This window comes from Streptomyces sp. NPDC050085 (assembly GCF_044460595.1).
Classification (GTDB): domain Bacteria; phylum Actinomycetota; class Actinomycetes; order Streptomycetales; family Streptomycetaceae; genus Streptomyces.
The window spans coordinates 285,391-340,495 of record NZ_JBITJZ010000008.1 but is presented as its reverse complement, the minus strand read 5'-3'; the positions used below and the strand labels follow the sequence as shown (position 1 = coordinate 340,495).

General features: G+C 71.5%; 54 protein-coding genes, 1 tRNA gene and 1 riboswitch (2 of these 56 running past the window's edge). Of the genes, 23 read left to right on the top strand and 32 right to left on the bottom strand.

Translation table 11 applies throughout. From position 1 onward, the window contains the following. Both ACIBUY_RS29175 and ACIBUY_RS29170 read left to right on the top strand, forming a co-directional pair. Window positions 1-553, top strand: partial view of a class I SAM-dependent methyltransferase gene (locus tag ACIBUY_RS29175; protein ID WP_399154212.1) — the 3' portion only. 269 nt of this gene lie to the left of the window's left edge; only the last 553 of its 822 coding nucleotides appear in the window; the start codon falls outside the window, past its left edge; it ends in the stop codon at window positions 551-553. A 13-nt stretch (window positions 554-566) separates the two neighbouring features. Beyond that, window positions 567-1,154 (top strand): HD family hydrolase, encoded by a 588-nt coding sequence (locus tag ACIBUY_RS29170; RefSeq protein WP_399154211.1) that lies wholly within the window; start codon window positions 567-569, stop codon window positions 1,152-1,154. A 59-nt stretch (window positions 1,155-1,213) separates the two neighbouring features. Here ACIBUY_RS29170 and hutI read toward each other — a convergent pair whose 3' ends face one another. The 4 genes from hutI to hutU form a co-directional block, all read right to left on the bottom strand. Further along, complete coding sequence (gene hutI, locus ACIBUY_RS29165) at window positions 1,214-2,392, bottom strand: imidazolonepropionase (RefSeq protein WP_399154210.1); 1,179 nt, start codon at window positions 2,390-2,392, stop codon at window positions 1,214-1,216. 127 nt (window positions 2,393-2,519) lie between these two features. Beyond that, window positions 2,520-3,857 (bottom strand): formimidoylglutamate deiminase, encoded by a 1,338-nt coding sequence (locus tag ACIBUY_RS29160; RefSeq protein ID WP_399154209.1) that lies wholly within the window; start codon window positions 3,855-3,857, stop codon window positions 2,520-2,522. Then, a complete protein-coding gene (locus tag ACIBUY_RS29155; RefSeq protein ID WP_399154224.1) occupies window positions 3,854-5,056 on the bottom strand; it encodes an allantoate amidohydrolase in 1,203 nt (400 codons plus the stop codon). Before ACIBUY_RS29155 ends, ACIBUY_RS29160 begins: the two co-directional genes overlap by 4 nt. 14 nt (window positions 5,057-5,070) lie before the next feature. Next, complete coding sequence (gene hutU / locus ACIBUY_RS29150; protein WP_399154208.1) at window positions 5,071-6,735, bottom strand: urocanate hydratase; 1,665 nt, start codon at window positions 6,733-6,735, stop codon at window positions 5,071-5,073. 115 nt (window positions 6,736-6,850) lie between these two features. On the opposite strand from hutU, the gene ACIBUY_RS29145 reads away from it, so the two are divergent. From ACIBUY_RS29145 to ACIBUY_RS29125, 5 genes are all read left to right on the top strand, one after another. Beyond that, window positions 6,851-8,200 carry a diaminopimelate decarboxylase gene (locus ACIBUY_RS29145; protein ID WP_365566368.1) on the top strand — a complete coding sequence of 450 codons (1,350 nt, stop codon included), beginning with the start codon at window positions 6,851-6,853 and terminating at the stop codon, window positions 8,198-8,200. Window positions 8,201-8,376: 176 nt separating this feature from the next. Continuing rightward, window positions 8,377-8,790, top strand: coding sequence for a hypothetical protein (locus ACIBUY_RS29140; RefSeq protein WP_365566366.1), 414 nt, complete (start codon window positions 8,377-8,379; stop codon window positions 8,788-8,790). Next, window positions 8,787-9,563, top strand: a complete 777-nt coding sequence (locus ACIBUY_RS29135) for a DUF4388 domain-containing protein (protein ID WP_365566364.1) — start codon at window positions 8,787-8,789, stop codon at window positions 9,561-9,563. The genes ACIBUY_RS29140 and ACIBUY_RS29135 overlap by 4 nt, the downstream gene beginning before the upstream one ends. A gap of 56 nt (window positions 9,564-9,619) precedes the next feature. Continuing rightward, window positions 9,620-10,156, top strand: coding sequence for a roadblock/LC7 domain-containing protein (locus ACIBUY_RS29130; protein ID WP_365566362.1), 537 nt, complete (start codon window positions 9,620-9,622; stop codon window positions 10,154-10,156). Between the two features lie 77 nt (window positions 10,157-10,233). Beyond that, complete coding sequence (locus ACIBUY_RS29125) at window positions 10,234-10,608, top strand: hypothetical protein (protein ID WP_399154207.1); 375 nt, start codon at window positions 10,234-10,236, stop codon at window positions 10,606-10,608. Between the two features lie 30 nt (window positions 10,609-10,638). On the opposite strand, the gene ACIBUY_RS29120 is transcribed toward ACIBUY_RS29125, so the two are convergent. After that, complete coding sequence (locus ACIBUY_RS29120; RefSeq protein ID WP_365566358.1) at window positions 10,639-11,208, bottom strand: hypothetical protein; 570 nt, start codon at window positions 11,206-11,208, stop codon at window positions 10,639-10,641. 72 nt (window positions 11,209-11,280) lie between these two features. Then, window positions 11,281-12,126: a helix-turn-helix transcriptional regulator gene (locus tag ACIBUY_RS29115; RefSeq protein WP_399154206.1), complete on the bottom strand. Its 846-nt coding sequence runs from the start codon at window positions 12,124-12,126 to the stop codon at window positions 11,281-11,283. A gap of 101 nt (window positions 12,127-12,227) precedes the next feature. Between ACIBUY_RS29115 and ACIBUY_RS29110 the strand changes: the two genes are divergently transcribed. After that, window positions 12,228-13,010, top strand: a complete 783-nt coding sequence (locus ACIBUY_RS29110; RefSeq protein WP_365566354.1) for an SDR family oxidoreductase — start codon at window positions 12,228-12,230, stop codon at window positions 13,008-13,010. Between the two features lie 3 nt (window positions 13,011-13,013). On the opposite strand, the gene ACIBUY_RS29105 is transcribed toward ACIBUY_RS29110, so the two are convergent. From ACIBUY_RS29105 to ACIBUY_RS29075, 7 genes are all read right to left on the bottom strand, one after another. Next, window positions 13,014-13,475, bottom strand: coding sequence for a hypothetical protein (locus ACIBUY_RS29105; protein ID WP_399154205.1), 462 nt, complete (start codon window positions 13,473-13,475; stop codon window positions 13,014-13,016). A gap of 105 nt (window positions 13,476-13,580) precedes the next feature. Next, entirely contained in the window at window positions 13,581-14,240 is a 660-nt protein-coding gene (locus ACIBUY_RS29100) for a carbonic anhydrase (RefSeq protein WP_365566350.1), read from the bottom strand. 211 nt (window positions 14,241-14,451) lie between these two features. Beyond that, entirely contained in the window at window positions 14,452-15,870 is a 1,419-nt protein-coding gene (locus ACIBUY_RS29095; protein ID WP_399154204.1) for a purine-cytosine permease family protein, read from the bottom strand. A gap of 12 nt (window positions 15,871-15,882) precedes the next feature. Then, entirely contained in the window at window positions 15,883-16,827 is a 945-nt protein-coding gene (locus ACIBUY_RS29090) for an ABC transporter substrate-binding protein (protein WP_365566346.1), read from the bottom strand. 11 nt (window positions 16,828-16,838) lie between these two features. Then, window positions 16,839-17,525 carry an ABC transporter permease gene (locus ACIBUY_RS29085; RefSeq protein ID WP_365566344.1) on the bottom strand — a complete coding sequence of 229 codons (687 nt, stop codon included), beginning with the start codon at window positions 17,523-17,525 and terminating at the stop codon, window positions 16,839-16,841. Between the two features lie 6 nt (window positions 17,526-17,531). Continuing rightward, entirely contained in the window at window positions 17,532-18,182 is a 651-nt protein-coding gene (locus ACIBUY_RS29080; RefSeq protein WP_365566342.1) for an ABC transporter permease, read from the bottom strand. Beyond that, window positions 18,179-19,237: an ABC transporter ATP-binding protein gene (locus ACIBUY_RS29075; protein WP_399154203.1), complete on the bottom strand. Its 1,059-nt coding sequence runs from the start codon at window positions 19,235-19,237 to the stop codon at window positions 18,179-18,181. The genes ACIBUY_RS29080 and ACIBUY_RS29075 overlap by 4 nt, the downstream gene beginning before the upstream one ends. 165 nt (window positions 19,238-19,402) lie before the next feature. On the opposite strand from ACIBUY_RS29075, the gene ACIBUY_RS29070 reads away from it, so the two are divergent. Next, entirely contained in the window at window positions 19,403-20,878 is a 1,476-nt protein-coding gene (locus ACIBUY_RS29070) for an aromatic amino acid ammonia-lyase (RefSeq protein ID WP_399154202.1), read from the top strand. A gap of 37 nt (window positions 20,879-20,915) precedes the next feature. Then, a complete protein-coding gene (locus ACIBUY_RS29065; protein ID WP_399154201.1) occupies window positions 20,916-21,380 on the top strand; it encodes a hypothetical protein in 465 nt (154 codons plus the stop codon). Here the strand turns inward: ACIBUY_RS29065 and ACIBUY_RS29060 are convergent. Continuing rightward, complete coding sequence (locus tag ACIBUY_RS29060) at window positions 21,377-21,892, bottom strand: hypothetical protein (protein WP_399154200.1); 516 nt, start codon at window positions 21,890-21,892, stop codon at window positions 21,377-21,379. The two genes, ACIBUY_RS29065 and ACIBUY_RS29060, sit on opposite strands and share 4 nt — an antisense overlap. A gap of 105 nt (window positions 21,893-21,997) precedes the next feature. On the opposite strand from ACIBUY_RS29060, the gene ACIBUY_RS29055 reads away from it, so the two are divergent. Both ACIBUY_RS29055 and ACIBUY_RS29050 read left to right on the top strand, forming a co-directional pair. Then, window positions 21,998-22,867, top strand: coding sequence for a MurR/RpiR family transcriptional regulator (locus ACIBUY_RS29055; RefSeq protein WP_399154199.1), 870 nt, complete (start codon window positions 21,998-22,000; stop codon window positions 22,865-22,867). Window positions 22,868-23,347: 480 nt separating this feature from the next. After that, window positions 23,348-23,698 carry a peptidase inhibitor family I36 protein gene (locus ACIBUY_RS29050; protein ID WP_365566330.1) on the top strand — a complete coding sequence of 117 codons (351 nt, stop codon included), beginning with the start codon at window positions 23,348-23,350 and terminating at the stop codon, window positions 23,696-23,698. A gap of 67 nt (window positions 23,699-23,765) precedes the next feature. On the opposite strand, the gene ACIBUY_RS29045 is transcribed toward ACIBUY_RS29050, so the two are convergent. Beyond that, on the bottom strand, window positions 23,766-25,163 hold the full coding sequence (locus ACIBUY_RS29045; protein ID WP_365566328.1) for a cystathionine beta-synthase: 1,398 nt from the start codon (window positions 25,161-25,163) through the stop codon (window positions 23,766-23,768). A 219-nt stretch (window positions 25,164-25,382) separates the two neighbouring features. Here ACIBUY_RS29045 and ACIBUY_RS29040 point away from each other — a divergent pair, with 219 nt between their 5' ends. The 8 genes from ACIBUY_RS29040 to ACIBUY_RS29005 all read left to right on the top strand — a co-directional run bounded on the left by ACIBUY_RS29040 (window position 25,383) and on the right by ACIBUY_RS29005 (window position 34,775). Further along, a complete protein-coding gene (locus ACIBUY_RS29040) occupies window positions 25,383-26,420 on the top strand; it encodes an SGNH/GDSL hydrolase family protein (protein ID WP_365566326.1) in 1,038 nt (345 codons plus the stop codon). Window positions 26,421-26,553: 133 nt separating this feature from the next. Further along, window positions 26,554-27,600, top strand: a complete 1,047-nt coding sequence (locus ACIBUY_RS29035; RefSeq protein WP_365566324.1) for a BMP family ABC transporter substrate-binding protein — start codon at window positions 26,554-26,556, stop codon at window positions 27,598-27,600. 14 nt (window positions 27,601-27,614) lie between these two features. Next, window positions 27,615-29,192, top strand: coding sequence for an ABC transporter ATP-binding protein (locus tag ACIBUY_RS29030; RefSeq protein WP_399154198.1), 1,578 nt, complete (start codon window positions 27,615-27,617; stop codon window positions 29,190-29,192). Then, the gene (locus ACIBUY_RS29025; protein WP_399154197.1) at window positions 29,189-30,301 is read left to right on the top strand and encodes an ABC transporter permease; all 1,113 of its coding nucleotides are present in this window, start codon (window positions 29,189-29,191) and stop codon (window positions 30,299-30,301) included. Before ACIBUY_RS29030 ends, ACIBUY_RS29025 begins: the two co-directional genes overlap by 4 nt. Before the next feature lie 5 nt (window positions 30,302-30,306). Beyond that, window positions 30,307-31,218, top strand: a complete 912-nt coding sequence (locus ACIBUY_RS29020) for an ABC transporter permease (RefSeq protein ID WP_365566318.1) — start codon at window positions 30,307-30,309, stop codon at window positions 31,216-31,218. Between the two features lie 36 nt (window positions 31,219-31,254). Further along, window positions 31,255-32,268 carry an ornithine cyclodeaminase family protein gene (locus ACIBUY_RS29015; RefSeq protein ID WP_399154196.1) on the top strand — a complete coding sequence of 338 codons (1,014 nt, stop codon included), beginning with the start codon at window positions 31,255-31,257 and terminating at the stop codon, window positions 32,266-32,268. Between the two features lie 178 nt (window positions 32,269-32,446). Next, window positions 32,447-33,667, top strand: a complete 1,221-nt coding sequence (locus ACIBUY_RS29010; protein WP_365566315.1) for an acetyl-CoA C-acetyltransferase — start codon at window positions 32,447-32,449, stop codon at window positions 33,665-33,667. Between the two features lie 271 nt (window positions 33,668-33,938). After that, window positions 33,939-34,775 carry a hypothetical protein gene (locus ACIBUY_RS29005; protein ID WP_365566313.1) on the top strand — a complete coding sequence of 279 codons (837 nt, stop codon included), beginning with the start codon at window positions 33,939-33,941 and terminating at the stop codon, window positions 34,773-34,775. Between the two features lie 19 nt (window positions 34,776-34,794). Here ACIBUY_RS29005 and ACIBUY_RS29000 read toward each other — a convergent pair whose 3' ends face one another. Continuing rightward, window positions 34,795-35,106 carry a hypothetical protein gene (locus tag ACIBUY_RS29000; protein ID WP_365566311.1) on the bottom strand — a complete coding sequence of 104 codons (312 nt, stop codon included), beginning with the start codon at window positions 35,104-35,106 and terminating at the stop codon, window positions 34,795-34,797. An 87-nt stretch (window positions 35,107-35,193) separates the two neighbouring features. On the opposite strand from ACIBUY_RS29000, the gene ACIBUY_RS28995 reads away from it, so the two are divergent. Next, window positions 35,194-35,424, top strand: coding sequence for a DUF4287 domain-containing protein (locus ACIBUY_RS28995; RefSeq protein WP_365566309.1), 231 nt, complete (start codon window positions 35,194-35,196; stop codon window positions 35,422-35,424). A 77-nt stretch (window positions 35,425-35,501) separates the two neighbouring features. Here ACIBUY_RS28995 and ACIBUY_RS28990 read toward each other — a convergent pair whose 3' ends face one another. From ACIBUY_RS28990 to ACIBUY_RS28970, 5 genes are all read right to left on the bottom strand, one after another. Next, on the bottom strand, window positions 35,502-36,398 hold the full coding sequence (locus tag ACIBUY_RS28990; RefSeq protein ID WP_365566308.1) for a Bax inhibitor-1/YccA family protein: 897 nt from the start codon (window positions 36,396-36,398) through the stop codon (window positions 35,502-35,504). 155 nt (window positions 36,399-36,553) lie between these two features. After that, window positions 36,554-37,729: a 4-hydroxybenzoate 3-monooxygenase gene (locus ACIBUY_RS28985; protein ID WP_399154195.1), complete on the bottom strand. Its 1,176-nt coding sequence runs from the start codon at window positions 37,727-37,729 to the stop codon at window positions 36,554-36,556. Window positions 37,730-37,792: 63 nt separating this feature from the next. Further along, window positions 37,793-38,680 carry a hypothetical protein gene (locus ACIBUY_RS28980; protein WP_365566304.1) on the bottom strand — a complete coding sequence of 296 codons (888 nt, stop codon included), beginning with the start codon at window positions 38,678-38,680 and terminating at the stop codon, window positions 37,793-37,795. Continuing rightward, window positions 38,677-39,174: a hypothetical protein gene (locus tag ACIBUY_RS28975; RefSeq protein WP_399154194.1), complete on the bottom strand. Its 498-nt coding sequence runs from the start codon at window positions 39,172-39,174 to the stop codon at window positions 38,677-38,679. Before ACIBUY_RS28975 ends, ACIBUY_RS28980 begins: the two co-directional genes overlap by 4 nt. Before the next feature lie 156 nt (window positions 39,175-39,330). Continuing rightward, window positions 39,331-39,413 (bottom strand) — tRNA-Leu (locus tag ACIBUY_RS28970). Window positions 39,414-39,817: 404 nt separating this feature from the next. Between ACIBUY_RS28970 and ACIBUY_RS28965 the strand changes: the two genes are divergently transcribed. Then, the gene (locus tag ACIBUY_RS28965) at window positions 39,818-40,588 is read left to right on the top strand and encodes an ABC transporter ATP-binding protein (protein ID WP_365566300.1); all 771 of its coding nucleotides are present in this window, start codon (window positions 39,818-39,820) and stop codon (window positions 40,586-40,588) included. A 66-nt stretch (window positions 40,589-40,654) separates the two neighbouring features. Beyond that, a complete protein-coding gene (locus ACIBUY_RS28960) occupies window positions 40,655-43,198 on the top strand; it encodes an ABC transporter permease (RefSeq protein WP_399154193.1) in 2,544 nt (847 codons plus the stop codon). Between the two features lie 77 nt (window positions 43,199-43,275). On the opposite strand, the gene ACIBUY_RS28955 is transcribed toward ACIBUY_RS28960, so the two are convergent. The 11 genes from ACIBUY_RS28955 to ACIBUY_RS28905 form a co-directional block, all read right to left on the bottom strand. Then, the gene (locus tag ACIBUY_RS28955; RefSeq protein ID WP_365566296.1) at window positions 43,276-44,574 is read right to left on the bottom strand and encodes a cyclopropane-fatty-acyl-phospholipid synthase family protein; all 1,299 of its coding nucleotides are present in this window, start codon (window positions 44,572-44,574) and stop codon (window positions 43,276-43,278) included. 254 nt (window positions 44,575-44,828) lie between these two features. Beyond that, complete coding sequence (locus ACIBUY_RS28950) at window positions 44,829-46,223, bottom strand: NAD(P)/FAD-dependent oxidoreductase (protein WP_365566294.1); 1,395 nt, start codon at window positions 46,221-46,223, stop codon at window positions 44,829-44,831. 397 nt (window positions 46,224-46,620) lie between these two features. Beyond that, window positions 46,621-47,004 (bottom strand): hypothetical protein, encoded by a 384-nt coding sequence (locus ACIBUY_RS28945; RefSeq protein ID WP_399154192.1) that lies wholly within the window; start codon window positions 47,002-47,004, stop codon window positions 46,621-46,623. Between the two features lie 71 nt (window positions 47,005-47,075). Further along, window positions 47,076-48,020, bottom strand: coding sequence for an exopolyphosphatase (locus tag ACIBUY_RS28940; protein WP_399154191.1), 945 nt, complete (start codon window positions 48,018-48,020; stop codon window positions 47,076-47,078). Next, window positions 48,017-48,553, bottom strand: a complete 537-nt coding sequence (locus ACIBUY_RS28935) for a DUF501 domain-containing protein (RefSeq protein WP_365566288.1) — start codon at window positions 48,551-48,553, stop codon at window positions 48,017-48,019. The genes ACIBUY_RS28940 and ACIBUY_RS28935 overlap by 4 nt, the downstream gene beginning before the upstream one ends. 97 nt (window positions 48,554-48,650) lie before the next feature. Next, window positions 48,651-49,145 carry a septum formation initiator family protein gene (locus tag ACIBUY_RS28930; RefSeq protein WP_365566287.1) on the bottom strand — a complete coding sequence of 165 codons (495 nt, stop codon included), beginning with the start codon at window positions 49,143-49,145 and terminating at the stop codon, window positions 48,651-48,653. A 97-nt stretch (window positions 49,146-49,242) separates the two neighbouring features. Next, window positions 49,243-50,529, bottom strand: coding sequence for a phosphopyruvate hydratase (gene eno / locus ACIBUY_RS28925; RefSeq protein WP_365566285.1), 1,287 nt, complete (start codon window positions 50,527-50,529; stop codon window positions 49,243-49,245). A 429-nt stretch (window positions 50,530-50,958) separates the two neighbouring features. Further along, window positions 50,959-51,651 carry a transglycosylase family protein gene (locus tag ACIBUY_RS28920; protein WP_399154190.1) on the bottom strand — a complete coding sequence of 231 codons (693 nt, stop codon included), beginning with the start codon at window positions 51,649-51,651 and terminating at the stop codon, window positions 50,959-50,961. 4 nt (window positions 51,652-51,655) lie between these two features. Further along, window positions 51,656-51,811: riboswitch (cyclic di-AMP (ydaO/yuaA leader) on the bottom strand. A gap of 181 nt (window positions 51,812-51,992) precedes the next feature. Next, the gene (locus ACIBUY_RS28915) at window positions 51,993-52,982 is read right to left on the bottom strand and encodes a transglycosylase family protein (protein ID WP_399154189.1); all 990 of its coding nucleotides are present in this window, start codon (window positions 52,980-52,982) and stop codon (window positions 51,993-51,995) included. 203 nt (window positions 52,983-53,185) lie between these two features. Then, entirely contained in the window at window positions 53,186-54,451 is a 1,266-nt protein-coding gene (locus ACIBUY_RS28910) for a cytochrome P450 (RefSeq protein WP_399154188.1), read from the bottom strand. Further along, window positions 54,448-55,105: the 3' end of a hypothetical protein gene (locus tag ACIBUY_RS28905; RefSeq protein WP_399154187.1), read on the bottom strand. It continues 1,811 nt past the right edge of the window; only the last 658 of its 2,469 coding nucleotides appear in the window; the start codon falls outside the window, past its right edge — the gene reads right to left on this strand; the stop codon is at window positions 54,448-54,450. Before ACIBUY_RS28905 ends, ACIBUY_RS28910 begins: the two co-directional genes overlap by 4 nt.

Sequence of the window (55,105 nt, the reverse complement as noted above, 5' to 3'; positions counted from 1 at the left end):
GGGCGCGACCGCCGAACTGGGCGATGCCCGCAAGCTCTCCGCGGCCTCCGACTCGTACGACGTCGTCCTCCTCCTGGGGCCGCTCTACCACCTGCTTGAACGTGCCGATCGGGACCAGGCACTGGCCGAGGCGGTTCGGGTGGCGAAGCCGGGCGGGCTCGTCGTGGCTGCGGCGATCGGCCGCTACGCCTCCCTCTTCGAGCACGTCGCCACCACGCTGCTCGACAGGGATCGGGTACGGGACGCCGTGGCGGACATCCTCACCACGGGCGTCCACGAGCCCGGCCGCAAGGGGTTCACCGCCGCCTACTTCCACACCCCGGGCGGGCTCGTCGAGGAGGTGGCCTCGGCCGGACTGTCCAACGTGTCCGTCCACAGCGTCGAAGGCCCAGCCTGGGCGGTGCTCAAGGGTGCCGAGGAGCATGCGCAGGATTCCGTACAGGGCTCTGCCATGTTCCGCGCCGCACTGAACGCGGCACGTCTCGCCGACTCCTACCCCGACCTGCTCGCGTCGAGCTCCCATCTGCTCGCGGCCGGGACCGCCCCGGCCTGAGAGGACACGGACGATGACAGACGAGGAACTGTCCGCAGTGGCCCGGTTCTTGTACGAGGCGGGGACACTGAAGCAAACCAAGCGCACCGGCTGGTGGATGGCAGGGGTGCGCGACCCCGAGAGCGTCGCCGAGCACTCGTGGCGCACGGCGCTGATCGCCTCGATCATCGCGAAGCTGGAAGGCGCCGACCCCGCTCGCGCGGCATTCCTCGCCGTGTGGCACGACTCGCAGGAGACCCGCACGGGTGACGTGAACCACCTGGGCAAGAAGTACGCCCCCAGCGCGGATCCACAGGCGATCACGGCCGACCAGACCGAGGGCATGCCTGCGGTGCTCGCCGACACGGTGCGCGATCTGGTCGCCGAGTACGAGGCCAAGGAGTCCGCCGAAGCGATCTGTGCCCGGGACGCGGACAAGCTGGAGTGCATGCTGCAAGGCATCGAGTACAAGGCCCAGGGCTACGAACACGTGCAACGCTGGATCGACAACAGCCGCGGCCGCATCGTCACCGACACCGGATGCCGCCTCGCCGACGAGTTGCTCGGCATGGGCTCGCTCGACTGGCTGCGCACCGTCCTCGGTGAGTCACCCTCGGCCTGAAGCCGAGCGCTCGGCGGCTTCAGGTGCTTGAACTGCGCTACGCAGACGCGCAGAGCGGTCTAGCAATGTTGGCCAACATGCTCCCCTGCCCGCCACACCTGCGAAACCAGCGGCACCCCCGGCCGATAAGCCAGATGTACGTGACTGGGCGCGTCCAGGATCGCCAGGTCCGCCCGTGCGCCGGGGGCGAGGTGGCCGATGTCCGTGCGGCGCAGCGCCTGTGCGCCGCCCGCCGTCGCCGACCACAGCGCCTCGTCCGGGGTCATGCCCATGTCCCGTACGGCGAGGGCGATGCAGAAGGGGACGGAGGACGTGAAGGACGAGCCCGGGTTGCAGTCCGTGGACAACGCCACCGTGACGCCCGCGTCGAGGAGGCGGCGGGCGTTCGGCCACTCGGCCCGGGTGGAGAACTCGGCCCCTGGCAACAGCGTCGCCACCGTGTTGCTGTTCGCGAGGGCGTCGACGTCCGCGTCCGTCACGTGCGTGCAGTGGTCGGCCGACGCCGCGTCCAGTTCCACCGCCAGTTGGACGCCCGGGCCGTAGGAGAGCTGGTTCGCGTGGATGCGGGGGTGGAGGCCGCGTGCCTTGCCCGCCGTCAGGATCGCCCTTGCCTGGTCTCCGTCGAACGCGCCCTTTTCGCAGAACACGTCGATCCAGCGAGCGTGCGGCGCGCACGCGTCCAGCATCTCGCCCGTCACCAACTCCACGTACGCCGACGGGTCGTCCGCGTAGTCCGGCGAGACGATGTGCGCGCCCAGATACGTGACCTCGTCCGTGTGGGCCGACGCGATGCGCAGGGCTCGTTCTTCGTCGTGCGTCGTCAGGCCGTAGCCCGACTTCGTCTCGAACGTGGTCGTGCCCTGGCGGAGGGCCTCGGACAGGTAGCGCGTGAGGTTTGCCTCCAACTGCGCGTCCGTTGCTGCTCGCGTTGCCGCCACCGTCGTACGGATGCCGCCCGCCGAGTAACTGCGGCCCTCCATGCGGGCGTTGAACTCGGCCGTGCGGTCGCCCGCGAAGACCAGGTGGGAGTGGGAGTCGACGAAGCCGGGGATGACGGCGCGGCCCGCCGCGTCGTGCCTCTCGTCCGTCGCGGGGACGTCGGCCGTCGGGCCCACCCAGGCGATCTTGTCGTTCTCGATGACGAGGGCGGCGTCATGGAGTTGGCCCAGGGGGCCTTCGCCGAGGTCCGGGTTGTTCGTGACCAGGGTGGCGATGTTGGTGATGGCCGTGGTGGTCATGGTTCCTCTCCGTCGGTGGGTGGGGACTCTGCTCCCCAACCCGCCCCTTCCCGAAAGTTTGCGCTCCGCGCCAGGGTGCGGGTTTGTCGCCTGAACGGCTCGTCCTCAATCGCCGGACGGGCTCCGTTCAATGCAGCGCCGCGATCGCCTGCGACAAGGCGCCCGCCACGTCCCCGATCTGGGCGTGCTCACCGTCCCTGACCACGACCCGGCCGCTCGCGATCACGTCCGTCACATCGGCACCGCTCGCCGCGAACACCGCCGTCTCCGCCCCCAGGCGCGGTGCCGCGCCCGCCGTGCGGGGCGAGTTCAGGGTGATCGTGACCAGGTCGGCGACCGCGCCCTGTTCGATGGTGCCCGCGTCCGACCAGCCGAGGGCCGCGTGGCCGTCGACCGAGGCGGCGCGGAGAAGGGCCGCCGCCGTCCAGTGGCCGCGGGTTCGAGAACGTAGGCGCTCGTTGAGCTCCATGGCCCGCGCCTCCTCGAACAGGTCGATCACGGCGTGGCTGTCCGAGCCCAACGACAGGGGTGAGCCCGCCTGTTGAAGCTGGACCGCCGGGCCGATGCCGTCCGCCAGGTCGCGTTCCGTCGTCGGGCACATGCACGTGCCCGTGCCCGAGCCGCCGATGAGGGCGATGTCCGTGTCCGTGAGGTGGGTGTTGTGGACGCCCGTCGTGCGCGCGCTCAACACCCCGTTGTCCGCGAGGAGTTGGGTGGGGGTACAGCCGTGGGCCGCCTGGCACGCGTCGTTCTCCGCCGTCTGTTCGGAGAGGTGTACGTGGAGGGGGGCCCTGCGCTGCGATGCCCAGTCCGCGACCGTGGAGAGCTGCGCCGCCGGGACTGCGCGTACCGAGTGGATCGCCGCTCCGATGCGGGCATGCGGGCGTTCCTTGAGCAGTGACGCGCGCTCCGCCCAGGCGTCCGCCGTGCCGTCGCTGAAGCGCTGCTGGTGACGGTCCGGGGCCTTGCCGAAGCCCGACGAGACGTACGCCGTGTCGAGGAGCGTGATGCGGATGCCCGCGTCGGACGCCGCCTCGATCAGCGCCTCGCCCATCGCGTTCGGGTCCGTGTACGGCGTACCGCCGGGGGCGTGGTGGAGGTAGTGGAACTCGCCCACCGCCGTGATGCCGGCCAGCGCCATCTCCGCGTACACCGCGCGGGCGAGCGCGTGGTAGCTGTCGGGGGTGAGGCGGTCCGCCACCCCGTACATGACCTCGCGCCACGTCCAGAACGTGCCCGAGCCGACCTGGACGGTGGAGCGCAGGGCGCGGTGGAAGGCGTGGGAGTGGGCGTTGGCGAGGCCTGGCACCGTCAGACCCCTGAGGACCGTCGCGCCGGGCGGCGGGGTCTCGACTCCCTTGCGGACCGCGGTGATGCGGTCGCCCGTCACCTCCACCACCACGCCCGGCTCCACCGTCGGGTCGAGCCAGGCGTGTTCGAGCCAGTACCGCGTCGTCTGCGTCACGTGCAGGCCAGTCCTTCCAGTACGTCGGCCAATGCGTGCACCCCGGCCAGGCAGTCGTCCTCGGCGGCGAACTCGGCCGGGGAGTGCGAGATGCCCGTGGGGTTGCGTACGAACAGCATGGCGGTGGGGATCGACGAGGCGAGGATTCCCGCGTCGTGTCCCGCGCCCGTGCCGAGGACCGGGGCCGTGAGTTCCCTCTTCGTGCCCAGGATGCGGGCCATCTCGTCGCGCAGCGCGTGGTCGAACTCGACGACCGGGGTGAAGGATTCCCGGGTGAGCGAGACCTCGATGCCGTGCGCCTCCGCGTACTCGCGGGCCGCCTTCTCGATCGCCGTGACCGTGTCGTCCAAGGCCTGCTGGTCGGCTGCCCGTGAGTCGAGCCAGCCGCGGACCAGGGACGGGATGGCGTTCACGCCGTTCGGCTCGACCGCGATCTTGCCGAACGTCGCGACCGCGCCCGCCAGTTGGGCCTCCCGGCGCGCCGCCAGGACCGTCTCCGCGTACGAGAGCATGGGGTCCCTGCGGTCCACCAGGCGGGTCGTGCCCGCATGGTTGGCCTCGCCGCGGAAGTCGAACCGCCAGCGGCCGTGCGGCCAGATGGAGCTGGCGATGCCGACCGCGTCGCCGGACAGGTCGAGGGCCCGGCCCTGCTCGACGTGGAGTTCGATGAACGCGCCGATGCGGGCGAGCCGTTCGGAGTCCTGGCCGATCGCCTCCGGGTCGTACCCGGCCCGCTCCATCGCCTGGGAGAGACCGATCCCTTCGCCGTCCTTGAGCGCGTACGCCTGCTCGCGGGTGAGGACTCCGGACGTGAGGCGGGAGCCCACGCAGGCCAGGCCGAAGCGGGCGCCCTCCTCGTCGCCGAAGTTGGTGAGCGCGAGCGGCTTGGTGAACTCCACTCCCCTGTGGCGGAGTTCGTCCAGGGCGGCGAAGGAAGAGACGACGCCGAGGGGGCCGTCGAAGGCGCCGCCGTCCGGGACGGAGTCCAGGTGGGAGCCGGTGACGACCGCGTCACCGGCCTCGGGGTCGCCGAGCCAGGCCCACTGGTTGCCGTTGCGGTCCAGCTCGTAGGTCAGGCCGCGGGACAGCGCCTGCGCCTTGAACCACTCCCGGCAGTCGGCGTCGGCGCCCGTCCAGGCGTAGCGGCGGTAGCCGCCGCTGTCCTGGTTCCGGCCGATGGGGTGCAGCTCGCGCCACATCTCCAGGAAGGTGCTCACGCGTCGTCGCCCTCACGCATGGGGATGCGCACGCCGCGCTCCGCCGCGACCTCGATCGCGTGCTCGTAGCCCGCGTCGACGTGCCGGATGACGCCCATCGCCGGGTCGTTGGTGAGGACCCGCTCGATCTTCTGCGCGGCGAGGTCGGTGCCGTCGGCGACGCAGACCTGGCCGGCGTGGATGGAGCGGCCCATGCCGACGCCGCCGCCGTGGTGCAGGGAGACCCAGGAGGCACCGGACGAGGTGTTGACCAGGGCGTTCAGGAGCGGCCAGTCGGCGATCGCGTCCGAGCCGTCCTTCATGGCCTCGGTCTCGCGGTACGGGGAGGCCACCGAGCCGGAGTCGAGGTGGTCGCGGCCGATCGCGACGGGGGCGGACAGCTCGCCGGACGCGACCATCTCGTTGAACTTGAGCCCCGCCAGGTGGCGTTCGCCGTAGCCGAGCCAGCAGATGCGCGCCGGGAGGCCCTCGAAGGAGATGCGCTCGGCGGCCATGTCGAGCCAGCGGTGCAGGTGCTTGTTGTCCGGGAAGAGTTCCTTGATCGCCTTGTCCGTCTTGGCGATGTCCTCCGGGTCGCCGGACAGGGCGGCCCAGCGGAACGGGCCGAGGCCCTCCTCGAAGAGGGGACGGATGTGCGCCGGGACGAAGCCCGGGAAGTCGAAGGCCCGGTCGCAACCGGCCTTCCTCGCCTCGTCGCGGATCGAGTTGCCGTAGTCGAAGACCTCGGCGCCCTTGTCGAGGAAGCCGATCATGGCCTCGACGTGCAGGCGCATCGAGTGCCTGGCCTTGTCGGTGAAGCCGGCCGGGTCCGCCTCGCGCTCCTTGTCCCAGTCCTCGACGGAGATGCCGACGGGCAGGTAGGCGAGCGGGTCGTGGGCGGAGGTCTGGTCCGTGACGATGTCGATCGGGGCGTCGCGGCGCAGCAGCTCGGGGAAGACCTCGGCCGCGTTGCCGACGACGCCGATGGACAGGCCGCGGCGCTCGTCACGGGCCTGGACCGCGAGCTCCAGGGCGTGGTCGAGGTTGTCGGCCTTGACGTCGAGGTAGCGGGTGCCGATGCGGCGGTCGATGCGGGTCTCGTCGACGTCGACGCAGATCGCGACGCCCTCGTTCATGGTGATGGCCAGCGGCTGGGCGCCGCCCATGCCGCCGACGCCCGCGGTGAGCGTGATCGTGCCCGCCAGCGTGCCGTTGAACTTCTTCCGCGCGACCGCGCCGAACGTCTCGTACGTTCCCTGGACGATGCCCTGCGAGCCGATGTAGATCCACGAACCGGCCGTCATCTGGCCGTACATCATGAGGCCCTCGGCCTCCAGCTTGCGGAAGTGCTCCCAGGTGGCCCAGTCGCCGACCAGGTTGGAGTTGGCGAGGAGCACGCGCGGCGCCCACTCGCTGGTGCGCAGCACGCCGACCGGCTTGCCGGACTGGACGAGGAGGGTCTCGTCCGCCTTCAGCGTCTTCAGCGTGCGGACGATCGCGTCGAACGCCTCCCAGGACCGGACCGCCTTGCCCGTACCGCCGTAGACGACGAGCTTGTCGGGGTGCTCCGCGACCTCGGCGTCGAGGTTGTTCATGAGCATCCGCAGGGCGCCCTCCTGCTGCCACCCCAGGGTGTTGAGCTCGGTGCCGCGCGGGGCTCGTACGGGGCGGGGTCCTGACATCGGCGTGCCTCCAGCTCACTTGACCTTGGTTATTCACATCCTGGCTCGCTGAATAGACCTAGTCAATACATTCCGCGGAGACCGCCCTGATGGTTGTCTGGCCCCCATGGCATCCATGGACGCTCCCACGGTCCCCCTGCAGGGGATTCCCGCCCGCCGCGACCAGGCCGTACGCGCCGCCGTCGAACAGGGCCTGATCGGCCCGGCGGCCCCGGTCGCCGGGCTCCTCGACGTCACCGGCATCCGGGCCTCGGCCGCCGCGCTGCACGCCGCCTTCGACGCCGTCACCGCCCCCGGCACCGAGGTGCTGCACGCCTTCGCGGTGAAGGCGAACCCGCTCGTGCCCGTGCTGCGGCTGCTCAACGACGCGGGCATCGGCGCCGAGGTCGCGAGCCCGGGCGAGCTGGCCCTGGCCCGCGCCGCGGGCGTGCCGCCCACCCGGACCGTGCTCGACTCCCCCGCGAAGACCACCGCTGAACTGCGCGAGGCCCTCGCCCTCGGCATCGCCGTGAACGCCGACAACCCGCAGGAACTGGCCCGCCTCGACGCGCTCGTCGCCTCGGCCCCCACCCGGTCGCCGCTCGGCGTGCGCGTGAACACCCAGGTCGGCTCCGGGTCGATCGGCGCCACCGCGACCGCGACCCCGACGTCCAAGTTCGGGGTGCCGCTGCGCGACGCGGGGTCCCGGGAGTGGATCGTGCGCGCCTTCCTCGACCGGCCGTGGCTGACCCGCCTGCACACGCACTCCGGGTCGCAGGGCGTGCCCCTCGAACTGCTCGCCGAGGGCGTGCGCGCCGCGTACGAACTCGCCGAGGAGATCAACGAGTTGGCGGGCCGACGGCAGATCGACACCCTCGACATCGGCGGCGGCCTCAGCGTCAACTTCACCTCCGACGAAGAGACGCCCACCTACGCCACGTACGCGAAGGTGCTCGCCGAGGCGGTGCCGGGGCTCTTCGACGGGCGCTACGGGATCGTCACCGAGTTCGGGCGCTCGCTCCTCGCCAAGCACGGCACCCTGCTCGGGCTCGTCGAGTACGCGAAGGAGACCGGCGGGCGGCCGATCGCCGTGACGCACGCGGGAGTTCAGGTCGCGACGCGGACCGTGTACGCGCCCGCGTCCTGGCCGCTGCGCATCGCCGCGTACGACGCGAAGGGGCGCCCCAAGACCGGGCCCGACGTCGTCCAGGACGTGGCCGGGCCCGCCTGCTTCTCCGGCGACCTGCTCGCCGAGGGGCACGCGCTGCCGCTGCTCGAAGCGGGCGACTACGCGGCCGCCCTGGACACCGGCGCGTACTACTTCGGGCAGCACTACTCGTACAACTCGCTGGTCCGGCCCGGGGTCCACGGCTTCACGGCGACGGCGGACGGCGTGCGGTTCGCGACCGTGCGGGCACCGCAGTCCGTCGAGGAGATCGTCGCCGAGTCGGGCGGCGGCCTGCGCGGGGCCCTGCTCGACCTCTGAGGCACACGGCGCCAACAGGCCTCAACAGGCCTCAACGGGCGCTGTTTCCGGCTGGGTTGGCGGATTCTAGCCGTCTGCTGAATGTTCCACCGGAAAATGCCAGAACGCTCACCAGGTCGCCGTACGGTGCGTAGCGTCGTGATCACAGAAGCGACTCAGGTGGGGGGTTTTCAGGCGTGCCCGGAATCGACGAGTGCCTGCTCGAGGTCATGCAGCTGCCGGGGGCGCGCGGCGCCTGGGTGGTCGACTGGACCAGCGGGCTCGCCCTCGGCACGGTCGGGGACTCGCCCAACGGGGACCACGAGGCGACCGCCGCCGAGGCCGCCGAGCTCGCCCGACTGGCCGCCGAGCACCGGGCGTTCGCCCCCGCCGACGGCAGCGACTGGTCGCCGGGCTCGGCCGGCGAGAAGGCGCCGCCCGTCGAGGACGTCATCGTCACCAACCGGGACGGCTACCACCTGCTGCGCTTCGTGCGCACCAGCTTCGACAGCAGCGTCTTCCTGCACCTGTGGCTCGACCGCGACGAGGGCAACCTGGCGATGGCCCGGCTGCGCCTCGCCGACGTCGCGGACCGGCTGGTCCTCGGATGAGCGCGATAGCGGCCTCGCTGTCGCCGATGCTGGGCCGGCTCGCCGCCGAGCGGGCCACCGGCGCACTGATCCGCGAGCACGGCACCCTCTACCTGGAGGACGGCCGCATCGTGCACGCCGAGTCGCCAGCGACCCCCGGCATGGACGTGCTGCTCACGGCGGGCGGCGCCGTGCGGGCCGAGGGCTGGTGGGAGGCCGTCGACCGGGCCGGGGCGCGGCGCGGCGTCGGGCGCTATCTCGTCGAGCAGGGCGGCCTGAGCGACGGCGCGCTCGAACTGTGCCATCTGGGCGCGGTGTTCGACGCCGCGTACTTCACGCTGGCGCCCAGCAGCGGGCCGACCCGCTTCCGGTACGGGGTCGCGCACTGGTTCGGTGCGGTGCGCCCGGTGCCGGTCGCCGCCGTCGAGCGGGAGACGCTGCGCCGCCGCGACCTGCTGCAGCGGATCTGGCCCGAGCCGGACACCGACTCGGCGCCGCTCGCCCGGGTACCGGACCAGGACCTGCCGGTGCCGCCGCGCCGACGCCGCGTCCTCGACCTGGTCGACGGGGTGCGCACCGCCTCGCAGATCGCGCTCGCGCTGGGCCGCCCCGCCTTCCACACCCTGGTCGATCTGCGGCGGCTCGCCGCGGGCGGCCTGGTCACCACCGCTCCCCCGGCGCCCGCCGCGACCACACCCGTGCCCGCCTGGGTCGCGCACGCCGCCGACAGCGGCACGGCGGACCCGGACGTGGCGCTGCTGCGCCGGCTGCGCGCCGCCCTGGAGTCCCTGTGAAGCGACTGCGACGTATCGGCAAGGCCGGTTCAGACACGCCCGAAAGGAGACCGCCGATGGCCGACGAGGCCCAAGTACTCGGCGAACTGCAGAGGTTGAGAGTCCGGGTGCCCCAGGTCACCGGCGCGCTCGCGGCCAGCGTCGACGGGCTCGTGCTCGCGCAGGACACCCCCGGCGTCGAACCGGAGGGCGTCGCCGCGCTGACCGCCGCCGCGCTCGGCGTGGCCCTGCGCCTCGCGGACGCCACCGGGCAGGGCGGCTTCCGGGAGCTCCTGGTGCGCGGCACGGAGGGCTACGTCGCCACGTACGCGGCCGGGGACACCGCCGTCCTCACCCTGCTCGCCGAGGACCGGGTCAACGTCGGCCGGCTCCATCTGGAGGGCCGCCGCGCGGGAGCCCGCATCGGCGAACTGGTCGGTGCGGACCCGGACCCGACGCCGGAGCCCGTGGTCCGCACCCGCGGCCGGGCCCGCGCCCGCACCACCCCCGAGACCACCGAGAAGACGACCGGCAAGACGACCGGCAAGACGACCGGCAGCGGCCTCCCGGTCCGCGCCCCGACCACCGATGTGCAGGCCGGAACGGCCCATTGACGCAACGACCCCGACCACCTCAACGACCGCCACAGCGACAGGCACAGCGACAGCGACGCAGGAAAGGATCCATCACCATGGCCAACACCGAGACCGCACTCAAGGACGCCATCGCCTCCATCGAGGGCGCGACCGCCGCCGCCCTCGTCGACTACACCAGCGGCATGGCCCTCGGCACGATCGGCGGCTCCAAGAGCTTCGACCTGGAGGTCGCGGCCGCGGGCAACACCGACGTCGTCCGCGCCAAGCTGCGCACCATGGAACACCTCGGCCTGAAGGACGAGATCGAGGACATCCTCATCACGCTCGGCACCCAGTACCACCTGATCAGGCTGCTCAAGGGGCGCGGCGGCAACGGTCTGTTCCTGTACCTCGTGCTCGACTCCTCGCGCGCCAACCTGGCGATGGCCCGCCACCAGTTGAAGAAGATCGAGACCGAACTGGACGTCTGAGCAAGGCAGTTGGGCCCCGCCGCACCGCCGTCAGCGACGCCGCGCCCCACCGGGTGCGGCGTCGCCCGCGGCCGCGCCCGTGGCGCGGTAGGCCTTCACCTGTCGGCCGGCGGGGGCGCCCGCCCGGGCGCCCAGCCAGTCGACACGCAGCCACAGCAGCGCGTCCTCCTGCCGCTCGCGCCGCCCCAGCCAGGCGGCCTTCAGCCACAGGCCCACGCCCGCCCCGGCCAGCACCATGCCGCCGGCCGCGGGCACCGCGAAGGCGCTCCCGAGCGCGGCAAGGAACGCGAGGGCGAGCCACCACCGGTGCCCGCGCCGCCAGTTGCGCACGGTGACCTGCCGGTCCTGGAGCACGTCGAACCTGCCCGCACGGGACGCCCCGCGGGCCAGTACCGCGTAGCGCTTGCGCCTGCCGTACGCCACCACGGCCGCGGTCACCAGGAACAGCGCGGCCCCGGCGAGCACGCCGATGCGGCGCCCGGTGAATCCGCCGGGCAGCAGCCCGATCCCGGCCGCGGCCACGCCGAGCCACCACATCGGGGCGGCCCCGGCCCGCACCACCACCGCTGTCCTGGCCAGCCCCTGCGCTCCGCGCGTCACCCGGTCCTCCTCCTGCGCCCGTGTCCTTTCGGGGCCGGAGGTTAGCGACGGTTTCTGAGGGTGGGGTGAGAGCTACGTGAGAGCCCAGCTGCCCAGCATCCGCAGCCGCTCCTCGGTGGTCGAGCCCGGTTCGGGCGTGTAGACCACGAGCGCCTGGTCGGGCTCGCCGGAGACGGTCAACGTCTCGTACGGCAGGGCGAGTTCACCGACGAGCGGGTGCAGCAGACGCTTGGCCCCGTGCGTCTTCTCCTTGACCTGGTGGTCCGCCCACAGCCGCCGGAAGTCCTCGCTGGCCAGCGACAACGCGCCTACCAGCGTGGCCAGTCGGGGGTCCTTGGGGTGGCGGCCCGCGTCCAGGCGCAGATACGCGACGGTCTCGGCGGCGACGGCGGGCCACTCGGGGTAGAGGTCGCGGGCCGCCGGGTTCAGGAACACCTGGCGCGGCATGTTGCGGTCCTTCTCCGTCATGGCGGAGAAGCCGACGAGCGCGTCGCCGAGCGCGTTCCAGGCCAGGACGTCCATGCGGCGGCCGAGCACGAACGCGGGCGCCTTCTCGATGGTGGCGAGCAGCAGCTTCAGGCCCGGGCGGACCCGCTGCCCCGCGGGGCGGGCGGCGGTCTTGCGGCGGGTCTCGGCGGGGCGGGCCACCGAGCGCAGGTACTCCTGCTCGGTGTCGTCCAGGCGCAGCACGCGCGCGACGGCGTCGAGCACGGCGTCCGAGACCGAGGTGCCGCGGCCCTGTTCCAGGCGGATGTAGTAGTCGACGCTGACCCCGGCCAGCTGCGCGACCTCCTCGCGCCGCAGGCCCGGCACCCGGCGCCGTCCGTGGCCCGGCAGGCCGACCTCGTCGGGCTGGATGCGGGAGCGCCGCGAGCGCAGGAAGTCGCCTATCGCGCTGGTGTCAGGGGCCTTGTCCATGCCTCGATCCTAGGCAGCGGACGCTCTTCCATCCTGGTACTGGCGGACCCAGGAAAAGCGCTGCCCTGGGTAAGCCGCACCGGCCGTCGCAGGCTGATGCCATGACTCAGACGACGTACAGCACGCAGTACAGCACCCTCTCCGGCCGCACCGCCCTCGTCACCGGCGCCGCCAGCGGCATGGGCGAGGCCACGGCCCGCCTCCTCGCCGCGAACGGGGCCGAGGTCGCCCTGCTCGCCCGCCGCGCCGACCGGCTCACCGAGCTGGCGGAGAAGATCGAGGCGGACGGCGGGCGGGCCCTCGCCCTGCCCACGGACATCACGGACCAGGCCTCCGTCGACGCGGCCGCCGAGCGCGTGCACGCCACGTACGGGCGGGTCGATCTCGTGGTCAACTCGGCGGGCGTGATGCTGCCGAACCCGATCGCGGACGGCCGCGCCGACGAATGGCAGCGCATGCTCGACACGAACGTGGCGGGCGCGCTGCGCGTCATCCGCGCGTTCACGCCGGACCTGATCGCGACGGCGGAGGCGGGCGGCACCGCGGACCTGGTGAACATCTCCTCGATCGGCGCGCACGTCGCGTTCCCGAACTACGCGGTGTACGGCGCGACGAAGGCCGCGCTGACGTACCTGTCGCAGTCGCTGCGCACCGAGCTGGGCCCGCGCGACGTCCGCGTCACGAACGTCGAGCCGGGCCTGACCGAGTCCGAACTGGCCTCGCACGTCGACAACCCGGAGCTCTCGGGCCAGTTGGACGGCATGTTCGAGGCGCTCATCGGGCTGTCGTCCGACGACATCGCGGACCTCATCGCGTACACGACGAGCCGCCCCCGGCACGTCAACCTGCGCCAGGCGATCGTGCTGCCGACGCGGCAGGCGTGAGGCTCAGTCGTCCCACTCGTCCTTGGGGGTTGCGCCGCGCCGCCGCAGGCCCTGCGGCCACCAGCCGGAGTGCATCACGTTGACCCCGAAGATCCCGCCCCATGCGATCAGCAGGCCGGGCAGTCCGGCGTTGACCACGGCGATCGCGGACAGCGGGATCGCGAGGACGAGGGTGACGACGGCGAAGCCGAAGCGTTCGCCCCAGCCGTCGCCGGAGCCCGGGGCCCGGCCGGGCCGGTTGCCGCGGGCCACCACCATCTGGTGTTCGGCGAGCTGCCTGCGCACGCGTCGGTCCACGACGGAGTCCAGGCGCTGCTCGACCTTTTCGAGGAACGAGTCGACGAGCGCGGGCTCGTACTCCTCGCCCAGTTCCTTGCGGGCGTGCAAGGTGGCGTCGAGCTCTTTCCTGAGTTCGGCGTCTCGCGCCTGGTCACGGTCGTGGGCGCGGGCTTCCATACCGGTCATACCGCAGTACGTTACGGAGCCGGGGCACCGGACACAGTGGGGCTAGCCCCCGTCTTCGCGGTGGTCCACACCCCCGCCGAAGCGGCACGTGACCGTCGGAGCACCTCAGTCCAGCAAGGTCACCACACCGGAGTCCAGGTCGAACCGCCCGGCGACGATCCGCGCCGCCCGCCCGATGTCCGGGTCCGCGCGCAGCGCATCCCGCACGGCAACGGCGTTGCCCCGCATGGTGAGTTCGGCCCAGTCCCCCGGCAGGTCCCGGCAGGCTCGCGCGGCAGGGGCGATGGCGTCGACGAGCCGCCGGAGGTGCCCCGGCGCGGGCTCCCCCGTCCGTACGTGGTCGAGCGCGGCCGCGACGGCCCCGCACCGCTCGTGCCCCAGCACCAGGACCAGTGGGACGTGCAGTTCCTCGACCCCGTACTGGACGGACCCGAGCACGGCCTCGTCGAGGACCTCACCGGCGGTCCTTATGCACAGCAGGTCCCCGAGCCCCTGGTCGAAGACCAGCTCGGGCGGCACGCGCGAGTCGATGCAGCCGACGACGACGGCGAACGGATGCTGCGCGGCGGCCAGCACGTGCCGCACACCGCGCCCCTCGTGCGGATGGCGCGAACGCCCGGCGGCGTAGCGGCGGTTGCCGTCGAGCAGCGCGTCGAGGGAGTCCTGGGCGGTTCGGGTACGAGAGGGCGGGGCGGCGAGGGCCGGCGTCGGCGCGAAGGCGAGGGCGGCGGTCGTGGCCGTCAGGAAGGTCCTGCGGTTCGGCACGCCTTCACCGTACGCACGCATCCCACTACGGAACGTGCCTGTTGGGCAATGCTTGATCGTTCCGTCATCGGATCATGGCCGACGCGATACCAACGCCCTCTCGCCCACCTCGCACCACAGCAGCTTGCCGCCGCGCCCGAAGAGGTCGTCCCCGAGCGGATAGCCTCCCCACGCGTACGCGCCGAGTCCCGGGACCTGATCGCCCCCGGCCTCAGTGACCCGCGTCGACCGTCCCGCGCTCCGGGTCGACCCCGAGGACGGTCTCCTGCGGGATGTGTGAGGTGTCCCGGCGGGCCAGGATCCAGTACAGGGCGGCCGGGACGGCGAGGCCCACGATCCAGGAGATGTCCGCGCCGCCGAGTGGGTCGACGAGCGGGCCCGTGTAGAAGTGCGTGGCCAGGAACGGGAGTTGGGCCACCAGGCCGATCCCGTAGACCACGAGCGCGTCCCAACGCCAGGCGCCATAGCGGCCGTTGGGGTCCGACAGGGCCGGGATGTCGTAGCGCTCGCGCGAGATCAGGTAGTAGTCGACGAGGTTGATCGCCGACCAGGGCGTGAAGAACGTCAGCAGGAACAGCAGGAAGTCCTTGAAGGACGACAGGAAGCTGTCCTTGCCCGCCAGTGCCACCGCCGTGCCCGCGACCATGATGACCGCGATGTAGAGCGCCCGGCCGCGCTGCGACAGGGCGCGCTGCCCGCGGAAACCGCTGACGCCGGTCACCATCGACATGAAGCCGCCGTACGTGTTGAGGACGTTGATGGTGAGCTTGCCGAGGGCGATGACGAAGTAGAAGAAGGAAGCGACCAGGCCTGCGCCGCCGAGCGAGACGACGTACCCGACCTGGTTGTCGAGGAACGCGCCGCCCGACGAGGCCGCGACGAGCACACCGAACGTCATCGACCACTGCGAGCCGACCGCCGATCCCGACAGCGTCCACCAGAACGTGGCCCTGGAACTCGTGTCGCGCGGCAGATAGCGCGAGTAGTCCGCGACGTACGGGCCGAACGCGAGCTGCCACGACGCCGAGAGGGAGACGGCCAGCAGGAACATCGGCAGCGAGAAGTGCGCGTCGGAGAGAAGGTCACCGAGGTCGACGCGGTCGAGGAGCCGCACGCCCAGGTAGACGAAGGACAGTGCGCAGATCACGCTCGCGACCCGGCCGAGCACGTGGATCACGCGGTAGCCGACCGCCGCCATCACGGCGGTGACGACGGCGAATAGGACGATGCCGGTCGTGTCGTTCGTGTGCGTCAGCTCGGCCGTGGCCTGCCCGGCGAGCACACTGCCGCTCGCGAAGAAGCCGACGTACATGAGGATGACGAGGAGGAGGGGAACGGCGGCGCCCTTCACCCCGAACTGGGCCCGGGACTGGATCATTTGGGGCAGTCCGAGCTTCGGCCCCTGCGCCGAGTGCAGCGCCATGACGGCGCCGCCGAGCACGTTGCCGAGCACGAGCCCGATCAGCGACCAGACCACGTCGCCGCCGAAGACGACGGCGAGGGCGCCGGTGACGACGGCGGTGATCTGGAGGTTGGCGCCGAGCCAGAGCGTGAACTGGTTGAAGGCGCGCCCGTGCCGCTCGCTGTCCGGGACGACGTCGATGGAGTGCTTCTCCACTACTGCTGCCATGCGCTGGCCTCCCTACTTCTTGCTGAGCCCGTGCTGCTTCGCGTAGTCGTTCGCGACGTCCTCGGGGTCCTTCTTGTCCTTGTCGACGAGCCGGTTGAGCTCGGTCAGCTGTTCCGTCGTCAGTACGTTGCCCAGGCGGGCCAGCGCCTTGCGGACGGTGGAGTCGGCCTTGCGGTCGGCGATCAGCGGGACGATGTGCTGGCCGGGGACGAGGTTCTTGGGGTCGGTGAGCACGACCCAGTCGTTGGCGGCGATGTCGGTGTCGGTGGTGAAGAGGTTCGCCACGTCGACGTCGCCCTTCTTCAGGGCGCCCTTCACCAACGGGCCTGAGGAGTCGAGAGACTTGAACTCTTTGAACTCGATCCCGTACACGTCCTTGAGGCCGACGGCGCCCACCTGCCTCTTCTTGACCTCGGGCGCGGCGCCGATGACGAGCTTGCCGTTGTGCTTGGCCAGGTCCGCGAGGGACGTGAGGTGGTACTTCTCGGCGGTCTCGCGGGTCACGGCGAACGCGTCGGAGTCCTCGGCCATCCCGTACGGGAGGATCTGCAGGCCCGCGGGCAGCGCCATGGCGAGCGCGTTCTGCATCGCGCCCTCCTCGGTGGCGGTGGCCTTGGTGTCGAGGTAGTGCAGCAGGGCGCCCTGGTACTCGGGCAGCAGGTCGATGTCGCCGCCCTTGAGTGCGGGGATGAGGATCTCGCGGGTGCCGAGGTTGGGCCGGACGTTCGTCTTCACCCCGGCGGCTTCGAGGACGGCCGCGTAGAGGTAGCCGAGGACCTGGTTCTCGGTGAAGTTGGCGGTGCCGATGGTGACGCCGCCCTTGCTGGAGCCGCCGCCCGAGCCGCCGGAGCCGTCCCCGTTGAGGGAGGTGATGCCGCTGGAGCAGGCGGCGAGGGCGGGGACGGAGGCCGCGGCGAACAGTCCGCCGATGACGGCACGTCGGTTGAGGTTGCTCATCTTGCTTGCTCCTAGGCGGACTTGAGAGCGGCGGGACCGGTGGGCCGGTTTCGGAAGAGGAGGCGCTGCAGGCCCGACAGGGCCAGGTCGAGCACGACGGCGACGAGGGCGACGAGGACGGCGCCGCCGAGCACCTGCACGAGGTCCCGCTGGGCGAGCCCGTCGAAGACGTAGCGGCCGAGACCGCCGAAGGAGACGTACGCGGCGATGGTGGCGGTCGCGACGACCTGGATGAGGGCGAGGCGCAGACCCGTCATGATCAGCGGCAGGGCGAGCGGCAACTCGACCTGGAACAGCACCTGGTGGGCCCGCATCCCCTGGCCGCGGGCGGCGTCCTTCACCTCCGGGTCGACGGCGGTCATGCCCGCGTACGTGTTCGTCACGATGGACGGCACGGCGAGCGCGACGAGGGCGATGTAGACGGGCCACATCGACAGGCCGCTGGCGAGGAAGACGAGGACGACGAGTCCGACGGTGGGCAGCGCCCGCCCGAAGGACGACAGGTTGATCGCGACGAACGCGCCGCGCCCGGTGTGCCCGATCAACAGGCCGACGGGCAGGGCGATCGCGGCGGCGACGAGCGTGGCGATCAGTGAGTACTGCAGGTGCTCGGCGAGCCGGTGCGCGATGCCGTCGGGCCCCGCCCACTGGTCACCGCTGACCAGCCACGAGCCCAGATCCTTGAAGAGTTCGAACATGGCGGGTCAGGCCTTCCGGGTGCGGGTGCGGGTCCATGGCGTGAGCAGCCGCTGGACGCCTACGAGCACCGCGTCCGCGACGAGCGCGAGCAGCAGCGTGAGGACGACGCCCGCGATGACCGGGGTCGGGAAGTTGCGCTGGAACCCGTCGGTGAAGAGCTGGCCGAGCCCGCCGTCACCGATGTACGTCGCCACGGACACGAGGGAGATGGACATGACGGTCGCGATGCGTACGCCCGCCATGATCACGGGCAGCGCGAGCGGCAGTTCGACGGTGAGCAGGGTGCGCAGCGGCCGCGTGCCCATGGCCTTGGCGGCTTCCTTCGTCTTGTGCGGTACGGAGTCGAGGCCCTCGACGGTGTTCCGCAGCAGGACGACGAGGGTGTAGATCGTCAGGCCGGTGACGGTGGTGGTGCGGGTGAGCCCGGAGACCGGGAGCAGCAGCACGAAGACGGCGATGGACGGGATGGTGAACAGGACGTTCGACACCCCGAGCAGGAATCCGCGCAGGGGCCGCACCCGGTGGGCGAGCACGGCGAGCGGCAGGGATATGAGGAGGCCGAACAGGACGGCGGTCAGGGCGGCTTGGAGGTGGTTGACGGTGAGGTCGGCGAGGTCGGACCTGTGCGATCCGATCCAGTCCCAGTCGATGCTCACGCGGCGTCCTCTCCGGCCGGTCCGGCCAGGGCGAGCGAGTGCGCGGCGCCGGCCCGCTCGTGGATGTCGTCCCGGGAGGACACCCCGGTCAGCACGCCCTCGGCGTCGACCCGGACCACGAGGCCGGTGGGCGAGGCGATCGACTCGTTCAGCGCGGACAGGAGCGAATCCGTGTCCCGGAGCGGCCGGACCGGGGCCTCGACGCCGGCGTCGCCGTCGCGCCAGGCCACGGGCCTGCGCGCATCGTCCAGGACCAACTCCCAGGCGGAGCCGGCGGGCGCGGGTCCCTGCTCCACGCCGGCCAGGGTCGACAGGGACAGCAGCTTCAGGCCCCGCTCGGCCCCGAGGAAGTCGGCCACGAAGTCGTCGGCGGGGCGCGCGAGCAGCTCGGCCGGGGCGGCGCACTGCACCAGGTGACCGCCCGTACGGAACACGGCTATCCGGTCGCCGAGCCGCACCGCTTCGTCGATGTCGTGCGTGACGAAGACGATGGTCTTGTTCAACTCCTTCTGCAGACGCAGCAGTTCGTCCTGCAACTGCGTACGCACCACGGGGTCGACCGCGCCGAACGGCTCGTCCATGAGCAGCACCGGCGGATCCGCGGCGAGCGCCCGCGCGACGCCGACGCGCTGCTGCTGCCCGCCGGAGAGCTGGTGCGGGTAACGCCTGCCCATCTCGGGGGCGAGCCCGACGCGCTCGAGCAGGTCACCGGCGGCGGACCTGGCCTTCTTCCTGCCCCAGCCGAGCAGCAGCGGCACGGTGGCGATGTTGTCGAGGACGGTGCGGTGCGGGAAGAGCCCGGCCTGCTGGATGACGTAGCCGATGGAGCGGCGCAGTTCGGCCGCGTCCTGGTCGAGGACGTCGCGGCCGCCGACGCGGATGGTGCCCGACGTCGGGTCGACCATCCGGTTGATCATGCGCAGGCTCGTCGTCTTGCCGCAGCCGGAGGACCCGACGAAGACGGTCACGCCTCCTTCGGGCATGTCGAGGTTCAGGTCGTGGACCGCCGTCGTGCCGTTCGGGAATCGCTTGTGGACCGCTTCGAACTGGATCATGGAGCGCCTCTGAAGTCCTCTTGCCCGGCCTGCATATCGTCATGCAGAGTTCTTGGTGCGTGAATAACTTGTCAATCCCCCCGCGTAAATCACCGGTAAATCCCCACGTGGCGACCGGCATGTGAGACGCGGCGGTCATACAGAGCGTTTGAGGAGGAACAGCGCGTGAAGCCCACGACGCCCGTGCCGCCCCCCGTGGTGGTGCTCGACGGCCACGGCCTGCCCGTCGCCGACGTGGTCCGCCTCGCCGACGCGAGCGCCCGCCCCGTGCCCGGCACGGACGCCATGAAGCGCGTCGAGGAGTCGTGGAACGCGGCGCGCGAGATCGCCGCGTGGGGCCGCGTCTACGGCCGCTCGACCGGCGTCGGCGCCAACCGCTCCGAGGACGTGCCCACCGAGGCCGCCGCCGACCACGGCCTGCGCCTGCTGCGCAGCCACGCGGGTGCGATCGGCGCCGAGCTGCCCGAACGCGAGGTGTGGGCGATGCTCGCGGTCCGCGCCAACCAGCTGCTCGCGGGCGGCGCGGGCCTGCGCCCCACCGTCGTCACGGCCCTGTGCGAAGCGCTCGACAACGGCGCGCACCCGGCGGTCAACGAGCACGGCTCCGTCGGCACCGGCGACATCGCACCGCTCGCCCAGATGGGCCTGGCGCTCGCGGGCGAACACCCCTGGCGCGGCAAGGGCACCCCGCCGGAGCCCCAACCCCTCGACAACAACGACGCGTTGGCGCTGATCTCCTCCAACGCCCTCACCCTCGGCCAGTCCGCGCTCGCCCTCCACGAACTCCGCACGCTCCTGACGGCCACTCAACTGGTGGCGGCGCTGAGCCTTCTGTCGGTCGACGGCTCCTACGAGGCCTACGCGCTCCCGGTCCACGAGGCCCGTCGCCACAAGGGCTCGTACGAGGTGGCGGCCCGCATGCGCGAGGTCCTCGGCGCCCCCGACCGCCCCACGCCGCCGCTCGGCCGCATCCAGGACCCGTACGGCTTCCGCTGCGTGCCGCAGATCCACGGCCCGGCGCAGGACGCGGCGGACGCCCTGGAGGACGTCCTCACCGTCGAGATCAACGCGGCGGCGGAGAACCCGCTCATCTCCCCCGCGGACCTGGCGGCGTACCACCACGGCGGTTTCTACATGGCCCAACTCGCCCTCGCCCTGGACCACTTCCGCCTCTCCGTCACCCAGGTCGCCCGCCTGTCCACGTCCCGCCTCTCGACGCTGAACGAACCGGCGTACACGCGCCTGCGCCCGTTCCTCGCGGACGGCGAACCGGCGTCGTCGGGCGTGATGATCCTGGAGTACGCGGCGGGCGCGGCCCTCGGCGACCTCCGCGCCTTCTCGGCCCCCGCGTCCCTCGGCCACGCGGTCCTCTCCCGAGGCGTCGAGGAACAGGCCAGCTTCGCCTCCCTGGCGGCCCGCCAGACCCTGCGCGCGTGCGCGGCGTACCGCCAGGTCGTGGGCTGCGAACTCGTCGCTGCGGTACGGGCGTTGCGGCTGCGGGACTACCGACCCGACGCGTCGCTGCCGGTGGGCCGCGCGTTCGAACTGGCCGACGCCACGCTGGAGCCGGACGTGACGGATCGGCCGTTGACGGGGGATGTGGAGCGGGCCGCGGAACTCCTGGGGCACTTTGTGGAGTGACCAACTACCCTGGTTTCCCTGAGCGTTGGGGGGTCCAGTGGCTTGGGAGAAGTCTCCGGAGTCGCCTGCTGCGGGGCGGGGCGTCGAGCGGGCGCGGCGCGCCGTGTCCGCGTATCGGTGGCGGGGCATCGCGTCCGCGGTGGGCGGCCTGATGTTCGTAGCGCCCGGTTGCGCGAGTGCCTACCCGCCCATGATCACGCCAGGCGTCCCGCTCCTCGTGGGCGGGCTGCTCGCGGCGCGCAACGCCCGCCGGATGCACCGGGCACTGCACGCCCACCCCTGGGTCCGCTGCCTGACCGAGGTGCACGGCCGCGAGGTCACCCTGCGCGACCCCACCACGGACGCCCTCGTCCATCTCAAGTGTGCGCTGGTCAATCCGGTCCGGCCCAAGCGCAACGGCCCGCTGTGGTGGTCCGGCACTGCCGAGCACGGCGGCGTCCTGTGCAGCATGGGCGGCGCCGATCTCACCTGGGTCACTCCCGCCAGACGAGACCGCGCCTAAAGCTTCCCGAACGTCACCGCGCGCCACGTCCACCCCGCCGCGAGCACCGCGTCCCGCAGCGGGCCGGTGAGTTCGGCCGAGTCGAAGCTGAAGGTCTCCTCCAGGCGGCGCCCGCCGTTCTCGTCCCGCCCGAACGTCCACTGCTTGCTGACCGTGCGCCCCTGCCCCCGCCCGTACTCGCGCGAGCGGGCGAACCGGGGCGTCCCGTCGACCCAGCTGACCTCCCACTGCTCCTGGAGGGCCCGCACCTCGCGCTCCTCAGGGACGAGCCGCATCCGGATCCGGACAGTGCGGTCCAGGTGCCGGTCCAGGAAGAACCCCCGCCAGGCGGGCTCCCGCACCCGCCACTCGGCGACGAACTCCGCCTTCTCGTCGGGCGCGGCCCTGCGCACGGCCCAGGGCGCGTCACCCCCGCCCTGCGCGAGCAGCGCGTCCCGCACCTCCTGGGCGGGGCGCGGCGCGACCCCGTCGGCGGGACGCTTCGTACCGGTCAGCTTGTCCAGAAACCCCATCCCGGCAACGTAGCAACCCAAACCCTGGCGCCCCACCCCCTGGCTGAATAGCATCATGCACAGCCACCGCCCACTGAATGGACGGCTGGGGACGGACGGGGAGACATGAGCGAGCAGACGGACACCACGCGCAGCGGCGCGGGCGGGCACAGCCCCGCCGCCCGCCTCCAGCACCTCTTCGAGAGGCACCGCCTCACGCCCACCCAGCGGCGCATCGCGCACTGCATGGTGCGCCGCGCCGCCGACGTGCCGTTCCTGTCGTCCGTCGAACTGGCCGAGCTCGCCGGTGTCAGCCAGCCCTCCGTGACCCGGTTCGCGGTCGCCCTCGGCTTCGACGGCTACCCGGCGCTGCGCAAGCACCTGCGCGAGGTCGCCCCCGCCGAACCCACCGCGGCCACCAAGGCCAACGAGTACCAGCAGGCGGTGGAGGCCGAGATCGCGAACCTCCGTCACCTGGCAGACCTCCTCGCCGACCCGTCCCCGGTGGAGCGCGCGGGTCAACTCCTCGCCGCCTCCCGCCCGTTGCCGGTCCTCGGCCTGCGCGCCGCGGCCTCCCAGGCGTACGGGTTCTCGTACTTCGCGGCGAAGGTCCACCCCGACGTGCGCCTCCTCGACGAGGGCGGCACGATGCTCGCCGACCGGATCGACGCGGCCGTCCGGGCCGGCGCCACGACCCTGCTGTGCTTCGCGCTCCCCCGCCACCCGCGCGAGGTCGTCGACGCCCTCGCCCACGCCAAGTCGGCCGGCCTGACGGTGGTCACGGTCGCCGACTCGGCCTTCGCCCCGGTCGCCAGGCACTCGGACCTGCTGCTGCCCGCGGCCGTCGGCACGGGCCTCGCCTTCGACACGGCGTGCGCGCCGATGCTGCTCGGGCGGGTGCTCCTGGAGGCGATGTGCGACGGCCTGCCGCAGGCGCAGGCGAGGCTGGAGGAGTTCGACGTACGGGCGGCCGAGCGCGGCCTCTTCGTGGAGTAGCCGAGGTCAACTCCCGTACGGGAAAAGGGTGTTGCGCGGGGACCGCCGCACCCCCTGTTACGGGGGGCGGGACGACGGCGGTCCCCGCGAGGGACGTGGAACCGGGTCAGGGCCGGGTGCCACGTCCAGGGCGTCCATGGAGGTCCGGGAGCCGCTCCGGTTGTCCTTGACGCCGCTACGGTGCCGGCCGGTCCGGGGAGCCGCTCCCGTCCCTGCCGACATCCACTACTGTGCCGGGCCCGTGTTAAGCGGGTGCTGCGCGGACGTGACGCGCTCGTACCGTTTTCCCGAACGCCCATCAGGCCCGCCACCGGCCCTTCCCCCGGCTCCCGGCGGCCGACGCCACGTCAAGAACCGTTGACGGCACACCTCTTGGCCTAAGATCCAGAAGTGTCTTTGACCAAGACACTCGGCCAAGTCGTCGACCACGACCTTGGCCACGACCTTCGACCAAGAACACCTGGAAAAGGGGGACTTCGCATGAGCAAGCTCAGGAAGAGTCTGACGCTGGCGGCCGTGGCCGGTGCACTGCTGGGCGGCACGTCCGTCACGCCGGCCGCGGCGGCTGATCCGAAAACGTGCCCGCACGGGTACGCATGTGGCTGGACAGGCGCCAACAGGACCGGAACCCGGCACGTCAACTCCCTGACGCCCGGCTGCTACCCGCTCGAGAGGGTCAACCGGTCCGTCTCGAACCAGACGCCCTACCGCGTGGAACTGTGGCACGTCACCACCGGCTGCAACGCCGGCACCAAGCTGGCCACGCTGAACCCGGGCCACTACGCGGACAACCCCGGCGCCGTCACGGGAATCGCCGTCTACAAGATCTAGTACCGCGTCACGAAGAAGCACGCGCGACCCCCAGCGGCAGCAGCCGCTCGGGGTCGCGCGGTCGTGCCTACGCGGCCGGGTTCGTGAGGAAGCCCAGGACGTCCTGCCGGGTGACGATCCCGGCGGGTTTGCCGTCCACCAGGACCACGGCCGCGTCCCGGCCTTCCAGCGCGGACATCAGGCGCTCCACCGGTTCTCCGGATCCGACGACCGGCAGGGGGGCCGACATGTACTTCTCCAGCGGGGCGTCAGCGGGGGCCTGGTCGGCCACCAGCGCGTGCAGCAGTTCCCGCTCCTCCACCGCACCGATCACCTCTCCCGCCATCACGTCCGGGTGTCCCGCCCCGGGAGCCACCACGGGCATCTGGGACACCCCGAACTCGCGCAGCACCTTGATCGCCTCCCCCACGGACTCGGTGGGGTGCATGTGCACGAAACCGGGGATGCCCGCGCTCTCCGCCGCAGTCTTCTGCGCCAGGACCGCCCCGGCCGTGTGGTCGGTCGAGGCCTGCTCGCTGAACCCGTGCTGCCCGATCCACTCGTCGTTGAAGATCTTGCTGAGGTACCCGCGGCCGCTGTCCGGCAGCAGCACCACCACGACGTCGTCCGGGCCGAGCCGCTCGGCCACCCGCAGGGCCGCGACCACGGCCATCCCGCAGGAGCCGCCGACCAGGAGACCCTCCTCCTTGGCGAGCCGCCGCGTCATCTGGAAGGAGTCCTTGTCGGAGACGGCCACGATCTCGTCGGCCACCTCACGGTCGTACGCCGTCGGCCAGAAGTCCTCGCCGACGCCCTCGACGAGGTACGGCCGCCCGGAGCCGCCCGAGTACACCGACCCCTCGGGGTCCGCGCCGACGACCTGGACGCGGCCCTCGCTGGCGTCCTTCAGATAGCGGCCGGTCCCGGAGATGGTGCCGCCGGTGCCGACGCCCGCGACGAAGTGCGTGATCCGTCCGTCCGTCTGCTCCCACAGCTCGGGGCCCGTGGTCTCGTAGTGCGAGCGCGGGTTGTTGGGGTTGGAGTACTGGTCGGGCTTCCAGGCGCCCGGCGTCTCGCGCACGAGGCGGTCCGAGACGTTGTAGTACGAGTCCGGGTGCTCGGGGTCGACGGCCGTCGGGCAGACGACGACCTCGGCGCCGTACGCGCGCAGCACGTTGATCTTGTCGGTGGAGACCTTGTCGGGGCACACGAAGATGCACTTGTACCCCTTCTGCTGCGCCACGATGGCGAGCCCCACCCCGGTGTTGCCGCTGGTCGGCTCCACGATCGTGCCGCCTGGCTTCAGGGCCCCGCTCTCCTCGGCCGCCTCGATCATGCGCACGGCGATGCGGTCCTTCACGGAACCGCCGGGGTTGAAGTACTCGACCTTGGCCAGGACGGTCGCCCGCAGCCCTTCGGTCACCTTGTTGAGCCTCACCAGCGGGGTGTTGCCGACGAGACTGATCATCGAGTCGTGGATCTGCACGTTGTCTCCGGGTCTCCGGGTCTTCGGTCTTCGACTGCTCGGGAGTTCGAGTCGTCGAAACTTCGAGTCGCTTACGAGCGGTTGCCGTCAGCGTAAGGCGCGTACCTGCCCTTCATCTCCCGTTGCGATTGACCGACGGTGATTACGGGGCAATGAGTTCATGGAGCCGTAAAAAAGAGACCGGACGTCTTGGTACGCAGAGGCAGGTGGCCGCGGAACATGTCGAGCAGGGCGAGGGTGGCACGACGGATCGCCGCGGGTGCGGCGTACGGCGGCGGCGGGATCGGGCTGCTCGGCGCGGCCGCGGTCGGCGTGGTGCTCGCCGAGGTGCAGATGGCGCGGCGCCAGGTGGGCAATCACAGTTCCGATCCGGTCCGGGTCCCCTCGGCCGACGGCCTCTACGGCAGGGGATACGTCGACACCGACGCGGGTGCCGAGCCGGTGCGGTTCGCGATGCTCGGTGACTCCACGGCCGCGGGCCAGGGCGTGCACCGGGCCCGGCAGACGCCGGCGGCGCTGCTCGCGTCGGGCCTGGCGGCGGTCGCGGAGCGCCCGGTGCAGCTGCGCAACGTGGCACTGCCCGGCGCCCAGTCCGACGACCTGGACCGCCAGGTGGCGCTGATCCTCGCCGACCCGCACTGGCGGCCCGACCTGGTCGTCATCATGATCGGCGCCAACGACGTCACGCATCGCATCCCCGCCACCAAGTCCGTACGCCATCTCGCGGCCGCCGTACGCCGGCTGCGTACCGCGGGTGCCGAGGTGGTGGTCGGCACGTGCCCGGATCTCGGGTCCGTCGAGCCGGTGCAGCAGCCGCTGCGCTGGCTGGCCCGGCGTGCCTCGCGGCAGCTCGCGGCGGCGCAGACGATCGGCACGGTCGAGCAGGGCGGGCGCACGGTGTCGCTCGGCGATCTGCTGGGCCCCGAGTTCTCGGCGAACCCGCGCGAGCTGTTCGGCCCCGACAACTACCACCCTTCGGCGGAGGGCTACCAGACGGCGGCGATGGCCCTGCTGCCCACGCTGTGCGCGGCGCTCGGCGTGTGGCCCGAGGAAGAGCGGCCCGACGTGTCCCGCTCGGAGGGCTTCCTGCCGGTCGCGCGGGCCGCGGCCAAGGCGGTGGAGGAGGGCGGCACGGAGGTCACGGCCGCGATGCCGACGGGCCCGCGGGGGCCCTGGGCCCTGCTCAAGCGGCGGCGCAGGCGCCGCGTCCCGACGCAGGACCCGACCCCGGCGGCCTCGTCGAGCACGTCCGTCTGATCGGGCCCACGTGCTCCCGCTGCTAACCCACCGCTAACACCCAGGCAACACGGCGCCCCGAAACTGAGCCGCGTAACGGTATACCAATAACCGGCTCGCGGGCCCCGTCCGCCTGTCTCGCGGAGGCACAGCAGTGGCGTACGTTCCCCTCCCCACCCGCAACTCCTTCACCCGCAACACCCTCACCGCCACGGCGGCATGCACCGCCCTCGCCGCGCTGCTCACCGGCTGCGGCGGCTCCGGCGACGGCACGTCCGACGCGGTGGGCGCCCAGGGTTCCGGCGCGCTCAAGGTCGGCGTGCTGTTCCCCGGCTCCCTCTCGGACGACGGGTTCATGCAGTCCGCGTACCTGGGATACCAGCGCGCGGCGAAGGCCCACGGGGCCCCCGGCGGCAAGGTCTCCTTCAGCAAGGTCGAGCAGGTGACCCCGGCCGACTACGAGTCCGCCCTGGTGCGCTTCGCGTCCGGCTCCGACCTGGTGATCTCGCTGGGCGGGCAGACGGACGCGGCGGTGCGCAAGGTGGCGCCGCGCTTCCCGAAGGTGAAGTTCGTGGAGATCGGCGGCCCGGCCGACGGCAAGCCGCTGGCCAATCTCGCCCTCTACGACCCGCAGCAGGCGCAGGCCGCCTACCTCGCCGGGGCCGCGGCCGCGCTCCTGTCGAAGAAGGGCACGGTCGGTTTCGTCGGCGGCCAGGAACTGCCCGCGATCGTGAACGCGGCCGACGAGTTCGCGAACGGCGCGAAGAAGGCCGACCCGAAGGTGAAGGTGCTGGCCCCGCAGTACGCGGGCGACTTCAACGACGTGAACAAGGCCAAGCAGTCGGCGCTCGCCGACTACGGCGCGGGCGCCGACGTGCTCGGGCAGATCGTGAACCTCGGCAAGAAGGGCATGGCGCAGGCCGCGACCTCGTCGAAGGGCACGCTGCTCGGCGGTCCGATCGCCCACCCGTGCGGCGACGCGGCGTACGCGGGACACGTCGAGTCCGACATCGGCGCCGAAATCGAGTACGCCGTCGGGCAGTTGGCCGCCGGGTCCTGGAAGGCGGAGGCCGTGCACTTCGGCCTGGCCTTCGCGAAGCCCGCCAACGACATCGTGCTGTGCGGCGCGCCCGCCGGTGTCACCGCGAAGCTCGACGCGATCAAGAAGCAGCTCGCCGACGGCACGATCACCACCAAGTAGGGGCCGGTACAGGCATGTTGGCGCTCGAAGCCGTGGGGCTTACGAAGTCGTTCGGGGCCGTGCGCGCCCTGGACGCGGTGGAGTTGAGGGTCAGGGCGGGCACCGTGCACTGCGTGCTCGGCGAGAACGGCGCGGGCAAGTCCACGCTGTGCCGTCTCATCGAAGGCTCGCTCACCGCGGACAGCGGTCAACTGCGGTTGTACGGAGAGGAGTTCGCGCCGCGTCGGCCCGGGGACGCGCTCGCCGCCGGGATCGCCATGGTCCACCAGCACTTCAGCCTCGTACCGACGCTCACGGTCGGCGAGAACCTGCGGCTGCTGCGCCTGAAGGACCTGGCGGACCGGGTCGCCCGGGTGCGCGACGAGTACGGGCTCGCGGTCGACGCGGACGCCGTGGTCGGGACGCTGCCGGTCGGGGTGCGCCAGCGCGTGGAGATCGTCAAGGCGCTGGTCCGCGACCCGCGGCTGCTGGTGCTCGACGAGCCGACCGGTGTCCTCGGCCCCGCCGAGACCGACCGGCTCCTGGAGACCTGCCGGGCGATCGCCGACGCGGGGAGCGCGGTCGTCCTCATCACGCACAAGCTGGCGGAGGCGGCGCGCGCGGGCGACGAGGCGACGGTGCTGCGCGGCGGCCGGGTCGCCGGTGGCGGCCCGCTCGCCGCACTCCCGCCGAACAAGCTCGTCCCGCTGATGATCGGCCGGGCGGCGACCGACCTGGGCGCCGGGGTCGCGGGCACGCTCGGGCTCGACGCCCCCGCACCCAGGGCGCGCACGGAGGACGTACGCGACGACGCCCCGCCCGCCCTGCGCCTGACCGGCGTCACGGTGCGCCGCCCCGACGGCACGCTCGCCCTCGACGGCGTCGATCTGACGGTGGCCCCCGGCGAGATCGTCGGGGTCGCGGGCGTCGAGGGCAACGGCCAGTCGGAGCTGATGGCGGTGCTCGGCGGCGCGCTCACGGCGGACGCGGGCCGCATGGAGCTGACCTCCCCGGCCGACGGCCCGTACGACCTCACCCGCGCCACCCCGCGCGAGCGCACCCGCGCCGGGCTCGGCATCGTCCCCGAGGACCGGCACCACGAGGGCTGCATCCCCCAACTCCCGCTCACCCACAACCTGTTCCTGCCGCACCTCGCCCGCTTCCGCCGCTTCGGCGTCCTGCTCGACCACAAGGCGATGCGCCGCGCGGCCGAAGAGGTCCTCACCGAGCACGGCGTGCGTGCGGCCGGGCCCACCGCGCCGATGGCTTCACTGTCCGGCGGCAATCAGCAAAAGGTCGTCCTGGCACGGGAGTTGGCGCTCGACCCGCTGGTCTGCCTGGCGGCCGCGCAGCCCACCCGGGGTCTCGACGTGGGCGCGGTGGACGCCGTCCACACCCGGATCCGTCAGGCCGCGGCGCGCGGCGCGGGCGTCCTGGTCGTCTCCTCCGAACTGCCCGAACTGCTCGCCCTGTGCGACCGGATCGTCGTCGCCTACGGGGGCCGTCTGCTCGGCCCGGTCGCGGCGGCCGACCCCGACGCGCACGAACGGGTCGGCGCGCTGATGCTCGGCGCCGACCTCGCACCCGTACCCCTTGGGGAGGCCTCCCGATGACCCCGACGAGCCCGACGAGCCCGACGAGCCCGACGAGCCCGACGATCTCGATGTCCCCGATGGTCCGGCACCCGCTCTCCGTCGCCGTCCTCGCCGCACTGGCCGCCGCCGGGGTCGGTGTCGCGCTCGCCGCGGCCGCGGGCACCGGGCCCGTGGCGGCCTGGTCGGCGCTCGCGGAGGGCATGTTCGGCACCCCGTACGCCGTCGGCAGCTCGCTGAACTCGGCGGCCGTCCTCGCCCTGATCGCCACCGGGTTCACCGTCGCCCACCGGGCGGGCCTGGTGAACGTGGGCGGCGAGGGGCAGCTCAGCGCGGGCGGCGTGACCGGCGCCGCGGCCGGGCTCGCGCTGCCCGCGGGCGTCCCTGCGGCGCTCGGCGTGCCGGTGGTGCTGCTCGCCGGGTTCGCGGGCGGCGCCGCCTGGGCCGGGATCGCCGCCTGGCTGCACACCCGGCGCGGCACGAGCGAGGTCATCACGACGCTGCTGCTGAACTTCATCGGCATCGGCCTGGTCTCCGTATGCGTGCACGAACAGGCGCTGCTGCGGCAGCCCGTCACCTCCTCGGAGACGCTGCCGCAGTCGGCGCCGCTGCCCACCGGCGGTCAACTCCCGCTGATCGGCGGCCCGGAGTCACCCGCGACGGCGCTCGTCGTCGTCGCGGCCCTGGTGACCGCGGTGACGGCCGTCGTCCTGCGGCACACCGCGACGGGCCTCTCGCTGACCGCCGCCGGGCACTCGGGTGCCGCCTCCGCCCGCCTCGGCCTGCCGGTGAACCGGCTCAAGGCGGGCGGCCTGATGACCGCGGGCGGACTCGCGGGCGTCGCCGGGGCGGGCCTCGTCGCCACCGCGCCCTTCGTCCTCGCCGAACACTTCTCGTCCGGGTACGGCTTCACGGGCCTGGTCGTCGGACTGCTGGCCCGCGGCTCGCTCACCGCCGTCGCCGCCGTCGCGCTCCTCTTCGGCTTCCTCACCAACGGCGGCCTGAACCTCCAGCTCGCCGCGCACGTGCCCGCCGCCACCGTGCAGATCGTGCAGAGCGTCCTGGTGCTGTTCATCGCGGCGGCCATGCTCTGGACGCGCACCAACTCGACTTCCAGGAGCGCACGTTGAGCGCCTTGACCGACGAATTGCTGTCCGGCGGCGTGCGCCTCGCCGTCCCCCTCCTGCTCGCCTCCTCCGGCGAACTGCTCTCCGAACGCGCCGGCGTCCTCAACCTCTCCGTCGAGGGCATGATGCTCACCGGCGCCTTCGCGGGCGCCGCCGGCTCCCACGCCTCCGGCTCCGCGACGGTCGGCGTGCTCACCGCGCTCGGCGCCGGGCTGCTGTTCGCGGCGCTGCAGGCCCTGCTCTCGGTGACGCTGCGCGCCGACCAGATCGTCACCGGCATCACCGCGAACATCCTCGCCCTCGGCGCGACCACGTACGGGGCACGTCTGCTGTTCGGCGACAGTGCCGCGCAGACCGTCCCCGGCTTCGACGCGCTGGCGGTGCCCGGCCTGAGCGAACTGCCGGTCGTCGGCCCGGCCCTGTTCGAGCAGACGGCGCTCGGCTACGCCGCGTTCGCCGTCGCCGCCGTGCTCGCGGTCGCGTTCAGCAGGCGTACGGCGTGGGGGCTCGCGCTCGACGCGACGGGCGAGGACGCAGGCGTCGCCGACCGCTGCGGGCTGCCGGTGACGGCGATCCGGTACGCGGCCGTCCTGCTGACCGGTGCCGTGTCCGGGCTCGCGGGCGCGCAGCTGGCGCTGTCGGAGGTGCACGCGTTCAGCGACAACATCACCTCCGGCATCGGCTACCTCGCCGTCGTCGCGGTCATCGCGGGCCGCTGGCGCGCCGGGCCGACGCTGGTGGCCTGCCTGTTCTTCGGCCTGGCCCAGGCGCTCCCGTTCGCCGCGCCCGCCCTCGGCCTGCACGTGTCGGCGCCGCTCCTGACGACGCTGCCGTACGTCGCCGCGCTCCTCGCGGTCAGCGGTCTGGTGGGCCGCAGCCGGGCCCCGTCGGGCCTGACGGTCCCGTTCGCCCGCGACTGACCCCCACCCGCTCAACTCCCTTTAAGGACACGGCAGATGACCACCCTGATCCTGACCCGCTCCGACCTGACCGCTCTCCTCGAAGGCGACGAGGGGGAGGGCCTGCGGGAGGCGGTCGTCGCGGCGGTGGAGCGGGCCCACGTGGATCTCGCCGAGGGCCGCGCCGTGCTGCCCGCGCCCCCGGCGATGCGGCTGCCCGGCACGGACGGGGCGTACCTCGCGATGGCCGCCGCCTCGGCGCCCGCGGGCCTGGCCGCCGTGAAGCTGCTCTCCGACCTGCCGGGCAACCGGGCGCGCGGCCTGCCCGTGCAGCGCTCGACGATCCTGCTGACGTCGGCACGGACCGGCGCCTGCGCGGCCCTGCTCGACGGCGCGCCCGTGACCCGGGTCCGCACCGCCGCCGCGACCGCCGTCGCCACCCGCGCCCTGGCCCGCGCCGACGCCCGCGTCCTCGGTCTGATCGGCACGGGCCCGCTCGCCTGGGAACACGCCCGCGCCCTGCTGCCGCACCGCTCCTACGAGCGGATCGTGCTGTGGGGCCGCACGCGGGAGCACGCAGACGCCCTCGCGGCCCGCATCACGGCACAGCTGCACGTGAAGGCCGAGGCCCTCGCGTCACCGCGCGCCGTCACCGAGTCCTGCGACGTGCTGTGCACGCTCACCCCGTCCCGGGAGCCGGTGGTGCGCGGCGCCTGGTTCGCGCCCGGCCTGCACGTGAACGCGGTGGGCGCACCGCCGCGCCCCGACCACCGGGAGATCGACACGGCCGGGGTCGTCCGCTCCCGGATCGTCGTGGACGCGTACGCGACGGCCCTCGAGAAGTCGGGGGACGTGCTGCTGCCGCTGGCCGAGGGAGCGCTGACGGAGGACCGCTTCCGCACGGAGCTGGGCGACGTCCTGACGGGGCGCGCCCCGGGGCGCGCCGACGCCTCGGAGATCACGTTGTTCGACTCGGTGGGCGTCGGCCTTCAGGACCTGGCGGCGGGCCGGCTCCTGGTGGACGCGGCGCGCGAACGGGGCCTGGGCCGCTTCGTCGACCTCACGTCCTGACCGGACTCCCCGGCACACCCCCGGCACACCCCTGAGCAAGCGCTTAGAAAAATGCGGCAGGGGTCACATGCCCAGGCCGGTGACCCGGGCCATACGTACGGGTAACTTCCGAAGCGGTCTGCCTGAAGCCCGACGCAGCCCGAAGAGCGCTACCGCTACGAAATCCTCTGGAGCCGTGATGCCCGAAGCAGTGATCGTCTCAGCCGCCCGCTCCCCCATCGGCCGTGCCTTCAAGGGCTCCCTGAAGGACCTGCGCCCGGACGACCTGACCGCCACGATCATCCAGGCCGCGCTCGCCAAGGTCCCCGAGCTCGACCCGCACGACATCGACGACCTGATGCTCGGCTGCGGTCTGCCCGGCGGCGAGCAGGGCCACAACCTCGGCCGCATCGTGGCCGTACAGATGGGCATGGACCACCTGCCGGGCTGCACGGTGACGCGCTACTGCTCGTCGTCCCTCCAGACGACGCGCATGGCCCTGCACGCCATCAAGGCGGGCGAGGGCGACGTCTTCATCTCGGCCGGTGTGGAGATGGTGTCCCGCTTCGCCAAGGGGAACTCCGACTCGCTCCCGGACACGCACAACCCCCTCTTCGCCGAGGCCGAGGCCCGCACCGCGGCCGTCGCCCAGCAGGAGGGCACCACCTGGCACGACCCGCGCGAGGACGGCCTCGTGCCGGACGCGTACATCGCGATGGGTCAGACCGCCGAGAACCTGGCCCGCATCAAGGGCATCACCCGCGAGGACATGGACGCCTTCGGCGTGCGCTCGCAGAACCGCGCCGAGGAAGCCATCAAGAACGGCTTCTGGGAGCGCGAGATCACCCCCGTCACCACCCCCGACGGCACCGTCGTGTCGAAGGACGACGGCCCGCGCGCGGGCGTCACCCTGGAGGGTGTCGCAGGCCTCAAGCCCGTCTTCCGCCCCGACGGCCTGGTCACGGCCGGCAACTGCTGCCCGCTCAACGACGGCGCCGCCGCCCTCGTGATCATGTCCGACACGAAGGCCCGCGACCTCGGCCTGACGCCGCTCGCCCGCGTCGTCTCGACCGGCGTCTCCGGCCTCTCCCCCGAGATCATGGGCCTCGGCCCGGTGGAGGCGTCCAAGCGTGCCCTGAAGCTGGCCGGCCTGTCCGTCTCGGACATCGACCTGTTCGAGATCAACGAGGCGTTCGCCGCCCAGGTGATCCCGTCGGCCCGCGACCTCGGCATCGACGAGGACAAGCTGAACGTCAACGGTGGCGCCATCGCCGTCGGCCACCCCTTCGGCATGACCGGCGCCCGCATCACCGGCACGCTGATCAACAGCCTCCAGTTCCACGACAAGCAGTTCGGCCTGGAGACCATGTGCGTCGGCGGCGGCCAGGGCATGGCGATGGTCATCGAGCGCCTCAGCTGATCCCGGCCCCACCTGTGGCTTTGCTGTGGATTCCTGACCGGAATCCGGCTATCGAATTGTGATCCAATCTCCCCCAGGATGTGACGTGCATCTCGGGGGAGATGGATTTTCGCAGGTCAGCCCGGTACCCAGGCCATACCGGGCCTAAACGCCCGGCCAAAAGACCTGTCCAATTCGTGACGTAATGCACTGACAGCTGGTTCGTCCAGGCTTCAAGCTGATGTAGGAAGTCGGGGGTCGACTTGAAACCGGGAGTACGTCAGTGAGCGCCATGCCCGTCGCAATGAGTGTCCTGCTGCTCGCCACGGCCGCTGCCACGGCCGTCGGCGCCGCCACCCTGCACAACGTCCGGGGCCTGCGCCGACAGCTGTCCGAGCTGCGCGAGGAAGTGGCCCGCGGCCGAGCCGCCGGGTCCCACCCGGGCGTGCCCGCCGCCCGCACGACTCCCGACACCGATGCCATACGCACCGCGGTCGCCGACGCCCTCGCCGAGGAGCGGGAGCGCGAGCTGGCCGAGGCGCGGGCGTTCTGGGCGGCGCAGGAGTCGCGCGACACCTCGGACCTGCCGCCGTTCCTGGCCGGCGGGGCCGGTGCCCTCGGCGCGGGCAGCTCCCTGGACGACGTCCTCGGGGGCGAGTTCTTCCTGCCCCGCCAGTCCGACTTCGTGGGCCTGGAGCCCGTCGTCGAGCCCGCCCTGGAGGCGCTGGACGCCGAGGACGAGTTCGCGGGGGAGTCCGCCGAGCTGGCCGCGGCCCGCCGCCGTCACCCCTCGCACCCCGACTTCGTCCCGGTCCAGACGCCCGTCACCAGCGACCACGAGCGCACCGTGGCCTGTCTCGAGGAACTCGCTCAGGCCCGCACGGCCCTGTCCGACGTCCGCCCGGGCCCGCTCGGCACGCTCGACGTGTACGTCTTCGCCGACGGCACGACGCTCTGCATGACCCCGGGCCACCGCGAGACGGCGGAACAGCTCGCGGAAGCGCTCCGCTCCGGGGACACCCCGGTGCTGCTCGGCGGCTCCGGCGTCTCCGGCGCGTACGCCCTGACCTTCGAGTGCGGCTCGGGCAGCGTGTACATCCTGGCCGACCGGGTCATAGCTTCCGCCTGACGCCGCAGGGGCCGACAGGTCAGACCCCGGCCCGCTTCATCGCCGCCTCGACCAGCTCCACGGCCTGGGACACTTCCTCGGGCCCGGACAGAATCACCGCCAAGTCCCGCGCGGCGACAGTGATTTGATCGGCCGCGGCGAACATTCCCGCATCCGGCATCTGCCGTACGGGCCCGTCCGCCGACTCCAGCCGCTGGGCCCAGGCGGACAACTCCCTGGCCAGCTCGAGGGCGGCGGCGGCCGCACCCCGCTGAAGCCGACTCTGCGGCGCCGCCCGGAGCCGGTCCGCGAACTGATCCACCGCTGCCGTCAAAGGCGTCGTATCAAGCACGCGGCAACGGTAGCTGTTTACAAGCCGGGAACGCTCAGGCACGGTGGCGTGAAGGCCCGGCCACATCGAAGCGTTCCGGAGGCGCCGATGTCCCAAGTCTTCTCCGAGGAGACCCACCGCAATCTGCTGGCTCGTATCCCCCACTGCACCGGTCGTGAAGTCTCCGACTGGCTCCGCACCGTCGAAGAAGGCCCTTGCTTCCTTCGCTTCGAAGAGAAGGTGAGCTGGCTGCGCGGGGAGCACGACCTCGCGTACGGCCACGCCAAGGCGATCATCCACGAGTACGACCTGAGGCGCGCGGCCCGACGGTTCGGCTAGCGCCACACTCCCCCACCCACACGGCAAAGGGCCCGCGCACCCAAGGGTGCGCGGGCCCCGAACTGCCCGGGTACCTACTAGTCGTTGCCCTGCAGGATCGCGATGAGCCGCAGGAACTCCATGTAGATCCAGACCAGCGTCATGGTCAGACCGAACGCGGCGAGCCACGCCTCTTCCTTCGGCGCGCCGTACGCGATGCCGTCCTCGACCTGCTTGAAGTCCAGGGCCAGGAAGCACGCGCCGAGCAGCACGCCGACGATGCCGAACAGGATGCCGAGGCCACCGCTGCGGAAGCCGAGGCCGTCACCGCCGCCGAAGACCATGAACAGCAGGTTCACGGCGGTCAGCAGGATGAAGCCCATCGCGGCGGCCATCACGAAGCCGTAGAACCGGCGGTTCACGCGGATCCAGCCGGCCTTGTACGCGATGAGGACCGCGGCGAAGACGGCCATCGTGCCGAGCACGGCCTGCATGGCCGCGCCGCTCGCGATGCGGTTGTCGACGACGCTCGACAGGACGCCGAGGAAGACGCCTTCGAGCGCCGCGTACGCCAGGATCAGCGGCGGGGACGCCTTGCGCTTGAACGCCTGGACGAAGCCCAGGACCATCGCGACGAGACCGGCGCCGATGGCGATGCCGTACGACTTGCCGATGTGCGCGTCGTCGACCGGCAGCAGCGCCCACGCGAGGGCCGCGGTGACGATCAGCGTGCCGAGCGTGGTGGCCGTGCGCATGATGACGTCGTCCATCGTCATGCGGCCGGTGGTGGCGGGCGCCTGCGGAGCTCCGTACTGCAGGTCCTGCTGTGCGTAGGGGTTCTGCGCGTACGGATTGCCGGCGGGGGCCTGACCGTAAGGATTGGCCTGCGTCCCGACTGCGGGGCCCCCGGCCTGCGGCTGCTGCGCGTTGAACTGCGCGTAGCCGTTGTCGCGGCTGAACCCCCGTCGCGAGAAGACCGGGTTGCTGCTCCTCATTTCACTCCTCCATGGCCACCGTGTATGGCCTTGCCACAAGAGTAATGCTCTGGCAAAGATCCGGCCCTAGTGCTCAGGGAGGATCTTTCCCATCCTGTTACGAGGAACGCAGGAGCACCCTCCGGTGTTCCGCTCACGGAGGGATCACAGAGGGATCACAGGGGGAAACCGGTGTATGCCTCCGCGAGATCGGCCTCCGCCGCCCTCGACGTGGTCACGCGGTCGAGCGCGGCCAGCTGGATCCTGTCGTCGAAGGCGCTCGCGTCGGGCGCGCGGTGCAGCATCGTCGTCATCGCGTAGCTGAACCGCTCGGCCTGCCACACGCGCCGCAGGCACGTCTCGGAGTACGCGTCGAGCGGCCCGGCGTCGCCCTTGTCCAGCAGGGCGGCGAGCGCCCGGGCGAAGGTGACGACGTCGCCGACGGCCAGGTTGAGGCCCTTGGCACCGGTCGGCGGGACGATGTGCGCCGCGTCCCCGGCGAGGAAGAGCCGGCCGTGCCGCATGGGCTCGTGGACGTAACTGCGCATGGGCGTGACCGACTTGGCCGTGATGGGCCCGCGTGCCAGGCGCCAGCCCGGGTCGTCGACCTCCAGGCGGCGGTCCAGCTCGTCCCAGATCTCGCCGTCGGACCAGTCGGCCGCGTCCGTGCCCTCGGGGACCTGGAGGTAGGCGCGGGTGACCGAAGGGGACCGCATCGACAGCAGCGCGAAGCCGCGGTCGCTGCGGGCGTAGACGAGTTCGTCGTGGGAGGGGGCGACGTCGGCGAGGATGCCGAGCCAGCCGAAGGGGTACGTGCGCTCGTACGTCCGGCCGAGCGCCTCGGGGATCGCCGCCCTGGCCACTCCCCAGAAGCCGTCGCAGCCGACGACGTAGTCGCAGTCGAGGACGTCCTCGACGCCGTCGCGGCGGAAGCGGACGCGCGGCGCATCCGTGTCCGCGCCCTCGACCCCGAGCGCCTCCGCCTCGAACAACAGGGGCCCGCCGTCGGCCAGTTGGGCCGCGATCAGGTCCTTGCAGACCTCCGTCTGCGCGTACACCATCACCGAGCGGCCGCCGGTCAGGGCGGGGAAGTCCACGCGGTGGCGGCGGCGGTCGAAGCGCAGCTCGATGCCGTCGTGCGGCAGGCCCTCGCGGTCCATGCGCGCGCCGACGCCCGCCGCGCGGAGCACGTCGACGGTGCCCTGCTCCAGGATTCCGGCGCGCTGGCGGCGCTCCACGTAGGCGCGGTCGCGGCTCTCGAGGACGACCGACTCGATCCCGGCGTTGTGCAGCAGTCTGGCCAGGAGCAGTCCGGCCGGACCCGCTCCGACGATCCCGACGGTGGTGCGCATACGGATCCCTCTCGGTGTGCCCGGTGTTCGCGTGCCGAACTTTTGTTCATCCGGTCTCACGTGTCAATGGGTCCGCACACCCGGCCTGATCTCGATCCGTACGCTGCTGTCGTCCTCGATGACGTAGACGGGGTCGGTGCTGCGGTCCCAGTGCACGGGCAGCAGGTAGTAGCGGTGCCCGCGCTCGACGAGCAGGCGCAGCCCCTCGTAGCGGTACCGGTAGTGGGCCCCCTTGCCGAGGTCGACGCCCCGGGGCCCCGGTGGCGCGATCGACAGCCGGTCGGTGCTCAGGATCACCACGGAGGGGCGGCGCACGATCAGCGCCGCGTCGGCCCGGGCGTCCTGCCGGCCGAGCTGCCCCGCCACCAGGGCGACGACCCAGATGAGGAAGAGGCCCGCCACGAGCAGCGACACGGCCCTCTCCCACGCCGTGCGGGGCCCCGCCGCGGGCACCTGCCCGAGCAGCAGCCCGCCCGCGACGAGCAGCGGCGCCGTCCATCCGTAGGGCTGGATCCACCGCCAGGCGAGCAGCAGCCCGGCGCCCGCGGCGACCGGCACGAGATGGGCGCGGGCCGTGGCGCGCCCCGCGCCGACGACCCGCTCGACGTGGCGTGCGGGCACCCGGAACACGGTCAGCAGCCGGGGCACCGCGGGCACGAGCAGGGTCAGCGTGAGCACTTCGAGGACGGGCAGCGTGGCCAGGCGCAGGCTGCGCATGACGAGCTCGAAGGGGTCGAAGCCGACGGCGAACGTGTCGAGGCGGAAGTGCCCGAAGTAGGCGTTGGTGTAGATGTAGCCCGCGTACAGCATGAGCCCGGCGATGAACGACCCTGCTCCAGCAACGGAGTTGAGGAGTTCGAAGCGGATGCCGCGCCCCGCCCGGGGTGACGCCGGAGGCGTGGGCGGCACCCGGGGCGGATACGGCGGGGGCGGCGGGACGAGTCCGCTCACGGCGCCGGCACGGACTCCGACGGCACGGACTCCGGCGGCAGCGAATCGGGCGCCGTCGGGGTCGTGCTCTGCGGCGACGGCGGGCAGAACTCGCCCGGGGTCACCGACGGGTCCCAGCAGTCATTCGGCGTGGGCGGTTCGCTTCCGGAGACGCCCGGCCCCGGCGTGATCGGCGGCCCCGTGTCGGTGGGCGGCGGCTGGACCGACGGGACACCGGGGTCCCCGCCACCGCCACCGGCGCTGTCACCGGTGCTGCCCCCGCCTCCTTGCCCGCCGTTGCCCGCCGCGCTCGTGAAGCCCGGGCCCGCACCGGTCAGCCCCGGCCCCGGCTGCGATCCGCCGACCGACCCCGCGCCACCGACGCCGCCACCGACGCCCCCGCCGGAACCGCCCGATCCCGCGCCGCCGCCGGAGCATCCGGCCACCGCGAACGCCGTCACCGCGGCCGCGCACACGACCGCGTACCGGACCGCGCGTTGAGCCCGCCTCCCCATGAGCTTCTCCCCCGTGCCCCCGTCGCCCGATACCCCCTCGGGCTCCTGGACGGCAGGTTCCCACCGGTAACGCGGCCAGGTACACATACCGGCGGCAAGACCCTCAAAAGTGAGGGGTGCGGAAGGACCGGGAGGAGGGAGGGGAGAAAACGGAGGTGCCCGGAACCGGACTTGAACCGGTACGCCCGCGAAGGGCAGCGAGGTTTAAGCTCGCCGTGTCTGCATTCCACCATCCGGGCAGGCTGTGGGGCTCCGCGTCGACCTTCCGAGCCTATCCGGCGGCATCCCCCGATCAGCGGAACAACAGCCCGATGTTGTCTTATTTTATTGACGTCTGAGGGTGCATCAGCCCACGACAGTGGCCATACGCACTTGCCGGACGCCCTTCCACGCGCGCGTGCCCGTCACTGCGGATTGACGGAATTTCACCTGCCGCCGCGGCCCCCTGCACGACGCCGCCCTCTCAGGGTCCCGTGTCATCCCCAGGTATGACGCGGGCTCCCCCGGTCCGACCGAAGTCGCCCCCCGGAACGAGAACTGCGGCTGACTTCACGGTCCCGATCTGCCACGACGATGGAACGGTCCCCAGCAGGCAGTCCCGCACGAGCCCGCATCCGTCCCGTACCGACAGGAGCACCCTCCCGTGACCACCACCCCTCTCGCCGGCCGCACCACCACCGCGGCCGCCCGCGCCACGGAGCTCTCCAAGGTCTACGGACAGGGCGAGACGCAGGTGGTCGCCCTGGACCGGGTCACCGTCGAGTTCCGGCAGGCCGAGTTCACCGCGATCATGGGTCCGTCCGGATCCGGCAAGTCGACCTTGATGCACTGTGTGGCGGGCCTGGACACGTTCTCGTCCGGCTCTGTACGGATCGGCGAGACCGAGCTCGGCTCCCTCAAGGACAAGCAGCTGACCAAGCTCCGCCGGGACAAGATCGGCTTCATCTTCCAGGCGTTCAACCTGCTGCCGACGCTGACCGCCCTGGAGAACATCACGCTGCCCATGGACATCGCGGGCCGCAAGGCCGACAAGCAGTGGCTGGACAACGTGATCCAGATGGTGGGCCTGTCCGGGCGCCTCGGCCACCGGCCCTCGCAGCTCTCCGGCGGCCAGCAGCAGCGCGTCGCCGTGGCCCGCGCGCTCGCCTCCAAGCCCGACATCATCTTCGGCGACGAGCCCACCGGAAACCTCGACTCCCGCTCCGGCGCGGAGGTCCTCGGCTTCCTGCGCAACTCCGTGCGGGAGCTCGGCCAGACCGTCGTCATGGTGACCCACGACCCGGTCGCGGCCGCGTACGCGGACCGCGTGGTCTTCCTGGCCGACGGCCGGATCGTGGACGAGATGTACGAGCCGTCGGCGGACTCGGTCCTGGACCGCATGAAGCAGTTCGACGCGAAGGGCCGCACCAGCTGACCCCGCACCCGCTGTCCGAGCTCGATGTGGCCCGCCTGAACTCACACCTGGACTGAGTAGAAGCCCATGTTCAAAACAGCCCTGCGCAACGTCTTCGCGCACAAGGCCCGCCTCCTGATGACCGTGCTCGCCGTCATGCTCGGCGTCGCCTTCGTCAGCGGCACCCTCGTCTTCACCAACACCATCTCCTCCGCCCTGGAGAAGTCGTCCTCCAAGGGCTTCGACCACGTCGACGTGGCCCTCACCCCCGGCTCCACCAAGGCCGAGGGCGACAAGGTCGCCAAGGACACGAAGCTCTCCGACGCCACCCTGAAGAAGGCCGCGGGCACGGACGGCGCCGCCTCCGCGTACGGCGTGGTCAGCGGGTACGCGGCCGTCGCCGACCAGGACGGCAAGCTCGTCGGCAACGGCTTCTCGACCAAGGGCGGCAACTACTGGGGCGCCGCCGGCAAGCCGGACTCCCGGTACCCGCTGACCAAGGGCACCGCGCCGCACGGCAGGAGCGAGGTGGCCCTCGATGCCGAGACCGCCGAGCGCGCCGGGTACAAGGTCGGCGACCGGGTGCGGATGTCCATCGACGGGCCCGTGCTGACCCCGACCCTGACCGGCATCTTCACCACCGACGACGGCAACGTCGCGGCGGGCGGCTCCCTCGCCCTGTTCGACACGGCGACCGCGCAGCAGCTCTTCCACAAGCAGGGCGCGTACGACGAGATCGACGTGACGGCGGCCGCGGGCACCAGCCAGGACCAGCTGAAGCAGAACCTCGACAAGGCCCTCGCCGGCAGCCACGTCGACACCGACACCGGCAAGCAGCTCGCCGACGACCAGGCCGCGACGATCTCGTCGGAGATGAGCTCCATGAAGACGATGCTGCTCGTCTTCGCGGGCATCGCGCTCTTCGTCGGCGTCTTCATCATCGCCAACACCTTCACGATGCTGGTCGCCCAGCGCACCAAGGAGCTCGCGCTGCTGCGGGCCGTCGGTGCCTCGCGCCGCCAGGTCACGCGCTCCGTGCTCCTCGAGGCGTTCTTCGTGGGCGCCGTCGCCGCCGTCACCGGTCTGGGCGTCGGCATCGGCATCGGCGCGGGCATGCGTGCGCTGATGAACGGGACGGGCGCGATCATCCCGGACGGGCCGCTGGTCGTCTCCCCCGGCACCGTCGTCTCGGCGCTCGTCGTCGGCGTCGTCATCACGATGCTGGCCGCCTGGCTGCCGGGCCGCCGCGCCGCGAAGATCCCGCCGGTCGCCGCGATGAACGCGGTGCACGCCGCCGCGACCACCAAGTCGCTGATCGTGCGCAACACGCTCGGCTCGCTCGTCTCGGCCGCCGGCATCGCCGCCGTGCTCGCCGCGACCACCATGAGCGGCGACAGCGGCCAGCTGCCGATGGGCCTGGGCGCAGCCCTCCTCGTCATCGGCGTCTTCATCCTGACGCCGCTGCTTTCGCGCCCGCTGATCGCCGCCGCGGCCCCGCTGCTGCGCGCGTTCGGCATCTCCGGCAAGCTGGCCCGCCTGAACTCGGTGCGCAACCCGCGCCGCACCGCCGCCACCGCCTCGGCCCTGATGATCGGCCTCACTCTGATCACCGGCCTGACGGTCATCGCGGGCAGCGTCCAGTCGGCGATCAACAAGATGGCCGCCGACTCCCTCAAGGCGGACTACGTCGTCTCGATGGCGAACGGCAACCCGCTCTCCCCCGACGTCCTGAAGACCCTCGACACGACGGACGGCGTCACCGCCACCAGCGGCCTGTCCAACTCGCCCTCCCGCATCGGCGGCGAGACCGAGTACCTGACGGGCGTCAACGGCAAGACGATCGGACAGCTCGCCGAACTGCCCATGGACAGCGGCAGGTTCAGTGTCACCGGCAGTGACGTCGTCGTCGACGACAAGACCGCGGAGGACCACGGCTGGCGGACCGGCTCGACGTTCACCGCGCACTACGAGGACGGCAAGAAGCAGCAGCTGACCGTCGCGGGCGTCTACGAGGGCAACGAGATGATGCGCGGCATCATGATCGACGCCCCGACCCTGAACCCGCACATCACCGACGACGCCGTCACCGACATGCAGGTCATGGTGAAGACGTCCGGCGGCACCTCGGACGCCACCAAGGACAAGCTGACGAAGGCGCTCGGCGACAACCCGGCGGTCAAGGTCCAGGACCGCCAGGACCTCTCCAACGAGATCGCCCAGATGTTCACGCTGATGCTGAACATGCTCTACGGCCTGCTCGCCATGGCGGTCATCGTCGCCGTCCTCGGCGTCATCAACACCCTCGCCATGTCGGTCTTCGAGCGCCAGCAGGAGATCGGGATGCTCCGCGCGATCGGCATCGACCGCAAGGGCATCAAGCGGATGGTCCGCCTGGAGTCGCTGGTCATCTCGCTCTTCGGCGGCGTGCTCGGCATCGGCCTCGGCGTCTTCTTCGGCTGGGCGGCAGGCCAGCTCATCGGCAACGCGATGTCGACGTACTCGCTGATCCTGCCCTGGGGCCGGATGGGGATCTTCCTCGCGCTCGCCGCGGTCGTCGGCATCCTGGCAGCCCTGTGGCCGGCCCGCCGCGCGGCCCGCCTGAACATGCTCGCGGCGATCAAGTCCGAGTAGCACAGGGGCAGTTACGTGGACGGGGGCGCCCGGTGATGTGATCACCGGGCGCCCCCGTCGGCGTACACGCAAGGGCGTCAGTTCCAGGTGCGCGCCCGCAGCGGCATCCCCGACGCCCCGCTCACCGGCGTCTTCACGGCCAGGATCTGGTTGACCCCGATGCGGTTGCGCTCGAAGCTCAGCGCGGAGGCGGCCATGTAGAGGCGCCAGATGCGGGCCCTGCCGGGGCTGACCAGCTTCACGGCCTCCTGCCGGCGGGCCTCCAGGTTGCGGACCCACTGGCGCAGCGTCAGCGCGTAGTGCTCGCGGATCGCCTCCACGTCGCGCACCTCGAACCCGGCCCGCTCGAGCAGCCCCGCGGTGTTGCCGACCGGCGCCAGCTCCCCGTCGGGGAAGACGTACGCGTCGATGAACTCGTCGACCTCGTACGTCGATTCGTCCTCCTGGGGCCGCCGCGCGATCTGGTGGTTGAGCAGCCGCCCGCCGGGCTTCAGGAGCGCGTACAGGTCGCTCGCGTACTCCAAGTACCGCTCGGATCCCACGTGTTCGGCCATCCCGATGGAGGAGATCGCGTCGTACGGGCCGTCGCGCACGTCGCGGTAGTCCTGTACGCGGATCTCGATCCGGTCGGTCAGGCCCTCGTCGGCGACGCGCTTCCTGGCGTACGCGGCCTGCTCCTGGGACAGCGTCACGCCGACGACGCTCACGCCGTGCTCACGGGCGGCGTGGATGGCCATGGAGCCCCAGCCGCAGCCCACGTCGAGCAGGCGCATGCCGGGCCTCAGGCCGAGCTTGCGGGAGACGAGCTCCAGCTTGTCGCGCTGGGCGGACTCCAGCGTCGCGTCGGGCGACTCCCAGTACGCGCACGAGTAGACCATCGAAGGTCCGAGGACCAGCTCGTAGAAGTCGTTGCCGACGTCGTAGTGGTGGCTGATGGCCTGCCGGTCGCTGCCCTTGGTGTGCAGGTGGAGGCGCCCCTTGCGGCGCATCTCCTCGGCGGGCGGGGCGGGCGGCGGGTACGGTCCCGCCAGCTTGACCAGCTCGCGCACGGCGGCCCGCACCTGCGGGTCCTTCAGCGCCTCGGCCAGGCTCCTGCGCTCGTCCTCGGGGCGTTCCCAGATCAGGCCCGCCATCGCGTCGAGCACCTCGTACAGGTCGCCCTCGACGTCCAGGTCCCCGGCGACCCAGGCGCGGGCCAGGCCCAGCTCGCCCGGCTTCCACAGCAGCCGGCGCAGGGCGCGACGGTTGCGTACGACGAGGGTGGGGGCGTCGGGCGGGCCGTCCTCCGAGCCGTCCCACGCACGCAGGCGCACGGGGAGTTCGGCACCGAGCAGCCGCTCGGTCAGGTTCTTCAGCCGCTGTGCGGCGTCGGGCATGGCGCACACCTCCGAAATGGGAGCGATCCCGGAACGGTCCAACACCACGTAAACACCAATGGGGCGCCACCGCAGTCCCGTTCGTGCGTCACGGATGGGCAAAATACATGTAGCCAGCATGTAAATCGGTGCGGGAACGCCCGTACAGGAACGCCCGAAGGGGCCACTCGCACCACGGATGGCGAGCGGCCCCTTCGGGCGTACGGCTACGGCCGGATCAGGAGGCCTTGGACCAGGAGGGGATCAGGAGGGGATCAGGAGGCCTTGGCCTTCTCCCCGACCTTCTCCTCCGCCTTGGGGGCGGTCGGAGCGGGCGCCGGCTTGGCGGCCTCGTAGAACTCCTCGCGCGGAGTCTCCAGGGCGCCGAGCGCGGTGATGTCGCGCTTCTGGAACATGTTGATCGTCCACTCGGCGATCACCCGGATCTTGCGGTTGTACGTCGGCATCGCCATGCCGTGGTAGCCACGGTGCATGTACCAGGCGAGACGGCCCTTGAGCTTGATCTTCATCTTGCCCATGACGATCATCGCGACGCCCTTGTGCAGGCCGAGACCGGCGACCGCACCCTTGTTGGCGTGCTTGTAGTCCTGCTGCGGGAAGCCCCGCATGCCGGAGACCACGTTGTCACCGAGGACCTTGGCCTGGCGCATGGCGTGCTGCGCGTTCGGCGGGCACCAGGCGTTCGGGTTGCCGTTGGCACGGCCGACCAGGTCCGGGACCTGGGCGTTGTCGCCCGCGGCCCAGATGTAGTCGGTGCCCTGCACCTGGAGCTTCTCGCTGGTGTCCACGTGGCCGCGCGGGCCGAGCGGGAGACCGAAGCGGGCGAGCGCCGGGTTCGGCTTGACGCCGGCCGTCCACACGATGGTGTTGGAGTCGGCCTCGAGACCGTTGCTGAGCACGACGTGACCGTCGACGCAGGACGGCATCGTCGTCGAGAGGTAGACCTCGATCCCGCGGGACTCCAGGTGCTTGCGGCCGTACTGGCCGAGCTCCGGGCCCACCTCGGGCAGCACCTTGTCGGCGGCGTCGACCAGGATGAAGCGCATGTCCTCGCGCTTCACGTTCTTGTAGAACTTGGCCGCGTCGCGCGCCAGGTCCTCGACCTCGCCGATCGTCTCGGCGCCCGCGAAGCCGCCACCGACGAAGACGAAGGTGAGCGCCTTGCGGCGGATCTCCTCGTCCGTCGTGGACTCGGCCTTGTCGAGCTGCTCGAGGACGTGGTTGCGCAGGCCGATGGCCTCCTCGACGCCCTTCATACCGATGCCGACCTCGGCGAGGCCCGGCGTCGGGAAGGTGCGGGAGACCGCGCCGAGCGCGATCACCAGGTAGTCGAAGGGCACCTCGTACGCCTCGCCGACGAGCGGGGCGACCGTGGCGACCTTGCGGTCCTGGTCGATGGTGGTGACGCGGCCGGTGAGAATCTCGGCTCCCGGCACAGCGCGTCGCAGCGGGACGACGACGTTGCGCGGCGAGATGCTGCCGGCGGCGGTCTCGGGGAGGAAGGGCTGGTACGTCATGTACGAGCGCGGGTCGACGACCGTGACGGTCGCTTCCGCGTAACGCATCTTCTTCAGGATGCGTCGCGCCGCGTACAGGCCTACGTACCCACCCCCGACAATGAGGATCCTGGGACGCTCCGTGGTGCTCATGCCATCGAGTATCCACCCGACTGGAGGGGGTCGCTCGTGCGCCCCTTCACAAGGTCGGGTGGGGCCTCTGCTACACTTCGCCGCCCACGTGACCCATGTCATGGTCCGTGAAGGGAACCACGATGCGGCGCCAGTCGTTGCTCACCCCTCTTGAGCAGCCACAGTGAGCATTCGGCAGCACTGGACCACTCCCCGCCGTCATGTGCGCGCAACGTCCACGAAACCTCGTAAACCCCACGCGCCAGTGTCCTGCGGCACCCCTGGACGGGCCCAAGGCCCTGTAACGGCGCCCAATGGGACCGAATTCCTTGTGAAGAACTTCACGAACTTTCCCGACGGGGTGTCGTGGAGGCGTTCCCAGAGGGCCTTCAGGGCGCTCAGGCGGGGCCCGGGGCGCTCATGGGATCACCACTCCGAGCAGGCAGAGCACCGCCAGCACGCCGAAGCCGATGCCCCAGCCGGTGGCGTCGCCGCCGGTTGCCAGCAGGATCCAGGCGAGGACGCCGAACAGCAGGAAGCCGAAGCCCCCGTCGCCCCGCTCCTTGCGTCGTTCCCGGCGCCTCTTCGCGTCCTGCGCCGCCCACTCCGCCTGCTGCCGGGCCCGGTACTGGGCGCGGAACGCCTGCTCTTCCGGGTCGGCGGCAGCCTTCTCGGTCCAGTGCATGTTCACGTCCCCGTGCACCGAACCGAACTGGCCGACCGGCCCGTTCACGTTCCCCGAGACGTCGTTGTTCACGTCCCATCGCTCACCATCGGGCTCACGCCCGCGCTTGTCCCCCATACCGGAGAAGGTAGGACAGGCCGATCCCAGGTGTCATCCAACTGATCTGCGGGACAAGGGAGTTGACCGAATCAGGCGAGGGACCACGCGATCCCGTCGAGGATGTCGTGCTCGCTGACGACGACCTCGCTCGCGCCGATCCACTCCATGATCAGACGCAGCACGAGGGCACCCGAGGCGATCACGTCGACGCGGCCCGGGTGGATGACCGGCTCCAGGGCGCGCTGGTCGTGCGTGGAGGCCACGAGCCAGTCCGTCAGCCCGGCCACCTTCTCGAAGGGGATGCGGGAGTGGTGGATCGCCGTGGAGTCGTACGCGTCGAGGCCGAGCGCGAGCGCCGCCACCGTCGTCACCGAGCCGGCCAGACCGACCAGGGTGCGGGCGTCGAGGATCGGGACGACCTGCGTGACCTTGTCGAGGGCCTCGGCGATGTCGGCGCGGATCGCCTCGATCTGGGCGGGGGTCGGCGGGTCGCTGACGGTGCCGTCCTCGGCCACCAGATGGCGCTCCGTCATGCGTACGCAGCCGATGTCGACGGAGAGGGCGCCGCGGACGGTGTCGTCGCCGACCACGAACTCGGTCGAGCCGCCGCCGATGTCGACGACCAGGTAGGGCTTCTCCAGGTCCGCCCGGCCTGTCAGTTCCTTCGTCGCACCGGCGAACGACAGCTGCGCCTCCTCGTCGCCCGTGATCACCTCGGGCTCGACACCCAGGATGTCGAGGACGCCGCGGACGAACTCGTCCCGGTTCTCCGCGTCGCGGGACGCCGAGGTCGCCACGAAGCGGAGCGTCTCGGCCCCGTGCTCCTTGATCACCGCGGCGTACTCGCGGCACGCGGCGAAGGTGCGCTCCAGGGCCTCGGGGGCGAGCCGGCCGGTCTTGTCGACGCCCTGGCCGAGCCGGACGATCGTCATCCGGCGGTCCAGGTCGACGAGCTCACCGGTCTCGGGGTTCGCGTCCGCGACGAGGAGGCGGATGGAGTTCGTACCGCAGTCGATGGCGGCGACGCGGGTCACTCGGCCACCTCCGCCTCGCCGCACGGCGTCACGCACGCGCCCTTCTTCCACCACTCCGGGAGCATCGCGATGGCCTCGTCGCCGAGGGGGTTCACGCCGGGGCCCGCCGCCAGGGAGTGGCCCACCAGGACGTGCAGGCACTTCACGCGGTCCGGCATGCCGCCCGCGCTGGGGAAGCCCTCCAGGACCTCGATGGCGTCACGGCGGGCGATGTAGTCCTCGTGGGCCGCGCGGTACTTCGCCGCCAGGTCCTCGTCCGTCTTGAGGCGCTCCGTCATCTCCTTCATGACGCCGTTCGCCTCGAGCGTGCCGATGGCGGAGGCCGCCCGCGGGCACGTCAGGTAGTACGTCGTCGGGAACGGCGTGCCGTCCTCCAGGCGCGGGGCCGTCTCGACCACGTCCGGGTTGCCGCAGGGGCAGCGGTGCGCGATGGCCCGCAGGCCGCGCGGCGGGCGGCCGAGCTGCTCCTTGAACGCGTGGATGTCGGCGTCCGTGGGCGCGGTGGACTCGGTCTGGGGCGGGGGAGTTTCCATGGCTGTTCTCGGGTGTCTTTCGTGTCAGTTCAGTTGTTCAGTTGTCCGCAGTTCAGTTGTCTGCAGTTCAGCTGTCTGCTGCTCAGTTGTCTGCTGTTCAGTCGTCCGAGGCCTGGTCGGCCTTGTCGACGCCGTCCCAGACGTTCGCGTACCAGGGGCGGTCGGCGGCGCCCTGCTCCGCGCGGCCGGACGCGGTGGCGCGCGGGTCGGGCACCACGAACCCGGTCTCGCCCGGCATCACCATGTGCAGGCGCTCCCGGATCCGCTGCTCCGCGTAGGAGTCGTCCTGCCAGCGGGCCTTCTCGTCGCGGAGCCGGTCGACCCGCTCCTTGGCCTCCTGCTGCTGCCGCTGGAGGTCCGCGATCTCGCCGCGCTGGGAGACGTACTGCCTTATGGGATAGGCGAGCGCGACGACCAGGGTGCACAGGACGAGGGCGAGGAGCGCCGCGCGGCCCGTGAGGCGGGAGCGGCGGGCCTGGCGCTTGTTCTGCGAGCGGTAGACGCGCTCGGCGGTCTGCTCGCCGAGCAGGCGCAGGCGGGTGGCCGTGGAGAAGCGGTCTTTGGAGTCCCTGTCACGGACCTTGCCCGGCATCGCGTCTCTCCGCCTCCCCTGCCTCACGTACGTACGTCCCCGCACACGGTACGGGACCGAGTGCGGGGACGTACGTAACTACCTTCCGTCAGAAGGTTCAGCCCTTGAAGCGGGGAAATGCGCTGCGACCGGCGTAGACCGCCGCGTCGTCCAGGATCTCCTCGATGCGCAGGAGCTGGTTGTACTTGGCGACGCGCTCGGAGCGGGCCGGGGCGCCGGTCTTGATCTGGCCGCAGTTCGTGGCGACGGCGAGGTCGGCGATGGTGACGTCCTCGGTCTCGCCGGAGCGGTGCGACATCATGCACTTGAAGCCGTTGCGCTGGGCCAGCTCGACGGCGTCCAGGGTCTCGGTCAGCGAGCCGATCTGGTTCACCTTCACCAGGAGGGCGTTCGCCGAGTTCTCCTCGATGCCGCGGGCCAGGCGCTCCGGGTTGGTGACGAAGAGGTCGTCGCCGACGAGCTGGACCTTGTCGCCCAGCTTCTCGGTGATGACGTTCCAGCCGGCCCAGTCGTCCTCGTACAGCGGGTCCTCGATGGAGACGAGCGGGTACGCGGAGACGAGCTCCTCGTAGTACTCCGTCATCTCGGCGGCGGAGCGCTCCTTGCCCTCGAACTGGTACTTGCCGTCCTTGTAGAACTCGGAGGCGGCGACGTCGAGCGCCAGGGCGACCTGCTCGCCCGGGACGTAACCGGCCTGCTTGATGGCCTCGACGATGAGGTCGAGGGCGGCGCGGTTGGAGTCCAGGTTCGGGGCGAAGCCGCCCTCGTCGCCGAGGCCGGTGGACAGGCCCTTGCTCTTCAGGACGGACTTGAGGGTGTGGTAGACCTCGGTGCCCCAGCGCAGGGCCTCGGAGAAGGACTCCGCGCCGATCGGGGCGATCATGAACTCCTGGATGTCGACGTTGGAGTCGGCGTGCGACCCACCGTTCAGGATGTTCATCATCGGGACGGGCAGCAGGTGCGCGTTCGGACCGCCGAGGTAGCGGAACAGCGGCAGGTCGCTGGCCTCGGAGGCGGCGTGCGCGACGGCGAGGGAGACGCCGAGGATGGCGTTGGCGCCGAGCGAGCCCTTGTTGTCGGTGGCGTCCAGGTCGAACATCGCCTGGTCGATCAGGCGCTGCTCGGTGGCGTCGTAGCCGACGAGCTCCGGGCCGATCTGCTCGATGACGGCGAGGACGGCCTTCTCGACGCCCTTGCCCTGGTAACGGTTGGGGTCACCGTCACGGAGTTCGATGGCCTCGAAGGCACCGGTGGAGGCGCCCGACGGGACGGCAGCACGACCCGTGCTGCCGTCGTCGAGGCCGACCTCGACCTCGACCGTGGGGTTGCCTCGGGAGTCCAGGATTTCCCGGGCTACGACGACGTCGATGGACGGCACGAGCATCTCCTTCTGGGATGTGACGCAACTGGGCGGGACGCCTAGGTGACGCAGTCCCGCATTCATGAGCCTAACCGGCTCCCGGGCATCGGCCATCCGAACGCCCGCCCTGTGGGACACGCCGAGAGCGAAATGTTTCTTAACGGAACAAAGACGGGGGCCTCCGGCCGGCGCGGGGTGGGCCATCGGCCCTGGTGGGCGCGGTCCATTGGGCCTGTGCGGGTCGGCGGGGAAGGCTGCGCGGAGCGCATGCCTTCAGGGGCGCGGGGAACTGCGCGAAGCAGGACCACCGGGCCGCGGTCGGCGGACGAGAGAAGCCCCCACCCCGGTTTCCGGGATGGGGGCTCCCCAAGATGAGCGGCCCGTGGGGACGGGGTTACCAGCGGAGCGGTTCGGCGTCCGCCGAGGCCGAGCGCGCTCCTGTACAACCGCGGCTTACTTCAGGTGCAGCTGCTGACCCGGGTAGATCAGGTCCGCGTCGCTGACGATGTCCTTGTTCAGCTTGAAGAGCTTCTGCCAGGTGGTGCCGTGCGCCTCGGCGATCTTGCTGAGGGTGTCGCCGGACTTCACCTTGTACTCGCCGTCACCCTTCTTGACCTTCTTGCCGGTCGGGGTGGTGACGGTCGCGCGCTTCTCGGAGCGCGTGGTGGTCGAGGACTCCGAGCGCTGCTGCTTCGGCTGGGCCTGCTGCTTGGGCTGGCTCTGCTGCTGCGGCTGCTGCTGGGTCTCGGCGGCCGGGGCGGAGTTGCCCGTGGAGGCGCCGGACAGGCCCACGCCACAGCTCGGCCAGGCGCCCTTGCCCTGGGAGGCGAGGACCTTCTCGGCGACGGCTATCTGCTGCGCCTTGGAGGCCTGGTTGGCCGTGGAGGCGTAGGCGGTGCCGCCGTACGCGGCCCAGGTGGAGGCCGAGAACTGCAGGCCGCCGTAGTAGCCGTTGCCGGTGTTGATCGACCAGTTGCCGCCGGACTCGCAGGAGGCGACCTGGTCCCACTCGGAGGTGGTGGCGGCGGAGGCGCCGGTGGCACCCATGAGCGGCACGGCGACGGCGGCACCGGTGACACCGGCGAGCGTGGCGACACGGACGGCCTTGGACGGGCGGCGGTGCTTGCCCTTGCTGGAGAACAGCATGGAGAGATCCCCTCACCGACGCCTACGAGGTGAGCTGTCGGGTTCGGGCCAGTGAGTGCCCGGCCGCGCATCCTTGTGCGCGGCTTAACCCCAAGCCGTTCCGGTCTCCCGAACGGCACTTACCTGGGTCCCCCGCTCCTGCCTACGGCGCTGACGCGTCGACTGTTCCCGTACGGGCGTCGGCAGGATTCGGCGTGACGTCCATCGGGGCCCGCTGTGGCGAGCGGTCACGACCGTAAGCAGTCGATCCGCCCGATTTCAAAGACGATCAGGGTCTTTGAGACTCATGTCTCACTCGCGCAAAAGTGGACATACGCGCCTCAACTCACCCTGAACTCCCGCTACTTTTCGCCCGATTCGAGCCCAAGATCCAGACTCTGACCAGGAAGGATGAGGTCGGGGTCGGCGCCGACCGTCTTCTTGTTCAGGTCGTACAGCGCGGTCCATCCGCCTTGTACGTCATGGGCGTCGGCGATGTCCCAGAGGTTGTCGCCGGAGCGGACGGTGTAGCTCCCGTCGTCGCGCCGGTCCTCGCGCGAGGCGTGACGCCCTTCTCCCGTACGGGAGTCGGCGGAGCCGGCCGCGTCGTCGGCGGCACGGTCGCCGCGGTGACGGCCGCCGGATTCGGCGGGATCGGAGGAGGGCGCCGGGGTGGCGGACGCGGAGGACTCCGGGTCGGCCGGGGAAGTCGAGCCCTTCTGGCCGGACTTGTCCGAATTGCCGGACGCGTTATCGGCGGGCTCGTCGCTCGCCGCGTTACCGGAGGTATCACCCGAGGCGTCAGCTGACGGGGCGTCCGACGCCGAGTCCGACGCACCGGACTTGCCCGACTTGCCGTGACTCTTCTCATGCGAGGCGTCCGAGCCGTCCGGCGACTCGGACGTGTCGGACACGTCGGACGAACCCGTCGGCTGCGGAGACGCGCTCACGCCCGGGTCCACATCGGCCGAGTCGTCGCTCTTGGTGAGACCCGCGAGGATCGAGCAGCTCGGCCAGGCCTGGGGCCCCTTGGCGTCGAGCACCTTCTCGGCGACGGCTATCTGCTGCGAACGGCTGGCCTCGTCGGCGCGCGGGGCGTAGTCCAGGCCGCCGTACTGCTCCCACATCTCCTGCGAGAACTGCAGCCCGCCGTAATACCCGTTGCCCGCGTCCAGGCTCCACTGGCCGCCGGACTCGCACTCGGCGAGCTTGTCCCACGTCGTGGTCGAGGCGGCGCTCGCGTTGGTCGCGGCGAGCAGCGGGATCGCGATGGCGCTGCCGGTGATGCCGGCGGCGACGACGAGAGCAGGGGCCTGACGGGGGCGACGGTGACGACCGTTCCCGGAGAGCATGCGGTGGCCTTTCGCGAGATTGATGCTGCTACGTGCGACGGGTGGTGCCGGTGGTGCCTCGGAGGCGCCTGTCGCGATGACTGGTGAACGTAGCGGGACTCGAACGCTTGTCACAAGTCGATGCAGCGGAGATCACGTGAAAGTCACAGGTTTGACGAACCGTCAGATCTTTAGGGTCCGCTTAAGGTCTGGACCGGCCCGGGTCAACCGTCCTGACGCGGCGTGAACTCGACCGGCAGCGTGCGCAGTCCACGCATGATGAGGCCGCCGCGCCAGCGCAAATCGGCAGGTTCCCCCGCAAGTCGCAGGTCCGGCAGGCGCGTCAGGAGGGTGGCGAGCGCGGTCTGTCCTTCCAGGCGGGCCAGCGGTGCACCGAGGCAGTAGTGGATGCCGTGGCCGTAGCCCAGGTGCTGGTTGTCGCGGCGCGCGAGGTCGAGGGTGTCGGGCTCGGCGAAGCGCTCGGGGTCGCGGTCCGCCGCCGCGAGCACCACGAGGACCGGGTCGCCGACGGCGATGTCCTGGCCCCCGATGGTGAGGGGCTGGGTCGCGAAGCGCCAGGTCGCCAGTTCCACCGGGCCGTCGAAGCGCAGCAGTTCCTCGACGCCGGTCTCGAGGAGACCGACATCACCTTCTTCGAGGGCCAGTTGGAGGCGTTCGCGTTGCTCGGGGTGGGTCAGCAGGGCGTACGTGCCGTTGCCGATGAGGTTGATGGTCGTCTCGAAACCGGCGAACAGGAGGATGAAGGCCATCGCGGCGGCCTCGTTCTCCGTCAGGTGCTCGCCGTGGTCGGAGGCGCGGATGAGGCCGGAGATCAGGTCGTCACCGGGCTCGTCGCGCTTGCGGTGGATGAGCTCGACCAGATAGTTCCGGATCTTCTTGACCGAGCGGGCGACGCCGCCGCGCGGGCCCCCGCCGTGGCGGATCATCATGCCCGCCCAGTCCCGCAGGTCGTCCTGGTCCTCGCGCGGGACGCCGAGCAGGTCGCAGATGGCGTAGATGGGGAGCGGGAAGGCGAAGTCGTGGATCAGGTCGGCCTCGCCCTTGGCGGCGAACTCGTCGATGAGCCGGTCGGTCAACTCCTGGACGCGAGGGGCGAATTCGGCCACCGTGCGCGGGGTGAACGCCTTCGAGACGAGGCGGCGCAGGCGCGTGTGGTCCGGCGGGTCGATGTTGAGCAGGTGCGTCATCAGCTCGGCCTTGCGCTCGCCCGGGATGCCGGTCTTGCCCTTGGCGTGGCTCGGCTCGTCGTGGTGGTCCGGGTTCTTGCTGAGCCGCTGGTCGGCGAGGGCCTGGCGGGCGTCGGCGTACCGGGTGACCAGCCAGGCCTCGACGCCGCTGGGCAGCGTGGTGCGGTGCACGGGGGCGTGCTCGCGCAGCCAGGCGTAGGCGGGGTACGGGTCGCTGGCGAACTCCCAGGTGAAGAGTTCGGGGGCGGCGGGGGTTTCCTGCGGGGCGGGGCTTTCGGTCACTCCTCGACCGTATCCGGAGCGGCGGGTGGCTCGAACGCGCCGGTGGCCAGGCCCGCGTCGTAGTGGCCTCGGTCGGCGGCCCGCTGCAGCCAGCGGGTGCGGGTGCCGACGCTGGGGTCCGTCGCCATGAGGCCGATGCGATAGGCGGCTTCGGCGTGACCGGCCTCGTCAGCCCGCGCGTAGTACGCGTACGCCTCCTCGCGGTGGCCCTGCCGCTCCTTGAGCAGGCCGAGCGCGGTGGTCGCCGCGGCGTGGCCCGCGTCGGCGGCGCGGGTGAGGAGTTCTTCGGCCTCGGTGTCGTGGTCTCTCTTGTTGTAGAGGAGGACGCCGAGGTAGTAGGCGGCCAGTGGGTCCCCGGCGGCGGCCGCGTGCCGGTACCAGAGTTCGGCCCCGTCCGTGTCGCCCCAGTCGTGCAGGACACCGGCGATGCGCAGGCCCACCAAACGGTTGCCGGCCCGCCACGCCGCGAGGTAGTGCCGCATCGCCTCGGCCTGGCGGCCCGGGGTCCCGGCGATGAGGTCGCCCAGGGAGAGGCCGTGAAGAGGCCTCTTCTCGGCCACCCCGGTGAACAGTTCCTCGGCACGGGTGCGGTAGTGGAGGGCGAGCTTGAGCGCCGACCAGGTCTCGCCCTGCGCGGCGGCCTGCTCCAGGTAG

What these genes read in the sequence shown, in the direction of transcription:
- ACIBUY_RS28995 (WP_365566309.1), top strand. Translation starts at nt 35,194, where the DNA reads ATGTCCCAAGTCTTCTCCGAGGAGACCCACCGCAATCTGCTGGCTCGT.
- ACIBUY_RS29055 (WP_399154199.1), top strand. Translation starts at nt 21,998, where the DNA reads ATGAGCGAGCAGACGGACACCACGCGCAGCGGCGCGGGCGGGCACAGC.
- ACIBUY_RS28945 (WP_399154192.1), bottom strand. Translation starts at nt 47,004, where the DNA reads ATGGGGGACAAGCGCGGGCGTGAGCCCGATGGTGAGCGATGGGACGTG.
- ACIBUY_RS29170 (WP_399154211.1), top strand. Translation starts at nt 567, where the DNA reads ATGACAGACGAGGAACTGTCCGCAGTGGCCCGGTTCTTGTACGAGGCG.
- ACIBUY_RS29125 (WP_399154207.1), top strand. Translation starts at nt 10,234, where the DNA reads ATGGCCAACACCGAGACCGCACTCAAGGACGCCATCGCCTCCATCGAG.
- ACIBUY_RS29010 (WP_365566315.1), top strand. Translation starts at nt 32,447, where the DNA reads ATGCCCGAAGCAGTGATCGTCTCAGCCGCCCGCTCCCCCATCGGCCGT.
- ACIBUY_RS29090 (WP_365566346.1), bottom strand. Translation starts at nt 16,827, where the DNA reads ATGAGCAACCTCAACCGACGTGCCGTCATCGGCGGACTGTTCGCCGCG.
- ACIBUY_RS29030 (WP_399154198.1), top strand. Translation starts at nt 27,615, where the DNA reads ATGTTGGCGCTCGAAGCCGTGGGGCTTACGAAGTCGTTCGGGGCCGTG.
- ACIBUY_RS28930 (WP_365566287.1), bottom strand. Translation starts at nt 49,145, where the DNA reads ATGCCGGGCAAGGTCCGTGACAGGGACTCCAAAGACCGCTTCTCCACG.
- ACIBUY_RS29025 (WP_399154197.1), top strand. Translation starts at nt 29,189, where the DNA reads ATGACCCCGACGAGCCCGACGAGCCCGACGAGCCCGACGAGCCCGACG.
- ACIBUY_RS29155 (WP_399154224.1), bottom strand. Translation starts at nt 5,056, where the DNA reads ATGTGGCGCGAGCTGCACCCCATCGGCCGGAACCAGGACAGCGGCGGC.
- ACIBUY_RS29145 (WP_365566368.1), top strand. Translation starts at nt 6,851, where the DNA reads ATGGACGCTCCCACGGTCCCCCTGCAGGGGATTCCCGCCCGCCGCGAC.
- ACIBUY_RS28990 (WP_365566308.1), bottom strand. Translation starts at nt 36,398, where the DNA reads ATGAGGAGCAGCAACCCGGTCTTCTCGCGACGGGGGTTCAGCCGCGAC.
- ACIBUY_RS29110 (WP_365566354.1), top strand. Translation starts at nt 12,228, where the DNA reads ATGACTCAGACGACGTACAGCACGCAGTACAGCACCCTCTCCGGCCGC.
- ACIBUY_RS29060 (WP_399154200.1), bottom strand. Translation starts at nt 21,892, where the DNA reads ATGGGGTTTCTGGACAAGCTGACCGGTACGAAGCGTCCCGCCGACGGG.
- ACIBUY_RS28920 (WP_399154190.1), bottom strand. Translation starts at nt 51,651, where the DNA reads ATGCTGTTCTCCAGCAAGGGCAAGCACCGCCGCCCGTCCAAGGCCGTC.
- ACIBUY_RS29050 (WP_365566330.1), top strand. Translation starts at nt 23,348, where the DNA reads ATGAGCAAGCTCAGGAAGAGTCTGACGCTGGCGGCCGTGGCCGGTGCA.
- hutU (WP_399154208.1), bottom strand. Translation starts at nt 6,735, where the DNA reads ATGTCAGGACCCCGCCCCGTACGAGCCCCGCGCGGCACCGAGCTCAAC.
- ACIBUY_RS29075 (WP_399154203.1), bottom strand. Translation starts at nt 19,237, where the DNA reads ATGATCCAGTTCGAAGCGGTCCACAAGCGATTCCCGAACGGCACGACG.
- ACIBUY_RS29130 (WP_365566362.1), top strand. Translation starts at nt 9,620, where the DNA reads ATGGCCGACGAGGCCCAAGTACTCGGCGAACTGCAGAGGTTGAGAGTC.
- ACIBUY_RS28950 (WP_365566294.1), bottom strand. Translation starts at nt 46,223, where the DNA reads ATGAGCACCACGGAGCGTCCCAGGATCCTCATTGTCGGGGGTGGGTAC.
- ACIBUY_RS29115 (WP_399154206.1), bottom strand. Translation starts at nt 12,126, where the DNA reads ATGGACAAGGCCCCTGACACCAGCGCGATAGGCGACTTCCTGCGCTCG.
- ACIBUY_RS29095 (WP_399154204.1), bottom strand. Translation starts at nt 15,870, where the DNA reads ATGGCAGCAGTAGTGGAGAAGCACTCCATCGACGTCGTCCCGGACAGC.
- ACIBUY_RS28960 (WP_399154193.1), top strand. Translation starts at nt 40,655, where the DNA reads ATGTTCAAAACAGCCCTGCGCAACGTCTTCGCGCACAAGGCCCGCCTC.
- ACIBUY_RS29040 (WP_365566326.1), top strand. Translation starts at nt 25,383, where the DNA reads ATGTCGAGCAGGGCGAGGGTGGCACGACGGATCGCCGCGGGTGCGGCG.
- ACIBUY_RS28935 (WP_365566288.1), bottom strand. Translation starts at nt 48,553, where the DNA reads ATGGAAACTCCCCCGCCCCAGACCGAGTCCACCGCGCCCACGGACGCC.
- ACIBUY_RS28985 (WP_399154195.1), bottom strand. Translation starts at nt 37,729, where the DNA reads ATGCGCACCACCGTCGGGATCGTCGGAGCGGGTCCGGCCGGACTGCTC.
- hutI (WP_399154210.1), bottom strand. Translation starts at nt 2,392, where the DNA reads ATGACCACCACGGCCATCACCAACATCGCCACCCTGGTCACGAACAAC.
- ACIBUY_RS29085 (WP_365566344.1), bottom strand. Translation starts at nt 17,525, where the DNA reads ATGTTCGAACTCTTCAAGGATCTGGGCTCGTGGCTGGTCAGCGGTGAC.
- ACIBUY_RS28915 (WP_399154189.1), bottom strand. Translation starts at nt 52,982, where the DNA reads ATGCTCTCCGGGAACGGTCGTCACCGTCGCCCCCGTCAGGCCCCTGCT.
- ACIBUY_RS29105 (WP_399154205.1), bottom strand. Translation starts at nt 13,475, where the DNA reads ATGACCGGTATGGAAGCCCGCGCCCACGACCGTGACCAGGCGCGAGAC.
- ACIBUY_RS28955 (WP_365566296.1), bottom strand. Translation starts at nt 44,574, where the DNA reads ATGCCCGACGCCGCACAGCGGCTGAAGAACCTGACCGAGCGGCTGCTC.
- eno (WP_365566285.1), bottom strand. Translation starts at nt 50,529, where the DNA reads ATGCTCGTGCCGTCCATCGACGTCGTCGTAGCCCGGGAAATCCTGGAC.
- ACIBUY_RS29135 (WP_365566364.1), top strand. Translation starts at nt 8,787, where the DNA reads ATGAGCGCGATAGCGGCCTCGCTGTCGCCGATGCTGGGCCGGCTCGCC.
- ACIBUY_RS29005 (WP_365566313.1), top strand. Translation starts at nt 33,939, where the DNA reads ATGCCCGTCGCAATGAGTGTCCTGCTGCTCGCCACGGCCGCTGCCACG.
- ACIBUY_RS29015 (WP_399154196.1), top strand. Translation starts at nt 31,255, where the DNA reads ATGACCACCCTGATCCTGACCCGCTCCGACCTGACCGCTCTCCTCGAA.
- ACIBUY_RS28975 (WP_399154194.1), bottom strand. Translation starts at nt 39,174, where the DNA reads ATGGGGAGGCGGGCTCAACGCGCGGTCCGGTACGCGGTCGTGTGCGCG.